This is a genomic window from Defluviimonas sp. SAOS-178_SWC, from assembly GCF_039830135.1.
GTDB lineage: Bacteria > Pseudomonadota > Alphaproteobacteria > Rhodobacterales > Rhodobacteraceae > Albidovulum.
In genome coordinates this window covers 55531-109283 of record NZ_CP156080.1, presented here as the reverse complement: position 1 = coordinate 109283, position 53753 = coordinate 55531, and the positions used below count along the sequence as shown (strand labels likewise).

The 53753-nt window shown below is 66.5% G+C and carries 59 protein-coding genes and 2 pseudogenes (2 of these 61 only partly in view); 28 read left to right on the top strand and 33 right to left on the bottom strand.

From position 1 onward, the window contains the following. Positions 1 to 886 carry the 3' portion of a urate hydroxylase PuuD gene (locus V5734_RS00585; protein WP_347309591.1) on the top strand. It extends 374 nt beyond the left edge of the window, so 886 of the gene's 1260 nt are visible here — the last part of the coding sequence; its start codon lies beyond the left edge, outside the window; its stop codon occupies positions 884 to 886. Positions 887 to 1001: 115 nt separating this feature from the next. Here the strand turns inward: V5734_RS00585 and V5734_RS00580 are convergent, their stop codons facing one another. From V5734_RS00580 to uraD, 5 genes are all read right to left on the bottom strand, one after another. Then, positions 1002 to 3158, bottom strand: coding sequence for a malate synthase G (locus V5734_RS00580; RefSeq protein WP_347309590.1), 2157 nt, complete (start codon positions 3156 to 3158; stop codon positions 1002 to 1004). Positions 3159 to 3368: 210 nt separating this feature from the next. Further along, a complete protein-coding gene (locus tag V5734_RS00575) occupies positions 3369 to 4343 on the bottom strand; it encodes a Bug family tripartite tricarboxylate transporter substrate binding protein (RefSeq protein WP_347309589.1) in 975 nt (324 codons plus the stop codon). Further along, positions 4340 to 5872, bottom strand: coding sequence for a tripartite tricarboxylate transporter permease (locus V5734_RS00570; RefSeq protein WP_347309588.1), 1533 nt, complete (start codon positions 5870 to 5872; stop codon positions 4340 to 4342). Before V5734_RS00570 ends, V5734_RS00575 begins: the two co-directional genes overlap by 4 nt. Positions 5873 to 5875: 3 nt before the next feature. Then, a complete protein-coding gene (locus V5734_RS00565; protein ID WP_347309587.1) occupies positions 5876 to 6373 on the bottom strand; it encodes a tripartite tricarboxylate transporter TctB family protein in 498 nt (165 codons plus the stop codon). A gap of 50 nt (positions 6374 to 6423) precedes the next feature. Further along, entirely contained in the window at positions 6424 to 6927 is a 504-nt protein-coding gene (gene uraD / locus V5734_RS00560) for a 2-oxo-4-hydroxy-4-carboxy-5-ureidoimidazoline decarboxylase (protein ID WP_347309586.1), read from the bottom strand. 279 nt (positions 6928 to 7206) lie between these two features. On the opposite strand from uraD, the gene V5734_RS00555 reads away from it, so the two are divergent. Continuing rightward, positions 7207 to 8190, top strand: a complete 984-nt coding sequence (locus tag V5734_RS00555; protein ID WP_347309585.1) for an ABC transporter substrate-binding protein — start codon at positions 7207 to 7209, stop codon at positions 8188 to 8190. Here V5734_RS00555 and V5734_RS00550 read toward each other — a convergent pair. Next, positions 8187 to 9116 carry a LysR family transcriptional regulator gene (locus V5734_RS00550; RefSeq protein WP_347309584.1) on the bottom strand — a complete coding sequence of 310 codons (930 nt, stop codon included), beginning with the start codon at positions 9114 to 9116 and terminating at the stop codon, positions 8187 to 8189. The two genes, V5734_RS00555 and V5734_RS00550, sit on opposite strands and share 4 nt — an antisense overlap. A gap of 177 nt (positions 9117 to 9293) precedes the next feature. Between V5734_RS00550 and V5734_RS00545 the strand changes: the two genes are divergently transcribed. From V5734_RS00545 to V5734_RS00510, 8 genes are all read left to right on the top strand, one after another. Further along, the gene (locus V5734_RS00545) at positions 9294 to 9674 is read left to right on the top strand and encodes a hydroxyisourate hydrolase (protein WP_347309583.1); all 381 of its coding nucleotides are present in this window, start codon (positions 9294 to 9296) and stop codon (positions 9672 to 9674) included. Positions 9675 to 9919: 245 nt separating this feature from the next. Then, a complete protein-coding gene (locus tag V5734_RS00540; RefSeq protein WP_347309582.1) occupies positions 9920 to 10912 on the top strand; it encodes a TRAP transporter substrate-binding protein in 993 nt (330 codons plus the stop codon). A gap of 21 nt (positions 10913 to 10933) precedes the next feature. Beyond that, positions 10934 to 11431: a TRAP transporter small permease gene (locus V5734_RS00535; protein ID WP_347309581.1), complete on the top strand. Its 498-nt coding sequence runs from the start codon at positions 10934 to 10936 to the stop codon at positions 11429 to 11431. Positions 11432 to 11442: 11 nt separating this feature from the next. After that, positions 11443 to 12723, top strand: coding sequence for a TRAP transporter large permease (locus V5734_RS00530; protein ID WP_347309580.1), 1281 nt, complete (start codon positions 11443 to 11445; stop codon positions 12721 to 12723). A gap of 176 nt (positions 12724 to 12899) precedes the next feature. Then, positions 12900 to 13634, top strand: a complete 735-nt coding sequence (locus V5734_RS00525) for a maleate cis-trans isomerase family protein (protein ID WP_347309579.1) — start codon at positions 12900 to 12902, stop codon at positions 13632 to 13634. Between the two features lie 63 nt (positions 13635 to 13697). Next, the gene (locus V5734_RS00520) at positions 13698 to 14735 is read left to right on the top strand and encodes a TRAP transporter substrate-binding protein (RefSeq protein ID WP_347309578.1); all 1038 of its coding nucleotides are present in this window, start codon (positions 13698 to 13700) and stop codon (positions 14733 to 14735) included. Positions 14736 to 14812: 77 nt separating this feature from the next. Further along, positions 14813 to 15367 (top strand): TRAP transporter small permease subunit, encoded by a 555-nt coding sequence (locus tag V5734_RS00515; RefSeq protein ID WP_347309577.1) that lies wholly within the window; start codon positions 14813 to 14815, stop codon positions 15365 to 15367. A gap of 47 nt (positions 15368 to 15414) precedes the next feature. Then, a complete protein-coding gene (locus V5734_RS00510; protein ID WP_347309576.1) occupies positions 15415 to 16725 on the top strand; it encodes a TRAP transporter large permease in 1311 nt (436 codons plus the stop codon). A 95-nt stretch (positions 16726 to 16820) separates the two neighbouring features. On the opposite strand, the gene V5734_RS00505 is transcribed toward V5734_RS00510, so the two are convergent. Further along, a complete protein-coding gene (locus tag V5734_RS00505; protein WP_347309575.1) occupies positions 16821 to 17588 on the bottom strand; it encodes a 2-keto-4-pentenoate hydratase in 768 nt (255 codons plus the stop codon). Positions 17589 to 17734: 146 nt separating this feature from the next. Here V5734_RS00505 and V5734_RS00500 point away from each other — a divergent pair, with 146 nt between their 5' ends. After that, positions 17735 to 18478 carry a GntR family transcriptional regulator gene (locus tag V5734_RS00500; RefSeq protein WP_347309574.1) on the top strand — a complete coding sequence of 248 codons (744 nt, stop codon included), beginning with the start codon at positions 17735 to 17737 and terminating at the stop codon, positions 18476 to 18478. A gap of 31 nt (positions 18479 to 18509) precedes the next feature. Here the strand turns inward: V5734_RS00500 and V5734_RS00495 are convergent, their stop codons facing one another. From V5734_RS00495 to V5734_RS00465, 7 genes are all read right to left on the bottom strand, one after another. Next, positions 18510 to 19703: a pyridoxal-phosphate-dependent aminotransferase family protein gene (locus tag V5734_RS00495; protein ID WP_347309573.1), complete on the bottom strand. Its 1194-nt coding sequence runs from the start codon at positions 19701 to 19703 to the stop codon at positions 18510 to 18512. Between the two features lie 134 nt (positions 19704 to 19837). Then, positions 19838 to 21256 carry a dihydropyrimidinase gene (gene hydA / locus V5734_RS00490; RefSeq protein WP_347309572.1) on the bottom strand — a complete coding sequence of 473 codons (1419 nt, stop codon included), beginning with the start codon at positions 21254 to 21256 and terminating at the stop codon, positions 19838 to 19840. 66 nt (positions 21257 to 21322) lie between these two features. After that, a complete protein-coding gene (locus V5734_RS00485) occupies positions 21323 to 22714 on the bottom strand; it encodes an amidase (protein ID WP_347309571.1) in 1392 nt (463 codons plus the stop codon). Between the two features lie 24 nt (positions 22715 to 22738). Continuing rightward, positions 22739 to 23491, bottom strand: coding sequence for an aspartate/glutamate racemase family protein (locus tag V5734_RS00480; RefSeq protein ID WP_347309570.1), 753 nt, complete (start codon positions 23489 to 23491; stop codon positions 22739 to 22741). Positions 23492 to 23505: 14 nt separating this feature from the next. Next, positions 23506 to 24801 (bottom strand): TRAP transporter large permease, encoded by a 1296-nt coding sequence (locus tag V5734_RS00475; protein ID WP_347309569.1) that lies wholly within the window; start codon positions 24799 to 24801, stop codon positions 23506 to 23508. A gap of 39 nt (positions 24802 to 24840) precedes the next feature. After that, positions 24841 to 25341 carry a TRAP transporter small permease gene (locus V5734_RS00470; RefSeq protein WP_347309568.1) on the bottom strand — a complete coding sequence of 167 codons (501 nt, stop codon included), beginning with the start codon at positions 25339 to 25341 and terminating at the stop codon, positions 24841 to 24843. 66 nt (positions 25342 to 25407) lie between these two features. Continuing rightward, complete coding sequence (locus V5734_RS00465; protein WP_347309567.1) at positions 25408 to 26421, bottom strand: TRAP transporter substrate-binding protein; 1014 nt, start codon at positions 26419 to 26421, stop codon at positions 25408 to 25410. A gap of 207 nt (positions 26422 to 26628) precedes the next feature. Here V5734_RS00465 and V5734_RS00460 point away from each other — a divergent pair, with 207 nt between their 5' ends. Continuing rightward, positions 26629 to 27348 carry a GntR family transcriptional regulator gene (locus V5734_RS00460; RefSeq protein WP_347309726.1) on the top strand — a complete coding sequence of 240 codons (720 nt, stop codon included), beginning with the start codon at positions 26629 to 26631 and terminating at the stop codon, positions 27346 to 27348. A gap of 48 nt (positions 27349 to 27396) precedes the next feature. On the opposite strand, the gene V5734_RS00455 is transcribed toward V5734_RS00460, so the two are convergent. After that, the gene (locus tag V5734_RS00455; RefSeq protein ID WP_347309725.1) at positions 27397 to 28194 is read right to left on the bottom strand and encodes a phytanoyl-CoA dioxygenase family protein; all 798 of its coding nucleotides are present in this window, start codon (positions 28192 to 28194) and stop codon (positions 27397 to 27399) included. 90 nt (positions 28195 to 28284) lie between these two features. Between V5734_RS00455 and V5734_RS00450 the strand changes: the two genes are divergently transcribed. Continuing rightward, a complete protein-coding gene (locus V5734_RS00450; protein ID WP_347309724.1) occupies positions 28285 to 29181 on the top strand; it encodes a LysR family transcriptional regulator in 897 nt (298 codons plus the stop codon). Between the two features lie 36 nt (positions 29182 to 29217). Here the strand turns inward: V5734_RS00450 and V5734_RS00445 are convergent, their stop codons facing one another. Continuing rightward, the gene (locus tag V5734_RS00445) at positions 29218 to 29970 is read right to left on the bottom strand and encodes a sulfite exporter TauE/SafE family protein (RefSeq protein WP_347309723.1); all 753 of its coding nucleotides are present in this window, start codon (positions 29968 to 29970) and stop codon (positions 29218 to 29220) included. An 88-nt stretch (positions 29971 to 30058) separates the two neighbouring features. Between V5734_RS00445 and V5734_RS00440 the strand changes: the two genes are divergently transcribed. The 4 genes from V5734_RS00440 to V5734_RS00425 all read left to right on the top strand — a co-directional run bounded on the left by V5734_RS00440 (position 30059) and on the right by V5734_RS00425 (position 32769). After that, positions 30059 to 30766: a FadR/GntR family transcriptional regulator gene (locus V5734_RS00440; protein ID WP_347309722.1), complete on the top strand. Its 708-nt coding sequence runs from the start codon at positions 30059 to 30061 to the stop codon at positions 30764 to 30766. 35 nt (positions 30767 to 30801) lie between these two features. Beyond that, positions 30802 to 31425, top strand: a complete 624-nt coding sequence (locus V5734_RS00435) for a MarR family winged helix-turn-helix transcriptional regulator (RefSeq protein ID WP_347309721.1) — start codon at positions 30802 to 30804, stop codon at positions 31423 to 31425. Between the two features lie 76 nt (positions 31426 to 31501). After that, on the top strand, positions 31502 to 32242 hold the full coding sequence (locus V5734_RS00430) for a hypothetical protein (RefSeq protein ID WP_347309720.1): 741 nt from the start codon (positions 31502 to 31504) through the stop codon (positions 32240 to 32242). A gap of 53 nt (positions 32243 to 32295) precedes the next feature. Next, positions 32296 to 32769, top strand: coding sequence for a TlpA family protein disulfide reductase (locus tag V5734_RS00425; protein ID WP_347309719.1), 474 nt, complete (start codon positions 32296 to 32298; stop codon positions 32767 to 32769). A gap of 49 nt (positions 32770 to 32818) precedes the next feature. Here V5734_RS00425 and V5734_RS00420 read toward each other — a convergent pair whose 3' ends face one another. Genes V5734_RS00420 through V5734_RS00390 form a run of 7 tightly spaced genes read right to left on the bottom strand, consistent with a single transcriptional unit; the run spans position 32819 to position 37443 of the window. Beyond that, on the bottom strand, positions 32819 to 34018 hold the full coding sequence (locus V5734_RS00420; protein WP_347309718.1) for an NnrS family protein: 1200 nt from the start codon (positions 34016 to 34018) through the stop codon (positions 32819 to 32821). Further along, positions 34015 to 34722 carry a 5-formyltetrahydrofolate cyclo-ligase gene (locus V5734_RS00415; RefSeq protein ID WP_347309717.1) on the bottom strand — a complete coding sequence of 236 codons (708 nt, stop codon included), beginning with the start codon at positions 34720 to 34722 and terminating at the stop codon, positions 34015 to 34017. The genes V5734_RS00420 and V5734_RS00415 overlap by 4 nt, the downstream gene beginning before the upstream one ends. Beyond that, positions 34719 to 35759: an NAD(P)H-dependent flavin oxidoreductase gene (locus V5734_RS00410; RefSeq protein ID WP_347309716.1), complete on the bottom strand. Its 1041-nt coding sequence runs from the start codon at positions 35757 to 35759 to the stop codon at positions 34719 to 34721. The genes V5734_RS00415 and V5734_RS00410 overlap by 4 nt, the downstream gene beginning before the upstream one ends. Beyond that, entirely contained in the window at positions 35752 to 36162 is a 411-nt protein-coding gene (locus tag V5734_RS00405) for a DUF488 domain-containing protein (protein ID WP_347309715.1), read from the bottom strand. The genes V5734_RS00410 and V5734_RS00405 overlap by 8 nt, the downstream gene beginning before the upstream one ends. Continuing rightward, the gene (locus V5734_RS00400; protein WP_347309714.1) at positions 36162 to 36506 is read right to left on the bottom strand and encodes a carboxymuconolactone decarboxylase family protein; all 345 of its coding nucleotides are present in this window, start codon (positions 36504 to 36506) and stop codon (positions 36162 to 36164) included. Before V5734_RS00400 ends, V5734_RS00405 begins: the two co-directional genes overlap by 1 nt. Then, positions 36499 to 36975: a hemerythrin domain-containing protein gene (locus tag V5734_RS00395; protein WP_347309713.1), complete on the bottom strand. Its 477-nt coding sequence runs from the start codon at positions 36973 to 36975 to the stop codon at positions 36499 to 36501. The genes V5734_RS00400 and V5734_RS00395 overlap by 8 nt, the downstream gene beginning before the upstream one ends. Before the next feature lie 15 nt (positions 36976 to 36990). Next, entirely contained in the window at positions 36991 to 37443 is a 453-nt protein-coding gene (locus V5734_RS00390; RefSeq protein WP_347309712.1) for a group III truncated hemoglobin, read from the bottom strand. Between the two features lie 85 nt (positions 37444 to 37528). Here V5734_RS00390 and V5734_RS00385 point away from each other — a divergent pair, with 85 nt between their 5' ends. The 9 genes and pseudogenes from V5734_RS00385 to V5734_RS00345 form a co-directional block, all read left to right on the top strand. Then, positions 37529 to 37945 (top strand): RrF2 family transcriptional regulator, encoded by a 417-nt coding sequence (locus V5734_RS00385; RefSeq protein WP_347309711.1) that lies wholly within the window; start codon positions 37529 to 37531, stop codon positions 37943 to 37945. Between the two features lie 19 nt (positions 37946 to 37964). Next, the gene (gene ccoN, locus V5734_RS00380) at positions 37965 to 39590 is read left to right on the top strand and encodes a cytochrome-c oxidase, cbb3-type subunit I (protein ID WP_347309710.1); all 1626 of its coding nucleotides are present in this window, start codon (positions 37965 to 37967) and stop codon (positions 39588 to 39590) included. Between the two features lie 4 nt (positions 39591 to 39594). Continuing rightward, positions 39595 to 40323, top strand: coding sequence for a cytochrome-c oxidase, cbb3-type subunit II (gene ccoO, locus V5734_RS00375; protein ID WP_347309709.1), 729 nt, complete (start codon positions 39595 to 39597; stop codon positions 40321 to 40323). Further along, positions 40320 to 40481 (top strand): cbb3-type cytochrome oxidase subunit 3, encoded by a 162-nt coding sequence (locus V5734_RS00370; RefSeq protein WP_347309708.1) that lies wholly within the window; start codon positions 40320 to 40322, stop codon positions 40479 to 40481. The genes ccoO and V5734_RS00370 overlap by 4 nt, the downstream gene beginning before the upstream one ends. Beyond that, positions 40474 to 41385, top strand: a complete 912-nt coding sequence (gene ccoP / locus V5734_RS00365) for a cytochrome-c oxidase, cbb3-type subunit III (RefSeq protein WP_347309707.1) — start codon at positions 40474 to 40476, stop codon at positions 41383 to 41385. Before V5734_RS00370 ends, ccoP begins: the two co-directional genes overlap by 8 nt. Continuing rightward, the gene (locus tag V5734_RS00360) at positions 41382 to 41540 is read left to right on the top strand and encodes a hypothetical protein (protein ID WP_347309706.1); all 159 of its coding nucleotides are present in this window, start codon (positions 41382 to 41384) and stop codon (positions 41538 to 41540) included. Before ccoP ends, V5734_RS00360 begins: the two co-directional genes overlap by 4 nt. 13 nt (positions 41541 to 41553) lie before the next feature. After that, a complete protein-coding gene (locus V5734_RS00355) occupies positions 41554 to 42351 on the top strand; it encodes a DUF2189 domain-containing protein (RefSeq protein ID WP_347309705.1) in 798 nt (265 codons plus the stop codon). Further along, positions 42348 to 42413 (top strand): annotated as a pseudogene (gene ccoS / locus V5734_RS21550) (cbb3-type cytochrome oxidase assembly protein CcoS); the annotation flags it as partial. The gene V5734_RS00355 and the pseudogene ccoS, both read left to right, overlap by 4 nt. A 124-nt stretch (positions 42414 to 42537) precedes the next feature. Next, positions 42538 to 42666, top strand: a pseudogene (locus V5734_RS00345) (hypothetical protein); the annotation flags it as partial. 12 nt (positions 42667 to 42678) lie between these two features. Here V5734_RS00345 and V5734_RS00340 read toward each other — a convergent pair. The 3 genes from V5734_RS00340 to V5734_RS00330 are packed head-to-tail and all read right to left on the bottom strand — an operon-like array spanning position 42679 to position 45137. Then, positions 42679 to 43569: an aminotransferase class I/II-fold pyridoxal phosphate-dependent enzyme gene (locus V5734_RS00340; protein WP_347309704.1), complete on the bottom strand. Its 891-nt coding sequence runs from the start codon at positions 43567 to 43569 to the stop codon at positions 42679 to 42681. A 3-nt stretch (positions 43570 to 43572) separates the two neighbouring features. Next, entirely contained in the window at positions 43573 to 43743 is a 171-nt protein-coding gene (locus tag V5734_RS00335) for a hypothetical protein (protein WP_347309703.1), read from the bottom strand. Further along, positions 43719 to 45137 carry an ABC transporter permease subunit gene (locus V5734_RS00330; RefSeq protein WP_347309702.1) on the bottom strand — a complete coding sequence of 473 codons (1419 nt, stop codon included), beginning with the start codon at positions 45135 to 45137 and terminating at the stop codon, positions 43719 to 43721. Before V5734_RS00330 ends, V5734_RS00335 begins: the two co-directional genes overlap by 25 nt. 137 nt (positions 45138 to 45274) lie before the next feature. Between V5734_RS00330 and V5734_RS00325 the strand changes: the two genes are divergently transcribed. Beyond that, the gene (locus V5734_RS00325; protein ID WP_347309701.1) at positions 45275 to 45964 is read left to right on the top strand and encodes a GntR family transcriptional regulator; all 690 of its coding nucleotides are present in this window, start codon (positions 45275 to 45277) and stop codon (positions 45962 to 45964) included. 50 nt (positions 45965 to 46014) lie between these two features. Here V5734_RS00325 and hutU read toward each other — a convergent pair whose 3' ends face one another. Genes hutU through hutI form a run of 4 tightly spaced genes read right to left on the bottom strand, consistent with a single transcriptional unit; the run spans position 46015 to position 51216 of the window. Beyond that, the gene (gene hutU, locus V5734_RS00320; RefSeq protein ID WP_347309700.1) at positions 46015 to 47679 is read right to left on the bottom strand and encodes a urocanate hydratase; all 1665 of its coding nucleotides are present in this window, start codon (positions 47677 to 47679) and stop codon (positions 46015 to 46017) included. Next, positions 47676 to 48476, bottom strand: a complete 801-nt coding sequence (hutG, locus tag V5734_RS00315; RefSeq protein ID WP_347309699.1) for an N-formylglutamate deformylase — start codon at positions 48474 to 48476, stop codon at positions 47676 to 47678. Before hutG ends, hutU begins: the two co-directional genes overlap by 4 nt. Further along, a complete protein-coding gene (gene hutH / locus V5734_RS00310; RefSeq protein WP_347309698.1) occupies positions 48473 to 50011 on the bottom strand; it encodes a histidine ammonia-lyase in 1539 nt (512 codons plus the stop codon). The genes hutG and hutH overlap by 4 nt, the downstream gene beginning before the upstream one ends. Further along, complete coding sequence (gene hutI, locus V5734_RS00305) at positions 50008 to 51216, bottom strand: imidazolonepropionase (protein WP_347309697.1); 1209 nt, start codon at positions 51214 to 51216, stop codon at positions 50008 to 50010. The genes hutH and hutI overlap by 4 nt, the downstream gene beginning before the upstream one ends. Before the next feature lie 81 nt (positions 51217 to 51297). Here hutI and V5734_RS00300 point away from each other — a divergent pair, with 81 nt between their 5' ends. Further along, the gene (locus V5734_RS00300) at positions 51298 to 52659 is read left to right on the top strand and encodes a formimidoylglutamate deiminase (RefSeq protein ID WP_347309696.1); all 1362 of its coding nucleotides are present in this window, start codon (positions 51298 to 51300) and stop codon (positions 52657 to 52659) included. Here the strand turns inward: V5734_RS00300 and V5734_RS00295 are convergent. The 3 genes in view from V5734_RS00295 to V5734_RS00285 are tightly spaced (at most 4 nt apart) and all read right to left on the bottom strand, a layout consistent with a single transcriptional unit that may run on beyond the window. Then, the gene (locus V5734_RS00295) at positions 52649 to 53053 is read right to left on the bottom strand and encodes a hypothetical protein (protein WP_347309695.1); all 405 of its coding nucleotides are present in this window, start codon (positions 53051 to 53053) and stop codon (positions 52649 to 52651) included. The two genes, V5734_RS00300 and V5734_RS00295, sit on opposite strands and share 11 nt — an antisense overlap. Beyond that, positions 53050 to 53748 (bottom strand): ABC transporter ATP-binding protein, encoded by a 699-nt coding sequence (locus tag V5734_RS00290; protein WP_347309694.1) that lies wholly within the window; start codon positions 53746 to 53748, stop codon positions 53050 to 53052. Before V5734_RS00290 ends, V5734_RS00295 begins: the two co-directional genes overlap by 4 nt. Before the next feature lie 4 nt (positions 53749 to 53752). Next, position 53753 carries a 1-nt sliver of an ABC transporter permease gene (locus V5734_RS00285; protein WP_347309693.1) on the bottom strand. The gene runs 1136 nt beyond the window's last position, so only 1 of the gene's 1137 nt is visible here; its start codon lies off the right edge, out of view; only part of the stop codon is in view: it crosses the right edge, with 1 base visible at position 53753.

Below are 53753 nucleotides of genomic sequence, written 5' to 3'. Positions count from 1 at the left end.
CTCGGCCGGATCGCTGACGATCGGCTGGCTGGTCTACGACTTCCTCTGCAAGTCGGGCCTTGGCGAAAAGCCGACCGTGCTGATGCTGCTGCTCTTCGTTCTTCTGGTGGCGATGGGCTGGGGCTACAACGAGATCTTCAGCGGCCGCGCGACGATGCTGCATCTCGGCGCCTTCACCGCGACGATCATGACCGCCAACGTCTTCTTCATCATCATGCCGAACCAGCGCATCGTGGTGAAGGATCTGCAGGAAGGGCGCACGCCGGACCCGAAATACGGCAAGATCGCCAAGCTGCGTTCGACGCACAACAACTACCTGACGCTGCCGGTCGTCTTCCTGATGCTGTCGAACCACTACCCGCTGGCCTTCGCCACGGAGTACAACTGGATCATCGCTGCACTGGTGTTCCTGATGGGCGTCACGATCCGTCACTATTTCAACACAAGGCATGCGAACGCCGGCAATCCGACCTGGACCTGGCCCGTCACCGTCATCCTCTTCATCCTCGTCATGTGGCTGTCGACCGCGCCGCTGCGCCAGGACACGCTCGAGGAATCCGAGGCGCGGCCGCTGACGGCGACCGAGCAGGTCTTCGCCGCCGCCGCCGGGTTCGAGGATGTCACCGGCATCATTCCGGGCCGCTGCGGCATGTGCCACGCGCGCGAGCCGTTCTACGAGGGCATCCACCGCGCGCCGAAGAACATCCTGCTGGAAACGCCCGCCGACATCGCGCGGGCGGCCCGGCAGATCTACCTTCAGGCCGGGGTGACGCACGCCATGCCGCCGGCCAACGTGTCTTTCATGGAAGACGGCGAACGGGCCCAGATCGTGCGCTGGTACCGGGCGGCGGCCGAAGGGCTGCCGCTGCGCATCGCCGCGCAATAACGCGACGGCGACCGGATCGCCGCCATCCCGCCCGCAATGCGAAAGGCCGCCGTTCCTTCGGGAACGGCGGCCTTCGTGCAATGGCCCTACGGGAGGAGCGGCGCCGGCGGCGCGATCACGCCCCGGCCGTGTCCGCTTCCTTGCGCTCGCGCCTTCGGGCATGGAGCACCGGCTCGGTATAGCCGGAGGGCTGTTCGCGGCCCTTGAAGACCAGATCGCAGGCGGTGGCGAAGGCGATGCCGTCGAAGGCCGGCGCCATCGGGCGGTAGAGCGGATCGGCCGCGTTCTGGCGGTCCACTACCTCGGCCATCTTCTTCAGCGCCGCCATCACCTCCTGGCCGCCGACGACGCCGTGATGGAGCCAGTTGGCGATATGCTGGGCGCTGATCCGGCAGGTGGCGCGGTCCTCCATCAGGCCGACATCGTTGAGGTCGGGCACCTTGGAACAACCCACGCCCTGGTCGATCCAGCGGACGACATAGCCGAGGATGCCCTGGGCGTTGTTCTCCACCTCGCGCATGATCTGCTCGGGCGTCCACTTGCGGTAGGCGGCCAGCGGAATGTCGAGCACGGTGTCGACATAGGCCCGCCGCCCGCCCGCCCGCAGCCGCGCCTGCACCGCGAAGACGTCGATCTTGTGATAGTGCAGCGCATGCAGCGTCGCGGCGGTCGGCGACGGCACCCAGGCGGTGTTGGCGCCGGCCTTCGGACGCTCGATCTTCTGTTCCAGCATCGCCGCCATCATGTCGGGCATCGCCCACATGCCCTTGCCGATCTGCGCCTTGCCCGACAGCCCGCATTCCAGGCCGATATCGACGTTCTGGTTCTCGTAGGCGGTGATCCAGGCCTTGCGCTTGATGAAGTCCTTGCGGCTGAAGGGGCCCGCCTCCATCGAGGTATGGATCTCGTCCCCGGTGCGGTCGAGAAAGCCGGTGTTGATGAAGGCCACCCGGTCCTTCGCCGCGCGGATGCATTCCTTGAGGTTCACGCTGGTCCGGCGTTCCTCGTCCATGATGCCGATCTTCACGGTGTTCGCGGGCAGGCCCAGCACCGCCTCGACCCGGTCGAAGATCTCGGCCGCGAAGGCGACCTCCTCGGGCCCGTGCATCTTCGGCTTCACCACATAGACCGATCCCTTGACCGAGTTGCGCGCGCCGCCGGTCTTCTTCAGGTCGTGCAGCGCGATCGTCACCGTCACCATCGCGTCCATCAGCCCCTCGAAGACCTCGGCGCCCCCGGCGTCGAGGATAGCCGGATTGGTCATCAGGTGGCCGACATTGCGCACCCAGAGCAGCGCGCGGCCCTTCACGATGACCTCCGAGCCGTCCGGCGCGGTGTAGACCCGGTCGGGGTTCAGCCGCCGCGTCAGCCGGCGTCCGCCCTTCTCGAACGTGTCCTCCAGGTCGCCCTTCATCAGGCCGAGCCAGTTGGCATAGGCGCCGACCTTGTCCTCGGCATCGACGCAGGCGACCGAATCCTCGCAGTCCATGATCGCCGACATGGCACTTTCCAGCCGCACGTCGGCGAGGCAGGCCTGATCCCGCGCGCCGATGAAATGCGCCCGGTCGAAGACCAGCTCGACATGCAGCCCGTTGTTGCGCAGCAGCACCGTCTCAGGCGCCCTGGGATTGCCGCGATAGCCGACGAATTTCCCGGGATGCACCAGCGGCATGTCGTCGATCAGCAGTACGCCGTCCTTGACGTGATAGCGCCGCACGTCGGCATGGCTCGCCCCTTCGATCGGGAAGGCCTCGTCGAGGAACACCCGCGCCCGCGCCACCACCCGCGCGCCGCGGCCCTTTTCGTAGCCCCCCGCCGGCGGCAGGGAGCCCATGGCATCGGTGCCGTAAAGGCAGTCGTACAGACTGCCCCAGCGGGCATTCGCGGCATTCAGCGCATAGCGCGCATTGGTCACCGGCACGACCAGCTGCGGCCCCGGAACCGAGGCGATCTCGGGATCCGTGTCGCAGGTGCCGATCTCGAAGGCCGGGCCTTCGGGCAGAAGATAGCCGATCTCGGTCAGGAAGGCCTTGTAGGCCTCGGGATCGTGCGGCTGGCCGCGCCGCGCGACGTGCCAGGCGTCGATCTGGTGCTGGATCGCCGCGCGCTTGTCCAGAAGCGCCCGGTTGCGCGGCGTCAGGTCCGACACCAGCGCCGCGAATCCGGACCAGAAACGGTCGGCATCCATCCCCGTGCCGGGAAGCGCACGGTACTCGATGAAGTGAAGAAGCTCGGAATCGACCCGCAGGCCGTAACGGATGTCGCGTGTCATTGGGGTCCCGCTATTCAGTATACGAGTGTATGCAGTATGCAGATCCGTGTACCGCGAAAGCGCATAGGCGACAACCGCCGCTGCGCTCGCCGCCATCAGTTAATACCAGAAGCACTTTCAGGCAAAACCTAAAATGCCCGGCCTGGGGCGACCGCCGGACCCGCCCGCCCCAGACCACGGGGCGGGCGGTCGTGGTGCAGGGCCGGCGGATTATTCCTTGATGCCGGCCGATTCGATCAGCGGCGCCCAGACCTCGATCTGCCTCGACACGAAGGCGGTATAATCCTCGGTCGACATCGCCGTATGGGTGATGCCAAGCTCCCGCAGGCGGTCCTGCACCTCGGGATTGGCGAATACCGCCAGAACCGTGTCGTGCATCGTCGCGGCCATCGCCGGATCCATCCCGGCCGGCGCCGAAAGGCCGACCCAGTTCTCGATGACGATGTCGTAGCCCTGTTCCTTGAAGGTCGGGACGTCCGGCACCTCGGCGCTGCGCTCGGGCGAGGCGATGGCGATGGCGACCGCTTCCTTGTCCTCGATCATCTCCTTGTTCTGCACGACCATGTCGTAGAACGTGTCGAGCACGCCGGCGCGGAAATCCTGGATCGCGGGCGAGCTGCCCTGGTAGGGCACGTGCACCGATTCCACACCCAGCGCCTGGTCGACGGCGACGCCGAGGATGTGCGAGATGGAGCCGACGCCGCTGGAGCCGTAGGTGAAGGGCTGTTCCTTCGCCGCCGCGACATACTGGTCAAGCGTGGTGATGCCCGAGGCCGGCTGCACGAACAGCCCCGGCGAGGACGCCCCGATATAGGCGACATGGGTGAAGCTGCCGAGCGTATCGTAGGGGATCGACTTGAACCGGGTCGGGGCGATGGTGAAGGGGGCGTTGTTCGACAGGATCAGCGTGGTGCCGTCGGCGGGCTGCTGCGCCACATAGTCGGCGGCCACCGTGCCCGCCGCCCCCGGACGGTTGTCGACGACCGCCTTCTGGCCGAAATCGGTGTCGAGATGCTGCGCCAGAAGCCGCGCGACAAGGTCGCTGGTTCCGCCCGGCGGGAAGGTCACGACGATGCGCACCGGCTCGCTGCTCCAGGCGCCCGGCTCCGCGAAGGCGGCGGGGGCGGCGGCGATGGTGAGGGCAGCCAGGCTCGCCCCGAGAAACAGACGGCGATCTTTCTTCATGTGGTTTTCTCCTCCTGTTGGATCGCTTGTGCCTCCGCGCGGGCGCGGCGGCGGTTTCTTTCGGTCTTGTAGAGCGCGAAGATCAGGATCCCGGCCGTCACCGCGATCAGCGTGGCGCTGATCGGACGCTGCAGGAACACCATCGGATCGCCGCGCGACAGCAACATCGAGCGGCGCAGCTGTTCTTCCATCAGCGGCCCCAGCACGAAGCCCAGAAGCAGCGGCGCCGGTTCGAAGCGGAACAGGCGCATGACATAGCCCGCCGCCCCGATGACAAGTGTCAGCCAGATGTCGAAGACGTTGTTGTTAAGGCTGTAGACGCCCATGCAGATCAGCACGATGATCGTCGGATACATGTACTTGTAGGGGATCCGCAGCAGCCGGACCCACATCCCGATGAGCGGGATGTTGAGGATCAGCAGCAGGATGTTGCCGACGAGGAAGCTGGCCACCAGCCCCCAGAACATGTCCGGCTGTTCGACCAGCAGCCGCGGACCCGGCGTGATGCCGTAGATCATCAGGGCGCCGATCACGATGGCCATCGGCGGGCTTCCCGGCACGCCGAGCGTCAGCGTCGGAATGAACGCGGTCTGCGTCGCCGAGTTGTTGGCCGCCTCGGGGACGGCCACGCCGGGCACGACGCCGGTTCCGAATTTCGCGCGCTGCGGCGACACTTTCTTTTCCAGCGCATAGGCGAGGGCGGCGGCGATGGTCTGGCCGGTGCCGGGCAGGGCGCCGATGAACGAACCGATCGAGCCGCCGCGCAGGATCGGGCCGACAAGCGACTTCCACTCTTCCTTCGACGGGTAGAAGTCGCTGTAGTCGACGGTCTGGGAGTTGTCGCCCTTGGCGGCGGAACGGATCGACGCGATCAGCTCGGTCACGCCGAACAGGCCCATGGCGACGACGACGATGTTGATGCCGTCGCGCAGTTCGGGGATGCCCATCGTGAAGCGCAGGTCGCCGGTCGTCAGGTCGATGCCCATGGTGCCGAGCATGAGGCCCGCGACGACCATCGCGATCCCCTTCAGCGCGCCGCCGTTGCTGACGGCCGAGGCGGCGATCAGGCCGAGCAGGATCACCGCGAAATAGTCCGGCGGGCCGAAGGACAGGGCGAGCTTGGCCAGCGACGGCGACAGGACCGCGATGACGACCATGCCGATCATGCCGCCGCCGAAGGACGCCGTCGCCGTCGAGAAGAGCGCGACGCCCGCGCGCCCCTTCTTGGCCAGCTGATAGCCCTCGATCGCGGTGATGGAGGCCGCCGGCGTTCCCGGCACGTTGAGCAGGATCGACGCGGTGGAACCGCCATATTCGGCACCGTAGAACACGCCCGCGATCATCACGATCGCCGGTGTCGGGTCGAGGTAGAAGGTCAGTGGCAGGATCATGGCGATGGCCGCCATCGACCCGATCCCGGGCAGGACGCCGATGAAGGTGCCGATGAAGACCCCGATGAAGCAGTACATCAGGTTCGCGGGTTCCAGCGCGACCATCAGGCCATGCCCAAAGTTTGCAAGGATGTCCATGTCCTAGAACCCCATGAATGGCTTGAACGGAAGGTTCAGCAGCTCGATGAAGACGAGCCAGCAGCCGACCGAGACGATGGCGCCCAGTACCGCTTTGCCGCGAAACGGAAGCCGGCGGTCGGGTAGGCTGGCGACGACCACGGTGAGGAAGGTCGCGGGCACCAGGCCGATGCGGGCGGCGGTGGAGGCAAAGACCGCCAGCGCACCGGAAATGGCGAGGAAGGCGATCCAGTCCGGCGTGTCGGCAATGCCGTCGCCGCGCCGCTCCTCGATGCAGATCACCGCGGAGAGGATCGCCAGCACCGCGCCGGTGATGAAGGGGAAGGCGCCGGTGCCGAGCCGCGTCGGCACGCCAAGGCCAAGCTGCCATCCGCCAATCATGAAGATGATGCTGAGCACCAGCAGCATCGCGCCGCCGATCTCGCCGCCCCAGCCCAGGGCGCTGTGCTCTTCCCCGCCGCCGCCGGCGGGGTCGTCCCGCGTCTCGCTTTCCGAAGTCATCCTGAAGTCCTCCCCTGGCTTCTTGCGATGGATCGGTGTGGCGCCGTTTTCTATCCGAACGCCGTCTTCACCCTGGCCGCGCTTACCGTGGCGATCTCGTTGATGGCGGTGTCGATTTCCGCGTCGCGCCCCTGCGCCAGCCGCGCGCGGAACTCGCGCAGCACGCTGTTCATGTCGGCATGACGGACAAGGGCGACGATGAAGGGAAATCCGAACTTGTCGCGGTAGCGCGCGTTCAGGTCGGCAAGCTCGTCGCGGTGCGCGGTCCTGCCCGAGGTCAGGTTCAGGCGGCCCTGTTCCTGCTGCGACTCGGCCGTCATGGCCAGCGGATTGTCCGGTGCCAGTTCCGGGTGCGCCCGGAACAGCGCGATCCGGTCCGCCTCGCCGAGGTTCAGCAATTCGGCCCTGATCGCCTGGCAGAGATCCTCCGTGCTCGTGAAGGGGCGCCGCGCCGCGACCCGCCGGGCGATCGCCGGCGCCCGCTCGATCAGCGGCTCGACCAGATGGACGACCTCGTCCGGGTTGGCGCGATTGAGTTCACCGAGCTTGGTCATCTGCGAAAATCCCTTGGTAGGCTCGGGAAGGATAGGGTCAAGCAACATTGCCATCCATAGAATAATGCTGAGCCTCCCATTTCATAAATTGGAATGGCGAGGTGATACCCCGGTATTCTGGACGACCGACATCCATTCGCATTAGTCGAATGCCGACTTGCTTTTTTTGTCGTTGATGAAAATGCCCAGCCATGAGACCCAAGACACGAAAGGCGGCATGGCCCCTTCCGGGCCCGCATGCGCCGGCCGCAGGATGACGCGCGACGAAAGGACATCACGATGACCCCCGAGACCCGCCCGCAGCCGATCCGCTTCGTGCTCAACACCTTCTATTCCGGCCCGCAGGCCTGGTTCTTCCTGGCCGACGACAACGGCCATTTCCGCGACGAGGGACTGGATGTCCACTTCACCGAAGGCACCTCGCTCGCGCGGGCGGTGGAGTCGATGACGACGGGGAATTTCGACGTCGGCTACGGCGACCTGAACGAGTTGATCCGCATGCAGGCCGAAGGCGGCAAGGACACGCCGGTGGCGGTGATGACGATCCACAACCGCCCGCCCTACACGATCGCCGTGCCGACGGACGGCCCGGTGCGGACGGTCGCCGATCTTGCCGGCAGGAGGCTCGTCTCGCACCCGCAGGACGCGGCGCTTCTGCTCTTCCCGGAATTCTGCCGCGCCACCGGGCTCGATCCCGACAGCGTCGACATCACGATTTCCGAGGAAACCCATGTCGAACTGTCCAGGCAGATGATGGACGGCAAGTGGGACGGCATCTTCGGCTTCGTGAACACGATCAACTCCCAGGCGATCGAGGCGGGGATCGAACCGGCGACGGCGCTGCGCCACTTCACCTGGCACGAACACGTCCCCGCGCTTTACGGCGGCGCGGTGCTGGTCACGCGGCCGTTCCTTGCCGCGCATCCGCAGGCCGTGGCGGGGCTGGTGCGGGCGATCAACAAGGGGCTGAAGGACGCCATCGCCGATACCGACGCGGCCATCGAGGCCGTCGCCCGGCGCAACCCCGGCATCGACCGCAAGGCGAACCGGGAACGCCTGGTGGGCACGATCGGGCTGGAAATGGGCCATCCGGACGGGTTGCGGGACGGACTGGGCGATGCCGACGACGCGCGGCTTGCGGGGATCGCCCGACTGATCTGCGAGACGAAGGGCTACCCGGCGCCGCCGCCGCAACCGCACGAGATCTTCCGCCGCGAATTCCTGCCGCCGCAGGGCGAACGGGCGCGCGTGCCCGCCCGCTAGGCGCCGGCGCCGTCCGGGTCCGCGTGCTTGCGCAGGATGCCGACGGCGATCTCGGTGATCTTCCGCACCGTCTCGGACGCGGGGATCTGGACGTTCGAGATGACGGCGAAGTTCTGCTGAAACAGGTCGCTGTCACTGAGCGGCACGAACCGCAACTGGCCGGAACGCAGTTCCGGCCCGGCATCCAGTTCCGAGGTCACGGCGATGAACTGGCCGGTCAACACCAAGAGCTTCATCAGCTGGATGGAGTTCACCTCGACCGATTGCAGCGCCCGTTCGAACAGCCAGCCGTGGCGCACCTCGAGCAGCCGGCGGATCGACAGGGCCGTGCTCTGGAACACCGCCGGATGGGGCGCCAGTTCCTTCAGGGCGATCCTGTCCCGCCCCGCGACGGGGTGGCCGGGCACGGCGATGCAGCCCAGCCGGTAGTCGCGCTGCCAGTGAAAGATCAGGTCGTCGTCGGGCGCGGCATTCACCACCACCGCAAGATCGAAATCGCCGTTCAGCACGCCCTTCACCGCGTTGACCGGGCTCGTGACCTCGATCCGCGCGTGCACCCTGGGAAATTTCTCGGCCAGCACCCGCGACAGTTCCAGTGCGAAGCCGTTGACCATGCCATCCATCGCCGCGATGCGGACGTGACCGTATTCGATGCCGCGGTTCGCCTCGATCGTGGAGACCAGCCGCGTGCTGTCCAGCCGCCAGTCCCGCGCCAGATCGAGGATCATCTGCCCGGTGGGCGTCAGGCTCATCCCCTGGACGTCGCGCTCGAACAGCAACTCGCCCAGGGCATCCTCGAGCAGCTTGATCTGCCGGTGGATGGCCGAGGCGGAAATGCCGGTTTCCCGCGATGCCGCCTGGATGGAGCCGGTCTGCGCGACCCGTTCCAGATATTGGAGCGAGCGCGGCACGAGTTGGAACGACATGACGATGGCCCTGCTGTGGACGCGACGGGAAGGAGGCGCCGCCACGCTAGCAGAACGTTCTTAAAAAGCAAACGGCCGCTCCGGAATTATGGCATGGATTGGAACGGTTGGGCATGCAAGGCTGACCCCGAGCACGGTGTTCCGCCCCGGACCGCGCCGCCACTCAAGGAGACCGCCATGGACGCAAATCACCGCAACCCGCCCGCCGGGGGCATATCCATTCACGCCGTCGACATCGCCCGCGGCGTTCCTGCGGCCGGGCTCTGCGTCAGGCTCTTCCGGCTTGCCGACGGGCGGACCGAGATCGCCTCCGGCCGCTGCTCGGACGGCGGGCTGCTGCAGCATCCGGTCGCCGAGGGCGCGAATGTCCTGCGCGGGCTTTACGAGGTGGAGTTCGACATCGCGCAATACTACCGCGATGCCGGGATCGACATTCCCGATCCCGCATTCCTTGAGGTCGTGGTCTACCGCTTCGGTATCGACAGGGTGGGCGAGCATTTCCATCTGCCGATGAAATTCACGCCCTGGGGTTTTTCCCTGTTCCGCGGCGGCGCATGAGAGGGCGCACGGCGGTACCGATTCCCAAGGCGGCCGCGATATGGGTGGCAGCCAATGGAATCAAACGAATGAAAAGATACTATTTAATAATAATTATCAATTAGTTAGTGATAAGTTAATATTGCATTGAATATTCTGCATGCAGAATGCTAGAGTTTCACGATGAGATCAAGTCGGGTCGAAACTGCCTGCGGGCCGGCGGATCACAAAGACAGCGATCACTGTTCAATCGAGTGGAGGAGAAGATGAACAAGACCGTATCGGCCCTGGCGGGCATTGCCCTGTCGCTTTCGGCGCTGACCGCCGAGGCAGCGGAAAAGATCCGCGTGGCGGGCAATTTCGCCACCGAGCATTCGTCGAGCCAGGCCATGCAGCTCTTCAAGCAGGAGCTGGAGAAGCTTACCAACGGCGAGGTCGAGGTCGACATCTTTCCCGCGCAGCAGCTAGGCGGCGCGGCCGAGAACGTCCAGGCCGTCAAGATCGGCGCGGTCGAGCTGACCTGGGTCGGCACCGCCTATCTGACCCGCACCATCCCGGAGCTCGAGGCGATCGGCCTCCCGTTCCAGTTCCCGGACCGCGAAACCGCCTTCAAGGTCGTGGACGGCCCGGTCGGTGCCAAGCTGGACGAATTCCTCGCGAAGGAGAACTTCACCTCGCTCGGCTACATGGAGCTTGGCTTCCGCCAGCTGACCAACAATGTCCGCCCGGTCGAATCCGTCGCCGACATCGAAGGTCTCAAGATCCGGCTTCAGCCGAACGAGACGCACCTGGCCACCTTCCGCGCGCTCGGCGCCAACCCGGTGGCGATGGACGTCAAGGAACTCTACTCCGCGCTGGAGCAGGGCGTGATCGACGGTCAGGAGAACCCCTTCGCGATCATCGAGGTCGCGCGCTATTCGGAAGTGCAGAAGTACCTCTCGAACACCGGCCACTTCTTCGACTTCATCTCGGTCGTGGCGAACAAGGACCGGCTCGCCGCGCTCAGCCCCGAGCATCAGGAGGCGGTGCGCACCGCGATGTCGACCGCCATCGCCTTCCAGCGTGAACTGGCGGCAAAGCAGGACGCCGAGGCGCTGGCACGGCTGATCGAAAGCGGGATGACCTATTCCGAAGTCTCGCCGGAATTCGCGGCTGACCTGCGTGCCCGGACCGCCGATGTCGCGGCCTCCGTGCGCGATCGGATCGATCCTGAACTGTTCACCCTTGTCGAGGCGGAAACCGCCGCGGCGATGAACTGACGCCGGGCGGGGCGAGCGGACATGGAACGGGCTTTCGACATTCTTCTGTCATGGGTCGACGGGGCCGCTCGCCTCGTGCTGCTGGCCTGCATGAGCGTGATGATCGCCGTGGTCGCATCTCAGGTCTTCATGCGCTACGTGCTGAACAGTTCGATCGACTGGGCGGACGAAGTTTCGCGCCTCGCCTTCGTCTGGGCGATCTTCCTGGCGATCCCGCTGGGCATCCGCGAAGGGGCCCATGTCGGAATCGACCTGCTCACATCCCGGTTGCCGCGCGGCCTCGCGCGGCAGATCGGCCGGGTGATGCTGGGTCTGGCCTGCCTCCTGATGTGTGTCGTCGTCTATGAATCGACGATCGTCGCCGCCGAAACCTGGTCGGAGCGGCTTGGCGCCATCAACATTTCGTCCAGCTACTTCTTCGTCGCGGTGATCATCGGCTCGGCCCATGCCGCGCTGCACCTTGTCCATCTCGTGCTTCATCCGCTTGAGGAGCACGGGCCCGAATATCCCATCGATTGAGGTGAAGAGAAATGAGTCTCGTCGTCATACTGCTCTTTCTCGGCTTCGCCGCACTCGGAATGCCGCTGGCCTTTTCGCTTGGCGTCTCGGCGCTCGGGGGGCTGCTGCTGTCGGGTTTCGATCTCGCGGTGCTGCCGCCGCGGCTGATGAACTCGGTCAACTCGTTCCCGCTGATGTCGATCCCGCTTTTCATGGTCACCGGCGAACTGATGCTCAAGGCCGGGATCATGGACCGGCTCGTCGATTTCGCCAACGCCTTCGTCGGCCGGATGCGGGGCGGGCTGGCACAGGTGGCGCTGCTCTCCGGCGCGGGCCTGGCCTCGGTCTCCGGCGCGGCGGTCGCTGACGCGAGCGCGCTTTCCGCGACGCTCGTGCCCTCGCTCAAGAAGCAATACGGCCTTGGCTTCTCGACCGGCATCGTCGCCGCCGCCGCCAACCTCGGCCCGATCATCCCGCCGTCGGGGGCGATGATCGTCTATGCCTTCATGGCCGGGTCCAGCGTGTCTGTCGGCGGCATGTTCATGGCCGGCGTCGTTCCCGGCCTGATCCTGGTCTGCGTCCTGATGACGCTTTGCTGGCTGATCGCCTACAAGCGCGACTACCCGCTGGTCGGCGAAAAGGCGAGCCTGTCCAACATCCTCTACCAGCTGCGCCGTTCGTTCATCGTGTTCATGATGCCGGTCGTGGTCATCGGCGGTATTGTCGGCGGCGCCTTCACGCCGACCGAGGGGGCGGCGGTCGGCGTGATCTATGCGCTGCTGCTCGGCTTCTTCGTGACCCGGAAACTCACGCTTCACGACCTGCCTGAGGTGCTGCTCCAGGCGGCGAAGACCAGCGCCATCGTCGGAGCGATGATCGCCTATGCCTCGACCGTCACCTTCCTCTTCACCATCGACCTTCTGCCGATGAAGCTGGCCGGTCTGATGACGGGTATCACCGAGAGCCCGCTGATGTTCCTGGTGCTGGTCGCGCTGATGCTGATCGTCGTCGGCATGTTCCTGGAATCGAACGCCGCCTACATCATGCTGGTGCCGCTGTTCCACCCGATCGCGCTCACCTATGGCATCGACCCGCTGCACTTCGGCTTCCTCTTCGTGTTCAACCTGGTGATCGGCATGCTGACGCCGCCGGTCGGCGTGGTGCTGTTCGTTGTCTGCGGCATAACCGGGGTGAAGATGGGCGAGTTGGTGCGCGAAAGCTGGCCCTTCATCGCGGCGATGTATGTGCTCCTGGTGGTCTGCATGTTCGCGCCGGGGATCGTGACCTGGCTGCCCCACACGCTCGGCTACTGAATGGGCCGGGTCGCGGGGGCGTGAGATTCGGCTCTGTAGAAAGCGCGCAGTCATGTCGGCAGTATATGCTAAAAATAATAATTAGTATCAATGTGTTCCAGAAATAAAATTTTTTATTGCAAATGATGCATGCAATATTATCGTCGAGTTCTGAAACGGCTCAATGCTGAGGTACAATGATGGATCGCAAAAAGATCGGCCTGCTGACACCTTCCTCGAATACGATCATGGAGCCGCGGACGGCGGAGCTCCTGCACGATCTGCCGGAGGTTTCCGCGCATTTCGCGCGGTTCCGCGTCACCGAAATCTCGCTCGGCGAAGGCGCGATGAACCAGTTCAAGTTCACGCCGCAGCTTGAGGCGGCGGGGCTCCTGGCCGATGCGCTGGTCGACGTGATCAGCTGGGGCGGCACGTCCGGCGGCTGGGTCGGCGTCGAGAACGACCGCGAGCTGTGCCGCCATATCACCGAACAGACCGGCATCCCGGCATCGACATCGACGCTTGCCCTGCTGGCCGCGTTCAAGGCGCTGAACGTCCGCACCTTTGCCCTCGTCACGCCCTATCTCGACGAGATCCAGCGCCCGATCGTGCGGAACTTCGCCGGCGAGGGCTATGAATGCGTCGCCGAGCGCCATCTGGAGGACAAGGGCAACTACTCCTTCTCGGAATACGGCGAGGAGCAGATCGCGGGCATGGTGCGCGAAGTGGCCGAAGCAAAGCCCGACGCCATCGCCATCTACTGCACCAATTTCAACGGCACCCGCATCGCACCCGCGCTGGAACAGGACCTCGGTATTCCCGTCCTCGACAGCGTCGCGTTCACGCTCTGGCATGCCATGCTTCTGGCGGGCGCCGACACGTCGCGCCTGAACGAGCATGGGCGTCTCTTCTCGCTCGGTCTACCCGACTAGCGCGAAAGCAACGCGGCCGCTTCATGGCCGCATCAACCGATCTTCATCCATGGGAGGAATGTAATGAAGAAAATTTCCAGTTTTGCCGCTGCTGCGGCTGTTGCCCTGGCCAGCGGCAGCGCATTTGCGCAAAGCTACGAATTCAAGGCCCTGGGTCAGCCGGTCGCGACCGGCCTGATCCAGAAGAACGTCGAACAGCCGTTCTTCGAGAATTTCGCGGAGCGCACGGGCATCGACGCCAGTGTCGACTACAAGCCGCTCGACGTGACCGGCATCAAGGATACCGAGGAACTCCGCATCCTGAAGGGCGGGCTGTTCGACATCGTCTCGCTGCGGATGAGCCAGGTGTCGCGCGACGAGCCGACGATCCTCGGCCTCGACCTCGTCGGCCTCAACCCGGACTACGCCACCGGCCGCAAGACCATCGCCGCCTACGAGGCGAAGGTCGACGAACAGCTTCAGCAGAAGTTCAACACCAAGCTGCTCGGCGTCTGGCCCTTCGGCCCGCAGGTCCTGTTCTGCAAGCCCGAGATTTCCAAGCTGACCGACCTTCAGGGCAAGAAGGTGCGGGTCTACGACCAGAACCTCGCCAATTTCGTGTCCTCGGTCGGCGGCACGCCGGTTCCGATCGGCTTCCCGGACGTGCAGCAGTCGCTGGCGCGCGGCGTCGTCGATTGCGCGATCACCGGGCCGAGCTCGGCCAACTCGGCCGGCTGGCCGGAAGTGACCGAATACATGCTGCCGGTCGCCTTCCAGCTGGCGCTGAACGGCTACGGCATGAACCTCGACAAGTTCAACGCGATGTCGCCGGAGGACCAGCAGAAGCTGGAGGCGGGTTTCGACGCGCTGGTCGACGAGATCTGGTCCTACTCCGAAGAGCTGTTCGATGACGCCGTGCGCTGCAACGTGGGCGCGGACCCCTGCGAAACGGTCAAGAAGTACAGCCTGAAGCTCGTCGAGGTCAGTGACGAGGACCGGGCCATCATCGGCAACGCCGTCACCGAAGTCTCGTTCCCGACCTGGGCCGAGGTCTGCGATGCCCAGAATCCGACCTGCTCGGCGGACTGGAAAGAGACGGTCGGCGCCGTCCTCGCGAAATGACGGACATGCTTCACGGCGGGGCCCCAGCGGCCCCGTCCTCCGCAACCCGTTCGTCGACATCGCAGGGAGGGCTGACCATGGAAAGCTTTGCCAAGCTTGCCTCGCGTCTGTTCGGAATAGCACTGGTTGCGCTCTCGGCCTTCGTGTCGCTTGAGACGCTGTCGCGCAAGCTTTTCAACCACTCGTTCGAGGGCGCGGACGAACTCGGCGGCTACGTGCTCGCCGTCGGATCGAGCCTTGCCTTCGTCGTCGCGCTGATCGACCGCGCGCATATCCGCATCGACGTGCTTCACGGCCGGTTTCCGAAGTGGCTCCAGTCCACGATGGACTGGCTCTCCATCGTCTCGCTCGCGATTCTGGGTCTCTTCATGGTCTATGTCGGGCGGATCGTCGTCGTCGACACCCTTTCCTACGGAAGCACGGCGCCGACACCCTGGGCCACACCGCTGATCTATCCGCAAGCGGTCTGGTACGGCGCGCTGTGCCTGTTCGCGCTCTGCGCGATCTACCTCGCGGGCCGCGGAACGCTCCTGTTCCTCGGCGGACGCCTTGACGAGGTGTCGAAGCTCTTCCACCCGAAAGGGGCAATGGAGGAACTGGAAGAGGAGATGAGCGATCTCGAGCGCCGCTGACAACTGCCGCCGGTGCCGGAGGGCACCGGCCAAAGGGAGGAAATTTTATGGGCGTCGGCTCAGTCTTCGTGGGTTTCTTCAGCATGATGGGCTTCCTGCTGATGAGTTTCCCAATCGCCGTCATCATGGTGATCCTCGGGGTCATCGGCGGCGTGCTTCTCTACGGATGGCCCCTGCTCAACTCGATGGGTCCGGTCATCTGGGGCGTTCAGAACGAGAACATCCTGACCGCCATCCCGCTGTTCATCCTGCTCGGCGAGCTGCTGCTGAGAAGCGGCATCGCCGACCGGATGTACGGCACGCTGGCCCTGTGGCTCGGCCGGCTTCCGGGCGGGTTGCTGCACACCAACATCGGCTGCTGTTCGCTGTTCGCGGCCACCTCGGGGTCGTCGGTAGCTACCGCGGCGACGGTCGGGACGGTGGCGCTGCCGGCGCTGAAGGCGCATGGCTACAACCCGCGCCAGGCGCTTGGCTCACTCGCCGCCGGCGGCACGCTCGGCATCCTGATCCCGCCGAGCGTCAACCTGCTGATCTACGGCTCGCTGGCCAATGAATCGATCGGCCGGCTATTCATCGCCGGCATCGTTCCGGGCATCGCGCTGACGCTGGTCTTCATGGCCTATATCGCCGTCGAGTCCTTCTTCGTGAAGAACGACAACATGCGCGACGAAGGCGCCTCGGTCCCGCTCGACGTGAAGGTCCGCGCGCTGGTCCATCTGGTGCCGCCGTCGATCATCTTCGCCGTCGTCATGGGCTCGATCTATCTCGGGATCGCGACGCCGACCGAATCCGCGGCCCTCGGCGTGATCACGGCCATCGCCTTCGCCTGGCGCGAAGGCAAGGTCAGCCTCGAGTTCTTCGACAACTGCTTCCGGCAGACGGCGAAGACCACGGGCATGATCCTGCTGATCATCACCGCGGCCTTCATGCTGAACGTGACGCTGGCGCTGGGGGGCATCGCCCAGACCATGACCGAATGGGTGTCGTCCTTCGGCCTGTCGCCCTCGGGCCTGCTGATCGCGCTGATCGTCTTCTACCTCTTCCTCGGCATGTTCATGGATGTGCTGTCGATGCAGGTCCTGACGATCCCGGTGGCCCTGCCGATCGTGACCGCCGTCGGCATCGACCCGATCTGGTTCGGCATCTTCATCGTGCTGATGTGCGAACTTGGCATGATCACGCCGCCGGTCGGGATGAACCTTTACGTGGTCCAGGGCGTCCGCAAGGACGGCGGCCCCTTCAGCGACGTCGTCTACGGTGCGATCCCCTATGCAATCCTGATGGTTCTGTTCACGCTTCTCCTCATCGCAGTGCCCGAGATCGTCCTCTGGCTACCTAACTCGATGCTCGGTCACTGACGAAGAACCGGCCACAGGAAAAGGGCGGCCCGCTTGCAAGAGCGGGCCGCCCATCTCTTTTCGGGGTGGCGTACCGGCCGCGCGCCGGGCCGCCCTCAGGCCGGGAAGTCGGCCGAAACCGCGCCGATTCCGTCGATCCGGCCGCTGACCTTGCGGCCCCGGCGGATATAGGGAAGCCCGTTCAACGATCCGGTGATGACCACATGCCCGGGCCGCAGCCCGCCGCAGTGATTGCCGACCAGCCGCACCAGCGCCTCGAGGTTCCTGAACGCGTCACCGCCGGGAACGGGCGCTTGGCCATCAAGAAAGACCTCGTCGCCGAAACTCAGCCGCGCCCCGACCGTCCCGAGGTCGAGCCCCTGCCAGTCGCGCAGCTCGTCACCGATCACCAGCCCGCCGTTCAGCTGATTGTCGGCCAGCCGCAGCATGGGCGAGGCGCTTTCGGTGTCGGTCAGGCGCGTCTGCACGATCTCGATCGCGGCGACGACGGAGACCGCCTCGCGCAGCCGGTCGCTGAAGGCCGGGTCGGACGGGTCCGGCGGCGGCGCCAGGAAGCGGAAGCCGACCTCCAGCTCGATGCCGATCTCGGCATCGCCGTCGGCCGGAACCACGGCGCCGGAGTCGAAGATCCGGTCGGCGTAGATCGGCGCCATGATCACCGGCTGGCCCGGCTTGCAGGCCACCTTGAAGGCGCCGGCCGGCCCGAAATCCTCGTCCAGCAGGCGCTGCACCGCATAGGCCGTGGCCGCGTCGATTGCGCCGCCGGCCTCGATGCCGATGTCGAATTTGGGGCCGCCGTGATACGCGTCGCGCAGCCCTTGCGCGATGGTCCGCGCAAGGGCAGTTGGGTCGTGTTCCGTCATCGTCTCTCGCTGTAAGGGGTTGCAGGTATTTGATAATTTATACTATAAAGTCAAAACCATTGAAATCCAACAAATAACTCTTATCCTTACTTCCGATTGACCGAACCGCCGCGATGCAATGGGCGGTGCATCCCGGGATTGCAGAGATGGACGACAGTATCAGGACGCATCGTGGCCGCCGCTTGACCAGCCGTGGCAAGCTGATCATCAGCCGTCTGCCGCTGCACGAACAGGTCGCGGCCGAGTTGCGCGACATGATCGTGTCGGGCACGCTAGCGGCGGGTGACAAGGTGCCGGTGAACGACCTGGCGGCGGAACTGAACGTGTCCCTCACCCCGCTGCGTGAGGCGCTGAAGGTGCTGGCGGCCGAAAACCTGATCGAGTTGATGCCGAACCGCGGTGCACGGGTCGCGCCGATCTCAGTCGCGGGGACGCGCGACCTTTTCGAGGTCCTCGCCCGGCTGGAGGGGCTGGCCGCCGAACTGGCGGCGCGCAACATGACCGAAAAGCAGCTCGGCGAACTCGAAGGGCTGCACGAACGGATGCGCGGCCATCATGAACGCGGGGAAAAGAAGCCGTATTTCGCGCTGAACCGCCAGATTCACGACCTGATCGTCGCCTGTTCCGGCAACCAGATCCTGATCCAGACGCGGGCGCAACTGGCCCTGCGCGGCGAACAGGCGCGCTTCATCTCGGTCGAATCGGGCGCCCACCGGATGGAAGCGATCCAGGACCACGAAGACGTGATAGAGGCGCTGCGCCGGCGCGACGCGAAGGCGGCGCATGACATCTGGTACGGCCACATGATCCGCTCGGGCGAGGAGACCTGCCGCGTGCTGCGCGAGTGGGAAGAGACCCGCGCCGCGGCGCTGCGCAGCCCGGCCGGCTGAGGCGCCGGCCGGGCTGCAGTCATTCCCGCGCTCAGGCGGCCGCTTTCGCGGCCGTGGCGCTGATCTCTCCGGACAGGTAGTCCAGCGCCGCGCCCACGCCGCCGCGCGCATGCGGCACACCGGCGATCTTCAGCCCCATCTCGACGCCCGACAGCGTTCCCGCCAGCATCAGGTCGTTGAAGTCGCCGAGATGGCCGATGCGGAAGACGCGGTTGGCCAGGCGGCCAAGACCGTTGCCAAGCGACATGTTCAGCCGCTCGTGCACGACCTTGCGGAAGGCGTCGGCGGAGTGCCCCTCGGGCATCATCACGGCGGTCAGCGCGCCGGAGTAATGCTCGGGCGTGCGGCACAGCACCTCGAGCCCCCAGGCGTTCACCGCGCGGCGCGTCGCCTCGGCGTGGCGCTGGTGGCGCGCGAAGATCGCGTCGAGCCCTTCCTTCTGCATCCGCTCGATGGCCACGACCAGTCCATAGAGCAGGTTGGTCGAGGGCGTATAGGGAAAATAGCCGGTGCGGTTCGCGGCGAACATCTCGTCCCACGACCAGAAGGAGCGCGGCAGCGCCGCCTGATCGGACGCCGCCCGCGCCTTGGCGCTGACCGCGTTGAATGACAGGCCAGGCGGCAGCATCAGACCCTTCTGCGAGCCGCCGATCGTGACGTCGACACCCCATTCGTCGTGGCGGTAATCGATCGACCCGAGGGACGAAATCGTATCGACCATCAGAAGCGCCGGATGGCCAACCGAGTCGATCGCCGCGCGCACGCCGGCAATGTCCGAGGTGCAGCCGGTCGAGGTCTCGTTATGGACGACGCAGACGGCCTTGATGCTGTGGCCGTCGTCCTGGCGCAGACGCTCGGCAATGGCGGCGATGTCGGCGCCGGTCCGCCAATCGGTCGGAATGATCTCGGGCTCCAGCCCAAGGCGCGTCGCCAGCCGGTGCCAGAGCCAGGCGAAATGCCCGGTCTCGCACATGAGGACGCGGTCGCCCGCCGACAGCGTGTTGACCAGCGCCGCCTCCCAGGCGCCGGTGCCCGAGGCCGGATAGATCACCACGTCGGCCGCGGTCTTGAAGACCCATTTCATCCCCGAAAGCGCCCTGAGCCCGAGGTCGCCGAATTCGGGGCTGCGATGGTCCATCGTCGGATGGTCGATGGCCCGCAGCACATCGTCGGGAACATTGGTCGGGCCAGGGATCTGAAGGAAGTGCCGTCCCGGTTTGTGCATAGGAGTCTCCAAAGCAAGGTAATAACATTAGTATTGAGTAGGTTAGATATGAATTAATAAAAAATCAACTTCCGAAGGCGAACCTTCGGAAGTGACAGAATCCCCCTGTTTTCAAGGAGATCGGGGAAAGTGCGTCAGATCAGGCCGGACACGTCGCGGGCGCAATAGGCGCCATCGCCCTTCGCGCCGACCACTTCGCCGTCCTCGGCGATGATTCGGCCCCGCAGGATGGTCTTCACCGGCCAGCCCTTCACCTGCATCCCTTCATAGGGCGTGTAGTCGGGGCCGTGGTGCAGGATCTGCTGGCTGATCGTGACTTCCTTCTCGGGGTCCCAGAGCGTGATGTCCGCGTCGCCCCCGACGGTGATGGAGCCCTTGCGGGGATAAAGCCCGTAAAGCCGTGCCGGATTGGTGGCGGTCAGCTGAACGAAGCGTTCGGCGCTGATCCGGCCCTTGCTGACACCTTCCGAGAACAGGATCGGAAGGCGCGTCTCGACGCCCGGAATGCCGTTCGGAACCCATTTGAACGAGGTCCGCGCCCTGGGGTTGTTCTTGCCGGTGTCGTTCGGACCGTCAAACCGGAACGGCGCGTGGTCGGACGAGAAGATGTCGAAGGTGCCGTCCCGGAGCCCTTCCCAGATCGCCTCCTGGTTCGCGGCGTCGCGCGGCGGCGGCGAGCAGACGTACTTGGCGCCCTCGAAGTCCATGTTCAGACCCTTCAGGTCATCGGCAGTCAGCGCGATGTATTGCGGGCAGGTCTCGGCGAAGACCTTGAGGTTCTTCTTCCGCGCCCACTGGATCTGCTCCATCGGTTCGCGGCCCGAGACATGGACGATCACGATCGGCAGGTCGGTGATCTGGGCGTGGCTGATGGCGCGGTGCGTGGCCTCACGCTCGGCCACCATCGAATGGGCGACGGCGTGGTAATAGGGCGCGGTCTTGCCGGATTCCTCCAGCCGGCGGGCGACATGCTTGATCGCGTCATGGCCTTCGGCATGGACCATGACCAGCGCGCGTTCGCGCCGGGCGACCTCGAACACGTCCAGAAGTTCGCTGTCGGTCAGCATCAGATCCTCGTAGGTCATGAAGACCTTGAACGAGGTGTAGCCGTCCTGGATCAGCGCCGGCAGTTCCTGACCGAGGACCTGCGGCGTCGGGTCGGTGACGATGAGGTGGAAGGAGACGTCGACATAGCAGTTGCCGTCGGCCTTCTTGTGATACTCCATCACGCTCTGGCGCAGCGACTTGCCCTTTTCCTGCAGCGCGAAGGGCAGGACCGTCGTGGTGCCGCCGGCCGCCGCCGACCGCGTGCCCGAGGCGAAATCGTCGGCCATCACGGTGCCGTCGCCGGTCGGCTGTTCGAAATGCACATGGGCGTCGATGCCGCCCGGCATGACCAGAAGGCCGGTCGCGTCGATTTCCTCGGCGGCGCCCTCGATGCGTTCGGCGATCTCAACGACGAGGCCGCCGCGCACGCCGATATCGGCCTTGAAGCGGTCCGCCGCCGTCACGATGGTGCCGCCGCGAATGGCAAGGTCATAGGCGTTGGTCACAGTCGTCCTCCATGTCAGTGTCCGGCGCGTTCCGCGCCTGCGGCGGAACGCGCGGGGTGGTTTTGCTCAGGCCCTGGCCAGGTCCGGGAAGGACCAGCCCGGCCCCGCCGCCTCGAACTCGGCGGCGAGATCCAGAAGGGTCTCTTCGGCGAAGAGATCGCCGACCAGCTGGAACCCGACCGGCATGCCGGTCGCGTCGGGCTCCGCCGGCACGTTGAGGCCCGGAAGCCCGGCCGCATTCACCCAGCCGGTATAGATCGCATGCCCGCGCGGACCGACCGGAATCCCGTCGATCTCGGGCGGGAAGCCCTGATCGGCGGGCCAGGGCTGCGCCGCCGCCGAGGGCGTCATGATGATGTCCCAGGTCCCGAAGAAGGCCGAGGCCGCCGCGCGCAGCTTCCTGACCTCTTCGATGGCGGCGAAAAGCTCGGCCGCCGGCACCTTGGCGCCGTCCTCGGCCATGCCGAGATATTTCGCGGCCGCCTTGGTCATGCGCGGGTTGGTGGCCTTCATATAGGCAAGGCCGACCTGCCCGAACTTCGGCCAGAAGGCGTTCAGCGCATCGAGGTCGAAGGGCATCGCGCCCGTCTCGACATGATGCCCGAGGTCGGCCAGCTTGTGCGCCGCCGCGCCGACCGAGGCCCGGATCGCCGCCGCGCAGGGATTGTCGCCGAGCGTTTCGACATAGAGGATGCGCAGTCTGCGCCCGTCCGCCTTGATCCGCGGCGCGAAGCGCGACACCGGATCGCGGCGGTCGGGTCCGGCCAGCACGTCGAAGAGATGGCGCTGGTCCTCGACCGAACGGGTGAGCGTGCCGAACACCTCGAAATCCAGAAGAACCTGCGGCAGGCCGCCCGCCCGCGGGATCGCGCCGATGGTTGGCTTCAGGCCGTAAAGGCCGGTATGGCCGGCCGGCCGGCGGGTGGAGCCGCCACCATCGGTGCCGAGACCCGCCGCCGCTAGGCCCGCCGCGACCGCCGCGACCGAGCCGCCGGACGAACCGCCGGGCGTCAGCGCCGGGTTCCAGGGGTTGCCGGTGACGCCGAAGGTCTCGCTGGCGGTGAACCCCTCGACGGCGAATTCCGGCGTGTTGGTCTTGCCGATGAAAAGGGCGCCGGCGGCGCGCAGCCGTGCGATCGGCAACTCGTCCGCCTCACAGACCGTATCCGCGAAGACCCGGCTGCCCCAAGCCGCCGGCATGCCGGCGACGGCAAGGTTGTCCTTGACGGCAAGAGGCACGCCTTCGAGCGGCGACCGCGCGCGGCCGGTCCGCAGCCGCTCGGCGCTGTCCGCCGCCGCGGCCTCCAGCCCCGGATCGAGGCGGTTATAGGCGTTCAGCTGCGGGTCGATCCGCGCGATCCGCTCGGTCAGACAGCGCGTGACCTCGATCGGGTCGGTGGTGCCGTCGCGGTAGGCCCGCGAAAGGGCCGCGACACCGGCCTGCCAGTGTTCGTTCATTCCATACCTCTCAATCGGCGTTGCTCAGGACCAAGGCCGGTGGGCGATGCGGGCGGCAAGCGCGGGGTGGATTCCGATCGACTCCTTCGCGCCGGGGCGGCGGAAGCTTCCGGCCTCGGCGCTGCGCGGGTTCAGGGCGATCAGCGCTTCGGCCTGTTTCACCGCCGCCGCGGCACAGTCGACGACCGGCACCGGGATGCGGTCGCGGACCTTCGCCGCCAGCCCGGCCAGCGGCGCGCCGGCCAGGACCACGACATCGGCCTCGTCCTCCGCGACCGCACGGTTGGCGAGATCGACGAGCAGCGACTCCTTCTCCTCCTGCACCTCGGTGATGGAACGGAACGTGCTGTCGAGCATGCGGATGCCGGCGCAGCGGCTTTCCAGCCTGTGCCAGGCGACGCATTCGCGGTACCAGGGGCCAAGCGCCTGGGCGAAGGTGACGATGGCGAAGCGGCCGCCCAGCATGCAGGCGGTCAGCATTCCCGCCTCCGACATGCCGACGATCGGAATGTCGAACAATTCGCGCGCCGCACCCAGCCCGGGATCGCCGAAGGCGGCGACGATGGCGGCGTCGTAGTCCTGGTGCCGTTCCGCCAGGATCTCCAGCGCGCAGAGACCGCCGACCAGCGCCTCGGAGCGGGTGGAGATGTAGGGAACGCCGCGCGGCGCCGTGGCGCAGTCGACGGTCGTGCCCGCCGCCGCCGCGCCGCGCGCGGCCGCGGCCAGCCGGTCGGTCAGGCCCTCGGAGGTGTTGGGGTTGATCAGCAATACGCGCATCGCACGGGTCTCACTTATAGCAGGGAAGGCAGGAACATCGCGATCGGCTTCACGTAGGTCACGATGAGCACGATCAGGAATTCCAGGATGACGAAGGGGATCGCGTAGCGGGCGGCGGTGGCGAAGGGCACGCCGCCGAGTTGCGAGGCGAGGTAGAGGCCGACACCGACCGGCGGCGTCAGGTGCGCCATCGACAGGTTCACCGTCAGCACCGCGCCGAAGTGGACGAGGTCGAAGCCAATCGCCTCCAGCGTCGGCTTGAACAGCGGCACCAGAAGGTACATCGCCGCGATCGGTTCGAGGAAGGCGCCGACGACCAGAAGGATGACGTTGAAGAAGAGAAGGATCAGGACGGAATTGCCCCCGGAGGCCGACAGGACGGCCTCGTTCAGCCGCGTGGCGAGGCCCTGGGTCTGCATGATCCAGCCGTAGACCGCCGAGGTGGCGATGATCAGGACGATGACGCCGATGGTGCGGCCGCTGTCGAACAGCACGTCGGGCAGCGCCTTGATCGGGATGGCGCGGTAGACCAGCCGGTCGATGATGAAGAGGTAGACGACCGCCACCGCCGCGGCCTCGGTCGCGGTGAAGATGCCGGTATAGATGCCGCCGAGGATGATCACCGGCGCCATCAGGCCCCAGAACGCATCCTTCACCGCGGCGACGAAGTTCGCCATCGTGCGCGGTTCCAGCGTGGCGCCGGCATAGCCGCGCTTCCACGACACGGCGAGCACGTAGGTGCCGAGGATGACGAGCATGACCATGCCCGGCCCGACGCCGGCGGCGAAAAGCTTCGGGATCGAGGTCTCGGTCACGACGCCGTAGATGATGAAGCCGATCGACGGCGGAATGACGACGCCGAAGGTGCAGCCGGCGGCGACGCAGGCCACGGCGAAGGCGCGCGGATAGCCGCGTTCCGCCATCGGCTTGACGAGGAAGCTCAGCGCCGCGACGGTCGCGATGTTGGAGCCCGACATCGACGCCAGGACGGCGCCCGTGACCAGAACGGTCAGCGCGAGGCCGCCCGGCAGCGGGCCGACGATCAGCTCGGCGACCCGGACCAGCTTGTTGGCGATCCCGGTGCGGGTGATCATGTTCCCCGCCACGATGAAGAGCGGGGTCGCCAGCAGCGGGAACGAGTCGAGCGAGCCGGAGAAGACATAGGGCACGACGCTGAGCGGGCCGGCGTCGAAGACGACGAACGCCGTGAGTCCGGCGATGCCGATGGCCGCGAAGACCGGGAAGTTCAGGGCCAGCAGGCCGAAGAAGATGAACAGCCCAATGATCGCAGGATTGGTGAGAAGGTCCATTGCGAAAGCCTCGTGCCAGGGTGGGGCGCTATGATGCGGTTATTCGACGGTGGGATTGTCGATGCGGTACGAGCCGATCAGGTATCCCTGGATCGTCCTCAGTACGGCGAGAGCGAAGGCGAGAAGCATGCCGAAGTTCACGAACCAGATCGGGATCTTCGTCGTCATGCTGATCTGCCCGGTGCTCAGCGCGCGCAGGGTGGTGCCGAAGCTCTGCCAGACCAGGTAGCCGAGAAAGCCGAGCATGCCGACGACGACGACCAGTTCCACGATCTTTTGCAGCGGCCGGGGAAAGTTGTCGACGACAAGCGGGATGCCGCCGTGCTGCCCCGTCCGGCAGGCCGCGGCCGCGCCGAAGAGCGCCCCCCAGAGGAAGAAGAAGCGGGCAAGCTCCTCCGACCAGGCGATGGAGTAGTTGAAGACATACCGCGACAGCGCGCCGGAAAAGACCAGAAGGACGATGCCGCCGACAAGAGTGACGATCAGGTACTTTTCCGCCCGATCGAGAACGCCGCCGGCCTTGTGCAGAAACTCATGCATGTCAGGGACTCCATGAACGCAAGGGGGTCGCGGCGCGCGGGGAGCGCGCGCGCCGCGGGGGTCGAGCTACTGCGCGGCTTTCGCCACCTCTGCCTCGACCTGGGCGACAAGGTCTTCGCCGATCGTGCCGCGGAACTTGTCGAAGACCGGCGCGACGCGGGCCTTGAACTCGGCCAGCGCCTCGGGCGCGGGCGTCTGGATGTTCACGCCGTCCTCTTCCATCTTCTTGGCCAGCTCAGATTCCTCGGCCGCCGCCACTTCCCGCTGGTAGAGCATCGCGTCGTGACCGGCCTGGCGGATAAGCTCCTGATCCTCGGGCGAGAAGCGCGCCAGCGCCGCAGTGCTGCCAAGCATGCCGACCGCCTCGAACGAGAAGTTGATCACGGCGATGTTCTTGCTGACCTCGAAGAAGCGCGAGGCGTAGATCAGCGGGATGGGCGAGATGCCGCCGTCGATCGCACCGGCCTGAAGGGCGGTGAAGACCTCGGCAAAGCTCATCGCCACCGGCGTCGCGCCGACCGCGGCCCAAGATTCGAGATAGAGGTCGAGGCCGGGGGTGCGGATCTTGACGTTGGCGATGTCGTCCGGCGTGGCGATCGGGCCGGGGTTGGAGTAAAGCTGGAAGAAGCTGCCGGAACCCCAGCCGAGCGCCTCGATCCCGACCTCGGCCAGACCGTCGGACAGGCGCTGGCCGACCGGGCCATCCATGACCGCCATGGCGGTATCGGCGTCCGGGAAGATCCACGGCATGGCGACGACCTGGAATTCGTTGTTGATCTGGCTCAGCCAGGGGGTCGACTTCATGATGATGTCGACGGCGCCGGCCTGCGCCATCTCCAGCTCGACCCGGTCGTTGCCGCCGACCAGAACGCCACTGGGATAGACCTCGACCGTATGCGCGCCGCCGCTGCGCTCCTCGACGAGTTCCTTGAACTTGTTGGCCGCCTTCACCCAGTTCGAGGTGTCGGCCACCGTCGTGCTGAGGCGGATGGTGTCGGCCGAGGCGGCGAGCGCGCTCATTGACACGGTGCCGGCCAGGAGAAGTGAAGCGATCGGGCGGATGCGAGTAGCGTAGGTCATTTCGGGTTCCCTGTTTCTTCGCGATGAAGCGTCCGTGTCGGGGCTCGCGCGATTGATCATCGTGGTGCAGGCGTCATTCGTTCGGGCCTGCGCCATATCTTTTCGCACAATTGCATTTTGCATGCAACATGCAATGTCTGGACAACCGCCATTGTTCGTTGGATAAGTGGGTCACGAACTGAAAGACCAATCGTGGAGAACGGGAAAATGTCGTCGGCTGCTGGTGCGCGCCAAGGGAGCAGGTCATCCTCTTCCATCACGTTGGAAAGGAAATCCCTTCACGATCAAGTCGTTGATCGCTTGCGGGACATGATCGTATTTGGCGAGATGGCACCCGGAGAGCGGATCGTCGAGGTGGAACTTGCCAAACGTCTCGGCGTCTCGCGGACGCCGCTCAGGGAGGCGATCAAGACGCTGACGCTCGACGGTCTGGTGGAAAACCCGGTCAACCGGGGGGCGAGGGTCATACCGCTGGACCCGGCCGACATCGAATCGCTCTTCGCGGTCATCGCCGCGCTGGAAGCCGTGGCGGCAGAGAGCGCCTGCGCGCGGATGAAAAGCGAAGATCTTGCGGAACTGGAGCTTCTGCACAGCAGGATGCGCAAATGCCACGAACGCGGGGACCGAAACCACTATTTCGAAATGAACTCGCAGATCCACGAACGCATTATCGAGCTCGCGGAAAACGGTGCCCTTGCCGACATGCATGAGCGGTTGATGCTGCGGGCCCGGCGCGGCCGGTTCGTGGCAATCGTATCGGACGAGCGCCGGAATGAGGCGCTGGAAGAACACGAACAGCTCATGCAGGCGTTCCGCGCCCGCGATGCCGACGGCGCCTTCCGGATATGGCGCAAGCACCTGCACAACACCGGAAAGGCCGTCATGCAGTCACTGGAAGCGACCGTCAAAGCCGACCGCGCCAGATGATCTGAACGGCAGAATGGCCGATGTTCCGGCCAATCCGCCTGTCGGGTGTCAGCGGTTCCAGATGACGGGGAACCAGTCTTCCCGCAGCTTCTGCCCCGGGGTCATGTCATGGCCGGGGAACGGCGGCGAGGTGCGGCCCGGGCGTTCCACATAACGGGCATCGTCGCCGAGCAGCCTCAGCGAGAAGGCGCGCCGCCGCGACCCGGCGTTGTTGCCGCGCGCGCCGTGCAGCGTGCCGTAGTTGAACGCCACCGCATCGCCGGGCTCCATCTCCCACTCGCGGATGTCCATGCCTTCCTCGTCGGGGTTCGGCACCGGCATGTAGGCCTCGGGATCGGGGTAGAAGTTTTCCTCCGACAGCCAGCGCGTCGGCAGCACCGGCTTTTCCCATTTGTGCGAGCCGGCGACGCAGCGCAGGCTGGCCTCGCGCACGGGGTCCATCGGCGACCAGAAGCTGACGGTCTGCGCGCCCTCGACGAAATAGTAGGGGCCGTCCTGGTGCCAGGGCGTCGGCTTCGAGGTGCCGGGCTCTTTCACCAGCACGTGGTCGTGGAAGACCTGGACGCTGTCTGAGCGCATGAGATCGGCGGCGACCTCGGCGGCGGGCGAGGTGCGGATCACCTCCTCGAATTCGGGGATGCGGGTCCAGTTGCAGTAATCGTCGAAAAAGCGCCCGCCCTCGCCGGGTTTCAGGTTCTCGGCGGCATAGGGGCCGGGCTCGGCCATGTTGCGCTCGATCCCCTTGCGGAGCGTTTCGACATGGTCCTTGAACAGGCCCCGGATCAGAACGACGCCGTCGCGCTGATAGGTGGCGATGTCGTTCTCAGTGACAAGCGGATGGGTCAATTTGGCAGTCCTCGCGTTCCTTGGAAGGCGCAAGATGACATTTGTATTGGTTAGTTTCAAATAATGTTTCTTTAAGATATATATAGCTTCATGCTATATATAACCCTGCGCCAGATGGAATACGTGGTCGCCGTCGCCCGCGCCGGCAGCATGTCTGCCGCCGCCGCCGCGCTCAACATCTCCCAGCCGTCGCTATCGGTGGCCCTGAATGTCGTCGAGGAGCGTCTGGGCCAGACGCTTTTCGTGCGCAAGAGGGGGGCGGCCCTTCGCCTGACGCCGTTCGCGATCCGTTACGTGGCCGAGGTCGAAGCGCTGCTGACGACCGCGCGCCGCCTCGAGGATCCGTCCGAGGCCAAGAGCCTTGCGAACGGCACCTTCTCGATCGGATGCTTCACCGATCTCGCGCCCTTTTTCCTGGTGCCACTGGTCAGGCATCTTCGCGAAGCCCTGCCCGACGTCGACGTCCGCTGGCGGGTGGGAAGTTTCAACAATCTTGCACGGGACATGGCCGATGGCCGGATCGACCTTGCCGTGACCTTCGACCTCGGACTGCATTCGAAATTCGAAAAGACGCCGCTTCTGAACATCGCGCCCCATGCCTTCGTGTCGCGCGAACACCGCCTTTCAACGAAGACGCAGGTCTCCCTGGCCGACCTGGCCGGGGAGCCTCTGATCGTATTCGATGATGGCCTGTCCCTCCGGCACTGGACGCATCTTTTTCGTCAGCACGACCTTTCGCCGGTCTTCGTGCACCGCGTGAACCTGCTGGAGGTGATGCGCTCGCTTGCCGCGAATGGGGAAGGGGTCGGCATCAGCTATTCGGCGCCTCCGGGTTCGATGTCCTATGACGGGGCCCCTGTCAGCGCCATCCGCATCGCCGAGGCCACTGCGCGCGAGCCGGTCATCCTGGCGAGAAGCACGAACCTCGATGCCCGGCCGGTGGTCGAGGCCGGGCGCAACATCATCATCAAGTATTTTCGCACATGATGGGCCGGGGCGGCTGCGGCAAAGGTCGCGTATACCTCAGCGCAGGAAGAACAGGAGTGTCATGATCGCGCCGACCGCAGTCACGAAGTGCCTGAGAAGATCGGTGCGGGTGATCCTGCGGCTTTGGCGCGCGCCGATGTAGCCGCCGACCGCCGCGCTTGCGGCCATGACGGCGGCCTGTTCCCACGCGATGAGACCCGCAGTGATGAAGGTCAGCGCCGAGATCAGCGACAGGACGGCCGACAGGACGTTCTTCAGCCCGTTCATGCCGTGCAGGTTGACATAGCCGAGAAGCCCGAAAGCGGCGAGCAGCATGATGCCGAGACCGCCGTTGAAATAGCCGCCATAGACCGACACGGCGAGGATCGCGATGGCCGAGATCACGGGGCCGGCCGCGCCGCCGACGCCGCGCTTGCGCAGTACGGCGAGCAGGTGCGGCCCGGCCGCGAAGAGCATGGTCGCCAGCAGAAGCAGCCACGGCACGATCCAGAGGAACGTGTCCCCCGGCGTGACGATCAGAAGAAGCGCGCCGACGACGCTGCCCGTCGCCGCGATGGCGACGATGGGACGGAGGCCAAGCCGCCCTTCGGCCTGCATGTCGTGGCGGAAGGCCCAGGCGCTGCTCAGGTAACCCGGCAGCGCGGTCAGCGTGGCCGTGGCATTGGCGCTGACCGGCGGCACCCCGACATAGATCAGCGCGGGCAGGCTCAGGAATGTGCCCCCGCCCGCGACCGCGTTCAGAAGACCGGCGGCAAGCCCAGCCAGGCACAGCAACAGTAGGTCCGCCATTTCGCCCCCGGCCATCCGATTCGCTTTGCGCGGGTTCTTGCATGGGTGATGATTGGTATGCAAATTGGTCCGGAAAGGACCCTGCATCTTGTCCAGACGCTCTCTCGCGCAGGTTCGGGCCGATCTGCCGGACCTGCTGGACATGCTCGCGCCCGATACCGGCGACCGTCTGCCGCCGGAGCGCGATCTCGCGCTGCGGCTCGGATGCAGCCGTGAAACGTTGCGCAAGGCGCTCTCCGCGCTCGAGGCGGACGGCGCGATCTGGCGCCATGTCGGGCAGGGCACGTTCCGGGGCCGCCGCCCGCGCCACCTTCCCGTCCGCGACACGCTTCTGGTCGAGGGCGCGACGCCGCCCGACCTGATGCGGGCGCGGCTGGTGCTGGAGCCGCAGGTCGCGGCCGAGGCCGCGCTCCGCGCCGATGCCGCCGATATCGGCCATCTGCGCGCGCGGGTCGCTGCCGGGCGGGCCGCCCGCGACCGTGCCGCCTGCGAACAGGCCGATGATGCCTTCCACCGCGCGATTGCCGTGGTGACCGGCAACCCGGTGCTCGTGGGCCTTCTTGGCTATCTTTCCGGCGCGCGCCGCCGCGCCGCCTGGCAGCGCGAATGGGATCGAACCTACCACCGCATCGGGGTCGAGGAATTCCGAACACTTCACAGCGACCAGCATGAACGGATCGTGGATGCCATCGCCGCGACGGATCCCGTTGCGGCCGCGCGGATGATGACGAGGCATCTGGAAACGATCGCGGCGGCGATGACACCGGGGGCCTGGTCAGATGTTGCTTGTATTTAGTTAGGAATCCTATTTATAAGAAGTGGAGGGCTCCGATGCAAAACCAGATTCGCCAGATCGCCACCGCTTTCGAACGCCTCGCGCTTTTCTGGCGCTCCAACCAGTGGAGTGTGGCCAAGGAGTACGGGCTCAACCCCAGCCAGGGCGACGTGCTTCAACGCATATCCCGCCAGCCGGAGCGCGCGGCCGACCTCGCCCAGCGGCTCGGCGTCACGCAGGCGAGCCTCAGCGACACGATCTCGGCCCTCGTCGCGAAGGGTCTGGCCGAACGCCGGCCCGATCCCGAGGATGGCCGCGCCCGCCGGATCGAGGCAACCGGGCAGGGACGCGCGCTTGCGGCCGTGATGCCCGACGTGCCGGAACCGCTGGATGCGGCGATCGCCAGGCTTGGCGATGCCGATCGCGGTGCGCTCCTGCGCACGCTCTCCCTGATCATACGCTCGCTTCAGGAGGCGGAGGCCATCCCGATCCAGCAGATGTGCCTCACCTGCCGCCATTTCCGCCCGCATGTCCATGACGATCCGGCGCGGCCGCATCATTGCGGCTTCGTCGACGCCGCCTTCGGCAATGGCGGCCTCAGGCTCGACTGTGCGGATCACGAGACCGCCACGGAGGAGGAGGCCGCCCGAAACCGGGCGCGTCTTGCCGCCGTGGGGTGAGTGGGGCGCCCGGAAAGCCGCTGCAACGGCCCGGACGCCCCGGATGCAACCCCTCTGTCACGAAAGGAAGCCCCTCATGATGACACGAAACGGAACCCTCCGCCATGCCACCGCCGCCTGTATCGCGCTTGCCGCAGGCGCGGCGGCAGGCCATGAATTGCCCGCCGGGCAGGGCAATGCCGCCCGCGCCGCCTTCGACATCGTCGCCGCGAACATCACCACCGAGGGTCGCACCGCGACCTTCACCATGTCGGTCGCGGGCACGCCGGGGGAGGAGAGGCCGGATGCGAAGGGCGCGCTCGGCGGGGCGCCGGTCTTTTCCTATGTCTGGCCGACGACGCTCGACCCCGCCGTGGTGGGATTCGAGGCGGGCGCGGGCATCCTCGCCTTCGCCGTCACCATCCATCCCGATTTCGACGACACGCCCCTGTTCGATGAAACCGGCTCCGGCACGACCGGCGACGATGGCGGGGCCTGGCACAGCCACTGGGTCGTCCTCGGACCGGACGAGGCCTGCGGGGCGGGCGCGCTCAAGGTCATCGACATTCCCGAAGGGGCCACGCCGGCGCTGCCCTTGACCTGGCCGGGCCTGCCGATCCTGATCGACAGCCCCGGCTGGTCGCCGGTATTTGCCGGGCCGATCCTGAGCGTCACCGTGCCCTTCGCCGATATCGGCGCGGTGGAGGCGGCGCGGTTCGACGGCGTGACTGCGGCCTTGCAGGTCAACGCGAATGTCCACGCGCCGCTGCTCTGCGTTACCGACGTTTTCGACGTCGCCTCGGGCGATCTGAGCCTGCCGGGAGAGGTCGGACAGTAACGAAACGGGGCGCGGGCGACTGTCCGCGCCCGGCACCTCAAAGGCAGGATCGCATGGACGACATTCCCTTCCACGTTGCCGGCTGGCTCAACACAGACCGCCCGCTTGCATTGGGCGATTTCCGTGGCAGGGTGCTGGCGGTCGAGGTCTTTCAGATGCTCTGCCCCGGTTGCGTCCTGAACGGCCTGCCGCAGGCGCAGCGCCTCGCGCAGACCTTCAGGGAAGAGGATCTCGCCGTGATCGGACTGCACGGCGTCTTCGAGCATCACGAAGGCAACAGCCGTTTAGGCCTAACTGCCTTCCTGCACGAATGGCGCATCCGCTTTCCCGTTGCCATCGACGCGGGCGGCGACGGGCCGCTGCCGCGCACGATGGAGGCCTGGGGCCTTCAGGGTACGCCGAGCCTTGTCCTGATCGACCGCGCGGGCCGGATGCGGGCGCGCCATTTCGGGCAGGTGGCCGACATGGCGCTTGGCGCGCAGGTGGCACGACTGATCGGAGAGGCGGCCGGGGAATCGTCGCCTTGACGATTGCCGAACGGCGGATCGGAAAGCTCGGGCCGACGCGTCAGGCCGATCAATCCCAGACACGCGGCCGCAGGATCGCCGGGCCGTAGATCAGGGCGAAGCCGCCGAAGGCGGCGATCCAGCCAAGCGCCGACAGCGTGTGCAGAACCGTTGCCTGATCGGGCCACAGACCTGCGGCGAGGCGCGCGAGAATCGCCGTCAACAGCATCAGATAAAGCCCCAGGGTGCCCTTGCCGGCCGTCAGCTCCTGGCCGGTATGGCCAAGCGTCGCCCGGGTCATGACCGCGAGCGTCATCATTCCGGCAGCGCCCGCCATCCAGAGATGCTGCGCCGCCGCGCCGCCGAAGACACCGGGCACAAGGATCGACGCGGCGAGCGTGACGGCGCCGAGCGGCAGGAAGAGATAGCCGACATGGAGGATCCACAGAAGCGGTTCGGCCCCTGTCCGATCGCCGGCCCATCTTGCGAGCCGGGCGAGATGCAGCGCCCCGGCGACCAGAAGCAGCGCAGCCGTCGCTTGCCTGTCCGGCGCCGCGATCCAGGCGACAAGCGCGACGAGCAGCGCCAGCAGCGCGATCTTGTCGAAGCGTTGCATCGGCGGCACCGGCAGCCGGCCCGGCCCCTGACGTGCCAGCCAGTTCCGGGTGAAGGACGGAACGATGCGCCCGCCGATGACCGCGATCATCATCAGGGTCGCACCGAGACCCGCCCTGAGCCCGTAGCCCTGCGCGGCATAGGCGCCGGAGGCCCCCTCGACGTGGAAAACCGCGTTGGCGAGCGTGAAGGTACCGAGCATGACGAGCACGATCAGGTTGCGCCAGTTCCGGCCAGTGATGATCTCGCGCGCGAGGAATCCGGTCAGCGCCACCGGCATGGCAAGGTCGGCGGCCGCTACCGCGACGGGCGGCAGGCCGTCCGAACAGAGAACGGTCGCGCGACCGATGACCCAGAGCGCGAAAAGCCCGCCGAGCGGCCAGCCGACGATCGGCAACTGCCCGGTCCAGTTGGGAACCGCGGTCAGAAGGAAACCGGCGATGACCGCCGAGAGATAGCCGAACAGAAACTCATGCGCATGCCATGTGACCGGATCGAACCGCGTCGGCAGGTCGACCGCGCCGGTGAGCGCCGAGATCCAGAGGACCATCGCTAGCGCGGCCCAGAGCGCGGCGCCGAGAAAGAAGGGCCGGAAGCCGAAGCTGAGGATCGCCGGGCCGCGCCAGGCCCGCATCTGTTCTGCTGTGGTGGTCATTCTGTCATCCGGTCAGATCGCCTCCCGGCCTCGGTCAGGATCAGATCGAGCGGGATGTCATGGGGTTGCGGAAAGATCGTCTGGAGCCGGGCGGAGTCGAACCCGATCCCGATCACGAAGGGGCGGGGCTTCAGCGCCGCCAGCGTCCGGTCGAAATAGCCGCCGCCATAGCCCAGCCGATAGCCCTCGGCCGTCCATCCGACCAGCGGCGCGAGCGCGATCTCGGGCGTGACCTCGGGGGCGTCGGGCGGTGGCACGGGGATGTTCCAGTCGCCGCGCACCATCTTCGTGCCGGGCGTCCAGCGGCGGAAGGTGAGGGGGGCCGCCTTGGTCTCGACGATCGGCAGCGCGACGGTCACGCCGGCGGCATCCAGTTCGGCCATCAGCGGGCGCAGGTCCGGTTCGCCCTTGATCGGCCAGTAGGCGGAGAAGACGCGGCCCCGCGCGCCGCCGAACCTTTCCCTCAGCACCTCGCGCAGATGCGCGATCAGCGCCGCGCCGATCGCCTGCCGGTCGGCGACCGCGATGTCCTGGCGCTCGGCGCGCAGCCGGACCCGCTCGGCCTTGCGCCAGCGGGCGACGTCGCGGGCCTGTTCGGGGTCCACGGCCAGCGGGTCGAAATAGTCGGGCGCGATCTCGGCGGCATAGCATGGCGGCGAGGAAAAGCCGCTGCGGCAGCGGAAATTGTCGGGATCGTCGCTCATGCCACCCCCTCGCGGTCGCTGGTTGCCGTCGCTGCCAGAGCATAGCAGGCCCCCGCCGCGATACCCGTGACACGCTGCGCCGCGGGCACGATACCGCCGATCGCGCCGGCGCCGGTTCCGGCATAAAGCGCCATCGCCTCAAGGTCCCCTGTGGTGGTCCTGAGCGGCGAATCGGTGCTGAAGCGCAGGCGCGGCTGGTCGCCGTCCCAGGCGATCGCCTCGCGCGGCAGGGTTTCGGGGTCGTGGCCCAGGACATTGCCGTTCAACCCCTCGGTCACGCTGTTCGCGATCACCCGGACCGCAGCCCCTTTCGGCCAGTTGAGAACGAAGACATCGGTCAGCACCGTGTCGGTTCCAGTTGCCTCCACGATGCGGGCCTTGTGGTAGGGATGGGCGAAGCTCTCCTCGGTCGCGAGGAAGGCGGTGCCGTACTGGACGCCCGCCGCACCCATCGACAGGGCCGCTGCGAGGTCGGCGCCCGAAGCCAGCCCGCCCGACGCGGCCACCGGAACCGTGACCGCATCGAGAATATCCTGGGTCAACGCGAAGACGGGGCTGCGGCCGTGGACGTGGCCGCCGGCCCCGACGCCCTGGGCGATGATCACGTCGGCCCCGGCATCCTCGGCCATCCGCGCGGCCTCGACCGTGCCGACCTGGTGCAGGACAAGGCATCCCGCCCGCTTCACGCGCGCCAGGACGTCGGGCATCACGTCCCAGAAGAACGAGAAGGCCGGCACGCCGAGGTCGAGGCAGCGACCGATCTGGGCATCGAGAAGCCGCGGCTCCGTCGCCGCGGGGATCACGTTGACGGCGAAGGGCCGGTCGGTCGCGGCCTTCAGCGCCGTGACCTCCTCGGTGATCAGCGCCGGGCTCTCGCGCACCATGCCAAGCATGGCGTAGCCGCCGGCATTGGCGACGGCCGCCGCGAGTTCCCAGCGCGACACGCCGCCCATGCCGGCGAGAAGGATCGGCAGGTCGCATCCAAGAAGATCGCAAAGCGGAGTGCGCAATGGCGCCGCTCGGTTGAGGTCAGGCATGCTTGGTCACTCCATCCTCTATGCGCTGGCGCAGGACGTCCCTGAGCACGGCCGCGTTGTTCTCTTCCTCGTTCTTCGAAGCATATAGCAGGGTGACGACGCCCTCTTCGGCATGCGCGGCAAGCGCACGGGTCACGTCGTCCATTGCCCCGAGTTCGCGGCGGTAGCGGGCCGCGAACTCCTCCCACGCCTCGGGGTGGGCGTGGAACCAGTTGCGCAGACCGTCGCTCGGCGCGATGTCCTTGCACCAGGAAAAGAGCCGGGCGCGGTCCTTCGCGATGCCGCGCGGCCACAGGCGGTCGACCAGGATCCGCTTGCCGTCCGACACCCGCGCGGCCCGGTAGATCCGCTTGATGCGGATACGCCCGGCCGGGTCGTCGGGAACGGGTGGACGCTCGGGCATCAGACGCCTCGCGACCCGGGGTCGCCCAGCAATTCGACCGCCTTGAGCGAATGCGCCCAGGCCGCGCCGGCGCGCATCTCGGCGGCGACCCAGATCGCCTCCATGATCTCTTCGCCCGTCGCCCCTTCCCGCCGCGCGGCCTTGACGTGGCCCTCGATGCACCAGGGGCATTGCGTGACATGCGCCACGGCAATGGCGATCAGTTGCTTGGTGCGGGGATCGAGCGCGCCGGCGGCGAAGACGGCCTTGGAGAAGGCGCGGAAGGCATCCTCGGCCCCGGGCGCCAGGGCGTGGCGGTGATCGAGAAGGGCCTTCGTCGGCTTCGGGAAGCGCAGGTCAGACATCGCGGTCCCCCCGGGTTTCGAATTGTGGAAAAAGCACCTCGTTCTCGAGCCGGATATGCTCCTCGATCGCCTGGATGAAATCGCCCAGCTCCGCGTAGAGGCGTGTCCAGATCGGGCATGCGCCCGGCGGCAGGGCCAGTCCGTTGGTCAACTGCCCGATCCGCGCGATGTCGGCGGCGTGGTCGTCATGGTCGTCGCGCATGGCGGCGATCGGCGTGTCGAGCCCGGAGGCCGCCTTGCGGATCGCGGGAAAGAGGATCAGCTCCTCCTTCTTCATGTGCACTTCGAGCTCGCCGATCATCCGGCGCAGAAGGGCGGAGAGCCCGTCGGGGACATCCTCATCGCCGAAATGTACGGTTTCGACCGTCTCGGCCAGCGCCGCCAGTTCGGGAAGCTCGGCCCGGTGGCGGGCGTGGTAATGCGTCTCGATATGGCGGGTGAGGTCTGCGGCATTCTCGGGAACGGCCATCTCGGTCTCCTCCGGTCATTCCAGGGGCGGAACAGTGCGCGGCCCGGCGTTTCCGACCGCCATGTGGAGCGCGCGCGCGATGCGTTCCGCGCAGGCGATGACATGGGCGGCCCCGTCCGCGGTGCAGGTCTCCTGCGCGGTCTTGCGAAAGAGCGCCAGCCAGCGGTCGAAATGCTCCCAGCCGATCGGCAGACCGGCATGGGCCGGCACCGGCGCGCCATGGTAGCGGCCGGTCATCAGGGCGACGGACGACCAGAACGCCGCCATCCGGTCGAGATGCGGCGTCCAGTCGGCGATCCGGTCCTCGAAGATGGGGCCGAGCGCCGCGTCGGCGCGCACCCGCGTGTAGAAGCGGTGGACGAGCGTGGTCAGGATGTCGTCGTCGAGGCCGGTCCGCTCCATCAGCGCCGCGGTCATCGCCGGGCGGGCGGATCGCGCGACCGTTCGATCTTCGGCGGCGTCGTGCATCGTGGGCCTCCCGCTGTTCGGCTTGCAATTCTGTGTAGACCTGTTAATAGGTATTGTAAATACCGATTAGCGGGGGCCGCCCGACATGCGCCTGACATCCTTCACCGATTACGGGCTGCGCATGCTGATGCGCATGGCGAGCGCGCCGGGAACCGCCTTCTCGACCGCCGATCTGGCCGCGGAGTTCGGGCTGTCGCGCAACCATCTGACCAAGATCATGCAGCAGCTCGCGCGCGGCGGCATTGTCGAGACCCGGCGCGGCGGCGGCGGCGGGGCGGTCCTGTGCAAGGAGCCCGCCGAGGTGCGCCTTGGCGATGTCGTGCGGCTGCTCGAGGACGGCCAGGCCCTGGTCGAATGCTTCGGACGCACCGGCGGCGACTGCGCGATCGAGGGCTGTTGCCGGCTCAAGGCGCGGCTGCGCCACGCCGAGGCGCGGTTCCTGGAGGATCTCAACCGCTCGACCCTGAGCGACATCGCGCTTCCCGTCCGGGAGGCCGCGTGATGCGGGAGGACGCGGAGAGATGACCGGAACCCTGAGCATCCCCGAACGGCAGGCCGCCCTCCTGCTCGCCGCGCTTCTGGCGCTCCTCGGTCTGGTCATGGCCGGCGCGGCCCGGCACGGCGTCATGGCCCTGCACGGCGCCATGGCGCTCGGGCTCGGCCTGTGGCTCGTCTTCCTGCTCGGCGCGGCACTCTACGATCCGCCCCCGCCCGCCGACCGGATGCGCCGCTATTATGACGCGCCGACGCGGTTCGGCATCGCGATGACGCTCATCTGGGCGCTGATCGGCATGGGCATCGGCGTCTGGGTCGCGGCCCTTCTCTACTGGCCCGAGGCGACGCCGCTTTGGCCCGCGACCAGTTTCGGGCGGCTGAGGCCCGTGCACACGACCGGCATCATCTTCGGCTTCGGCGGCAATGCGCTGATCGCCACCTCGTTCCACGTGCTGCAACGCACCTCGCGCGCCCGGCTGGCGGACAACCTCAGCCCCTGGGTCGTGCTTCTCGGCTACAACCTCTTCTGTGCCTGGGCCGTCACCGGCTATCTGATGGGCTCCACCCAGTCCAAGGAATATGCCGAGGCGGAATGGTATGCCGACCTTTGGCTCGTGGTGATCTGGGTGACGTATTTCACCCTCTACCTCCGCACGCTGGCGCGCCGGGCAGAGCCGCATATCTACGTCGCGAACTGGTACTACCTTGCCTTCATCCTTGTCGTGGCGATGCTGCACATCGTCAACAACCTCGCCCTGCCGGTGCGGCTCTCGGCGGCGCGGAGCTTCCCCATCTGGTCGGGCGTTCAGGACGCGATGGTGCAGTGGTGGTACGGCCACAACGCGGTCGCCTTCTTCCTGACCGCCGGGTTCCTCGGGATGCTCTACTACTTCCTGCCGGTCCGGTCGGGGCGGCCGATCTGGTCCTATCGCCTGTCGATCGTCAGCTTCTGGGGCATCACCTTCTTCTATATCTGGGTCGGCTCGCATCACCTGCACTACACCGCGCTGCCCTATTGGGCGCAGACCCTCGGCATGACCTTCTCGGTCATGCTGCTGGTGCCGAGCTGGGCCTCGGCGGGCAACGCCATCGCCACGCTGAACGGCGCCTGGCACAAGGTGCGCGACGACGCGACGCTGCGCTTCATGTTCGTGGCGGCCGTTTTCTATGGCCTCTCGACCTTCGAGGGCTCCTTCCTCGCCATCCGCCCGGTCAACTCGCTTTCCCACTACACCGACTGGACGGTAGGCCACGTTCATTCCGGCACGCTTGGCTGGGTGGCGATGATCATCTTCGGCGCGCTCTACACGCTGGTGCCGCAGCTGTCGGGGCGCGATCAGATGGCCTCTTCGCGCGCGGTTGAATGGCACTTCTGGCTCGCGGTGACGGGAACGCTGATCTACGTCGTCTCGATGTGGAACGCCGGGATCACGCAAGGATTGATGTGGCGCACCTATGACGAGAGCGGCGCGCTCCGCTACAGCTTCCTCCAGTCGGTTCAGGCGATGGCGCCCTATTACCTTCTGCGCACCATCGGCGGGGCGCTGTTCCTGACGGGCGCGGTGGTCTGCGCCTGGAACTGCCGCGTGACGATGCGGGCGGCGAGGGGCGAGGCGCCCGACCGTCCGCTTGTCGCGCAGCCGGCGGAGTAAGGCGATGCTGAAGCTGCACTACAATCTCGAAAAGATCTCGATGGGGCTGGTCGCCGCGATCATCGTCGCGGCCTCGATCGGCGGGCTGGTGGAGATCGCGCCGCTGTTCACCATCGATGAAACCGTCGAGGTGCCCGCCGACCTGCGCCCGCTGACGCCGCTGGAACTCGCCGGGCGCGAGATCTACATCCGCGAAGGGTGCTATGCCTGTCACAGCCAGATGGTGCGCAGCCTTGCCGACGAGATCGACCGCTACGGCCCCTATTCGCTTGCCGGGGAATCCGCCTACGATCACCCGATGCTCTGGGGATCGAAGCGCACCGGGCCGGACCTGGCGCGTCTGGGCGGCAAGTATTCCGATCGCTGGCATGTCGAGCATCTGATCGACCCGCGCGCCGTGGTGTCGGCGTCGATCATGCCGGCCTATCCTTGGCTGACCCGGCCGCTCGATACCGGGCTTTTGCAGGACGAACTCCTGACTTTGGCAAGGCTTGGCGTACCCTATGACGCGGCGATGATCGCGACGGCCGAAGTTGACGCCGCAGCACAGAGCCGCCCCGATGGCGACGGCGCCGATGCGGTGCGCGCACGCTACGGTGAGAAGGTCGCGGTCCGCGCCTTCGACGGCGACCCCGCGCGGCTGACCGAAATGGACGCCGTGGTGGCCTATCTGCAATCGCTCGGCACGCTGACCGAAGCGCCGGCACGCCTCCTTGCGGAGGGCGGGCAATGAGCCACGACCTTCTCGTCTATCTCGCCAAGACGGTCGGCCTGATCTGGCTGATGGGCTTCTTCCTCGTCGTCGTGATCCGCGTCTACAGCCCGTCGCGCCGCAGGGCCTATGACCGGGCCGCACGGTCCATTCTGAAACATGAGGACGGGCATGACTGAGCAGACCGACCCACGGCAGCTGCCCGGCGCCGATCCCCATACCGGCAACCGCAAGGTCGATCCGGTCACCGGCTACGACACCACCGGCCACGACTGGGGCGGGATCACCGAACTCAACACCGCCTTCCCGAAGATCGTGATCTGGGCGCTGGTGCTGACGTTCCTCTATTCGGTTGTCGCCTGGATTCTGTTGCCCGCCTGGCCGATCGGGCGCGACTACACGCGCGGCCTTCTCGGGCTCGATCAGGGCGAAGAGGCGGTCAGCGGGTTCCGGGCGCTGTCGGAAGAGCGAACGGACTGGCTCGACCGCTTCACCACGCCGGATTTTGCTGCCCTGCAATCCGATCCCGCGCTGCTGGAACATGCCATGCCCGCCGCGCAACGGCTGTTCGGGGACAACTGCGCCGCCTGCCACGGCAGTTCGGGGCAGGGCGGGCCGGGCTTTCCGGTCCTCGCCGACGATTACTGGCTCTGGAGCGGCGATCCTGAGGAGATTGCCGTGACGATCCGTGACGGCATCAATGCCAACGACGACTCGCGTATTGCCGAGATGCCGTCCTTCGGCTGGATGGACCGCCCGGAGCGCGCTTCGCTTGCGGACTACGTCGCGGCCTTGCCGGCAGGCGCGGTCGACGCGTCAGGTCCGGCGGCGGCGCTCTTCACCGAGAACTGCGCGGCCTGTCACGGCGACGGCGGCGAAGGCGGGCTGGGCATCGGCGCCCCGTCGCTGACCGACGCCGCGACCATCTACGGGCAGGATGCCGAGACGGTCTTTCAGACCATCTCGCATGGACGCATCGGGGTCATGCCGGCCTGGGCGGGGCGGCTGTCGGAGGCAGAGGTGAACCTGCTGGCAGTTTATGTGGCGGCGCTGGCAACGGCCGGCGGCGGGGGGGCGGAATGACGGCGCAGGCACAAAAACGCCTGGCCATCGCGGCGGCGGTGACTTGCGCGGCCGTGTTCCTGGCAGCGAACGCGCATCTTCTGGCCGTCGCGCTCGACTCGCAACCCGCCTGCGCCGCCGTCACCGGCGCGGCGCCTGCCAAGCGCGCCTGCTGAGAGGAGAAGGGACATGCTCGAACCGCTTCCCGTCCTTCGCAAGCCGGATCGCCCGGCGCCGCGTTTCGCGCGCCACCTTCCGGCGGGCGCGGCATTGGGCTGGCTGCGCGCCGGATGGCGGGATGCCGCGGCGGAGCCCTGGTCGAGCGCGGCCTACGGCCTCGTGCTGACGCTTGCATCATACGCCGCGCTCTGGGCGCTTCATGCCGGCGGGCTGCTCTATCTCGCGCTTCCCGCGATGTCCGGTTTTCTCATCGTCGGGCCGTTCCTGGCGATCGGCCTTTACGAGCAAAGCCGCCACAGGGCCCGTGGTGAAACGCTCGGGCTGGCGGAGATGGCCGGGCTTCGCCCTGCCTCGGGCGCGCAACTCGCCTATGCCGGGCTTCTGCTTGGCCTTCTTATCCTCTTCTGGCTCAGGGCGGCGGATCTTCTTTACGCGCTCTTCTTCGGCCTCACCCCTTTCCCGGGCGCCGCCGACGCGTTGACGAACGTGTTGACGACGCCCCGGGGATGGACGCTGATCGCGACAGGCACGCTGGTGGGCGGGCTGTTCGCAGCCTTCGCCTTCGCGGTCAGCGTCTTTTCCGTTCCCATGCTCGTGTCGCGGCGGACCGATGCGCTGACCGCAATGGGCTCAAGCGTCGCGATGACCCTCCAGAACCTCCGGCCGATGCTTGCCTGGGGCGCGCTCGTGACGGCGGGCCTCGCCCTGTCGGCCCTGACCGGCCTTCTCGGGTTGATCGTCGTCTTCCCGGTTCTCGGATACGGCACGTGGCACGCCTATGCGGCGATTGGCGGAGCGGAGGCATGAGCCTTTACGTTCTCATCCCGCTGTCGCTTCTGCTCGGACTGATCGGCCTCGCGGCATTCCTCTGGGCGCTTCGGAACGGCCAGTTCGACGACCCCGACGGCGCCGCATGGCGCGTCATTGCCCCGCAATTCCCGCAGGATACGGAAGGTGGTTTTCCGGACCGGCATCGCGTTGATCTTCGCCAAGATGACGCGGACCCTGATGACCGGTCTCGCTCGGCTCTTGACCGCTCTTCCGCTCTTCGGCGCGACCAGGGATTTCGTCCATAGGCGGGTCTCGACCGCGATCGGCTGCGCATGCCAGCCCATCGTCATCGCCGGCATGCTGTCAACTGTGCCCGGCATGGCATACCCCCTCCTGGCGCGGCTCGGGCATTCGGGCCGCCATGTGCCAGGGTGCGCCTCTATTCAGGCGAGGCAGGGCAGAGCGGCCACCGCGTCGAGGAAGATGCGGGTCTCTTCCGGCGTGCCGACCGTCGCGCGCGCCCATGTGGTATAGGGCTACCGAACGGGCAAGGTAGTCGGCATCGCGCAGCGCGGCACGGGCGGCGGCCACCGCCAGCGCGTTGACGCCGAACGGATTGCGTGCCTTCACCATCGGCGCCACCAGATCCGCGGCAGAGGCGATGCCATAGCCCACGCGCACGCCCGCCAGCCCGTAGGCCGTGGAAAAGGTGCGCAGCACGATCCATGGATGCGGCCCCGCGGCGAGCCGCGCCATGGCATCGAAGCGCATGTCGGGATCGAGGTATTCCAGGTAGGCCTCATCGAAGACCACCAGCGTGTCGGCCGGGGTTGCGGCCAGCAGCGCGCCGAACTCGGCAGCGCTGATCGCCGGACCGGCGGGGTTGCTGGGCGAGGAGACGATCAGCACACGGGGGGCTTCCGCAGACATTGCCCGTGCCAGACCGTCGAGAGGGAAGGACCAGTCGGGCGAAAAAGGCACCTTCGTGACATGCGCGCCGCAGGCCTGCGCGCCGAATTCGTGCAACCCGAAACTCGGGCAGACCGTGACGACATGATCGCCGGGCCGCAGCACCGTGCGGAAGGCCGGATTGAACGCCGCCGCCGCCGATTGCGCCACGTAGGCGATGCGTTTGCCGCGCAACCGCCGCAGGGTCAGGTCGACGCCCTTGACGATGGGCTGCCACGCCCCGCCGGACTGGCCCTCGATTTTCAGGCCGCGGATATCGAGCAACATGTCTGAAGTGTCGATCATGACTCAATCCTCAAGTCCGCTGGCCAGGTGCAGCACCCAGTCCACGATCAGGTTTACCGCCACGGTCAGCAGCGCGATGGCCCCGGCGGGCAGCAACGGCGCAAACCCGAAGGTGGCGGTCTGCCAGGTCGAAAAGTCGGCGAACGAGATCAGCTTGGCGCTTTCGCGCACCATCGTGCCCCAGTCGGCAATCGGCGGTGCAACCCGAGGCCAAGAAACGAAAGTGCCGAGATGAACAGGAAGACAAAGCAGAAGCGCAGCCCGAATTCCGCGATCAGAGGGGCGGCGGCATTGGGCAATACTTCACGACGGATGATCCAGAACAGCCCTTCGCCGCGCATCCGCGCCACCTCGACGTAGTCCATCGTCAGGATGCCTTGCGCCACCGCGCGCGACAGGCGGTAGACTCGCGTGCTGTCCAGCACCGCGATCACCAGGATCAGCGCGACCACCGAGGTGCCGGTGATCGGCAACACCAGAAGCTCGAAGATCAACGAGCGGATCGCCATCAGCACATCGACCACCCGGCTGCCGATCATGTCGAAACAGCCGCCCAGCGTGGCCGCCAGAAGGCCGAACGTGGCCCCGAGCAGAAAGGCAAGCGCGGTGGTCAGCAGCGCGATGCCCACCGTGTTGCGCGCGCCGTAGATCATCCGCGACAGCACGTCCCGCCCAAGCGCGTCGGTGCCAAGGTAATAAGGGGCTGCCCAAGGGCTGTATTGCGGCCCCACGACTTCGGTTTCCGGGAAGGACGCAAGCAGCGGCGCGAAAAGGGCGGTCAACCCGATGAGCAGCACCACGCCGACAACCAGGTAGGCGAGATTCAGCGCCACGACGTTGATGATCGGGGCCACCGCGTTGGGCAGCGCATGGATGGCGATCACCCGCCAGCGCCGCATGCCTTTCAGATGCGCCATCTCGATATAGGGCAGGGCCAGCAGATTGATGATCGCCGCGCGCGTCATGCGCATCATATGCGCGACCACGATCATCGTCAGCGTCAGCGCCGGCAGGAAGGTCCGGTAGAGCCGCTCGCCCAGTCCGATGTCCGCGTCGACGCTGGAAAGACTGGGAAACCATCCGAGCAGGACCGAGAACACCAAGACGAGGATATAGGCCACGAAGAACTCCGGGAACGAGATCGCCGCCAGCGTCGCGCCCGAGACGCCCCGGTCGAAGGCCGAGTTTCGGTGGAGTGCGGCCAGCATTCCCAGGAGCAGCGCCAGAGGCACCGCGATCAGAGCGGCATAGCCGGCAAGGAAAAAGGTGGTGGCGGCGCGCACGACGATCAGCTCCGCGATCCGGCGCTGGTTCGACAGCGAAATGCCGAAATCGCCCTGCAAGGCGTCGCGCAGCCAGTAGAGGTATCGCAGGTGGACCGGATCGTTGAGGTTGAAGCGCTCCTTGAACGCGGCGATGGTTTCGGGTGTCGCGGATTGGCCCAGGGTTTCGGTGGCGATGTCGCCCGGCAACAGTTCGATGGCCGAAAAGATCAGCTCGCTGACGATCAGGAGCGTGAGAAAATCCATGGTCAGGCGGGAGATGATGATCTTCAGGATTGGCGACAAGGTCTGTTCCTATTGTCTGCGCTTATTTCGTTATGTATATTAATATGAAGTGTGAGCCGATGCTGTATAGCCAAAGATCGTTTAGGTGGGCTGGTCTATTGGTTAGATCGGCTGAGGCGAGAGGAAAGGCAGACCCGATGACCGTGACCTTCAAGGACGTCAAGGCAGATCTTCTCGATCAGATTGCAAGCGGCGTGATGCGACCGGGCGGCCTCCTGCCGAACGAGATCGACCTGGCGGAACGCTATGGCTGCGCGCGGGCCACTGTGAACCGGGCGATGCGCGAACTCGCCGATGAAGGCATCGTCGAGCGCAAGCGCAAGGCCGGTACGCGCGTGCGCATGGCGCCGATCCGTCAGGCCCGTTTCTCGATCCCCATCGTGCGAGAGGAGATCGCGGCGCAGGGGGCGGACTATCGCTATGCGCTGGTCGATCGCACGGTACAGGCGGTGCCTGACTGGCTGCGGGGGCGGCTGGATCTGAACCCCGGTCAGGACGTGCTGCATCTTGTGTGCATGCACTATGCCGACGGCATGCCCTATCAGTACGAAGATCGCTGGATAAATCCCGAGATCGTCCCGCATGTGATAGAGGCCGATTTCTCGACCACCGGACCGAACGAATGGCTGGTCGCCGAACTCCCGTTCTCGAATGCCGAGATCAGTTTCTCGGCTGTCGAGGCGGATCAGGACCTCGCCGACCATCTGGGGTGTTCCGCCGGCAATGCGCTGTTTCGCGCCGAGCGCACGACCTGGCTTCAGGGAAAGGCCGTCACGCTGGTTCGGCTGACCTATCGGCGTGGCCACAGGATGACCACCCAATACTGAAGATCGAAATCCGCTGCGACACCCCTGTCGCAGCGGATCTCAGGCGGGGTTCAGAGGATCCCCGGCAGGTTCAACCCGTGCTCTCGCGCGCAGTCCTTCGCGATGTCATAGCCCGCGTCGGCATGGCGCATGACACCCGTGGCCGGGTCGTTCCAGAGCACGTTGGCGATGCGGCGGTCGGCATCCTCGGTGCCGTCGCAGCAGATCACCATGCCGGAGTGCTGCGAGAACCCCATGCCAACGCCGCCGCCGTGATGCAGCGACACCCAGGTCGCACCGCTGGCGGTGTTCAGGAGCGCGTTCAGCAGCGGCCAGTCGGACACCGCGTCCGATCCGTCCTTCATCGCCTCGGTCTCGCGGTTGGGCGAGGCGACCGAGCCGCTGTCGAGGTGATCGCGCCCGATCACCACCGGCGCTTTCAGCTCTCCGTTGCGGACCATCTCGTTGAAGGCCAGGCCCAGCTTGTGGCGCACACCAAGCCCCACCCAGCAGATCCGCGCAGGCAGCCCCTGGAAGCTGATCCGCTCGCGCGCCATGTCGAGCCAGTTGTGCAGGTGCGGATCGTTCACCAGTTCCTTCACCTTGGCGTCGGTCTTGTAGATGTCTTCCGGATCGCCGGACAGCGCGCACCAGCGGAACGGGCCGATGCCCTTGCAGAAGAGCGGGCGGATATAGGCGGGCACGAAGCCGGGAAAGGCGAAGGCATTCTCCAACCCTTCCTCCAGCGCCACCTGCCGTATGTTGTTGCCGTAATCGAGCGTCGGAACGCCGGCATTCCAGAAATCGACCATGGCCGCCACATGCACCTTCATCGAGGCGCGCGCGGCCTTCTCCACCGCTTTCGGGTCGCTTTCCTGCTTCTCGCGCCATTGGGCGACCGTCCAGCCCTGCGGCAGGTAGCCGTGGATCGGGTCGTGGGCGGAGGTCTGGTCTGTCACGATATCGGGGCGCACGCCGCGCTTCACCAGTTCGGGAAAGACATCCGCCGCGTTGCCGATCAGGGCCACCGATTTCGCCTCGCCCGCCTTGGTCCAGCGTTCGATCATCTCCAGCGCCTCGTCCAGACTATGGGTCTTTTCGTCGACATAGCGGGTGCGCAGGCGGAAATCGGCGCGGGTTTCGTCGCATTCCACGGCCAGACAGCAGGCCCCGGCCATCACCGCCGCCAGCGGCTGCGCGCCGCCCATGCCGCCAAGCCCGCCGGTCAGGATCCAGCGGCCCGTGAGGTGGCCGTCATAGTGCTGGCGGCCCGCTTCCACGAAGGTCTCGTAGGTGCCCTGCACGATGCCCTGGCTGCCGATATAGATCCACGACCCGGCGGTCATCTGGCCATACATCGCCAGACCCTTCTTATCGAGTTCGTTGAAATGGTCCCAGTTGGCCCAATGCGGCACGAGGTTGGAATTGGCGATCAGCACACGTGGCGCATCCTTGTGGGTGCGGAACACGCCGACGGGCTTGCCCGATTGCACCAACAGGGTCTGGTCGTCTTCCAGCTCCTTGAGGCTGGCGACGATCGTGTCGAAGTCTTTCCATGTCCGCGCCGCCCGGCCGATGCCGCCATAGACCACCAGCTCATGCGGGTTCTCGGCGACGTCGGGGTGCAGGTTGTTCATCAGCATCCGCATCGGCGCTTCGGTCAGCCAGCTTTTCGCGGTGATCTCGGCCCCGGTGTCGGGATAGATATCGCGGGTGTTGTGACGAGGATTGGTCATCGTTTGCCTCCAAGGGTCGGGGCCAGGCCGGCCAGGGTTTCCAGAATTTCCGAAAGCGGGATACGGAGTTTTTCGGCCTTTGCGGTGTCGTAACTCCAGGGCGCGGCCTCTTCCGTCAGATAGGTCGACTGCGCCAGTTCCATCTGGATCGCGTGCAATCCTTCGGCGGGGCGGCCGTAGTGGCGCGTGGTCCAGCCCCCCTTGAACCGTCCGTTGAGGATCGACCTATACCCCACCGCGGCTTCGCAGATCTTCTGGGCTGCGGCTTCGATGGAGGGGGCGCAGGTGGCACCCATGTTGGTGCCTATGTTGAAATCCGGCAGGGTGCCGTCGAAAAGGAACGGGATGTGGCTGCGGATCGAGTGGCAATCGTAGAGGATCGCCACGCCGTGTTTCTCGCGCACCCGGTCGAGTTCGGCCTCCAGCGCGGCATGGTAAGGGGCGTGAAAGGCCAGCCGCCGGGCCTCGATCTCGTCGGCGTCCGGTGCGCTCCGCCAGATCGGTTCCCCGTCGAAATCGGTCAGCGGCACCAGCCCGGTGGTGTTCTGTCCGGGATAGAGGCTGACACCCGACGGATCGCGGTTGGCGTCGATCACGTAGCGGTGGAAGGTGGCGCGCACCGTGGTCGCGCCCGGCAAGAGCCCGTCATAGAGCCTGTCGATATGCCAGTCCGTGTCGTCCAGCCCTTGCCCGCGCGGGTTCAGCCGGGCGCGGATGTCGTCGGGCAGCCAGGTGCCGGTGTGGGGCAGGCCCAGCACGATGGGGCCGTCGCCGCGTGAGATTTCGACCGGGGTCATGCGCCCAGCTCCGGCATCGGCGTGCCCGCCGCCTGCGGAAGCGCGTCGCCGCGCACAAGCTCCGCCGCGCGTTCGAGATCGGGCGCCATGTAGCGATCTTCGGCCAGCGTCGGGACGCTTTCTCGCAGGCGTGCCAGCACGGCAGCCAGAGGAGCGCTGGTCGAAAGCGGCGCGCGGAATTCGATGCCCTGCGCGGCGCAGAGCAGTTCGACGCCAAGGATTCGTTCGAGGTTGGCGACCATCCGGCCCAGCCGCACGGCGCCGTGGGCCGCCATGCTCACATGGTCCTCCTGATTGGCCGAGGTGGGCGTCGAGTCGGTCACGCAGGGATTGGCGAGGTGTTTGTTCTCGCTCATCAGGGCGGCGGTGGTCACTTCCGCGATCATCAGGCCGGAGTTCAGGCCCGGATCGGGCGTCAGGAAGGGCGGCAGGTCGAAGCTGAGCGTGGGATCGACGATGAGCGCGATGCGGCGTTGCGCGATGGCGCCGATCTCGGCCACGGCAAGCGCGATCATGTCGGCGGCGAAGCCCACGGGTTCGGCGTGGAAGTTGCCGCCAGAGACGATCATGCCGGCTTCGGTCAGGACCAGCGGGTTGTCGGTGGCGGCGTTGGCCTCGATCTCCAGCGTACGGCCGGCCATGCGCAGCATGTCCATTGCGGCGCCCGTCACCTGCGGCTGGCAGCGGATGCAGTAGGGGTCCTGCACGCGGGTATCGCCCTCGCGGTGGCTTTCGCGGATTTCCGAGCCGTCGAGCAGGGCGCGCATGGCGGCGGCGGCCTCGATCTGGCCGGCATGGCCGCGCAGGGCGTGAATCTCGGGCTGCAACGGCGCGGTGGAGCCCATGATCGCGTCGGTGGACATGGCCGAGGTCACCAGCGCGGCCTGCGCCGCGCGCCAGGCGTCGAACAGGCCGGCGAGCGCGAAGGCGGTGGAGAATTGCGTGCCGTTGATCAGCGCGAGCCCTTCCTTGGCCCCGAGTTCGACAGGCCGAAGCCCCGCGCGCTTCAGCGCCTCGCCGCCGGGCAGCGTCTGGCCTTCATAAACCGCTTCCGCGTGCCCCATCATCACCGCCGCCATATGCGCCAGCGGGGCGAGGTCGCCCGACGCGCCGACGGAGCCCTGAACCGGGATCACCGGGGTCACGCCGCGCGCCAGCATCTCTTCGATGAGGGTAATCAGCGCCATCCGCACGCCAGAGGCGCCACGGCCCAGCGACAGCAATTTCAGCGCCATCATCAGCCGGGCATGTCCGCGCGGGATCGGGGCGCCGACGCCGCAGCAATGCGACAGGATCAGGTTGCGTTGCAGCGTCGCGGTGTCCTCTGCGGCGATCTTGACCGAGGCGAGTTTGCCGAACCCGGTATTCACGCCATAGACCGCGGCTTTGCCGTTGGCTGCGGCGTCGATCCGCGCGGCGGCCTCGGCGACGGCACCGTGGCAGGCCGGGTCGAGGCGCACGGCGCTCTCGTCGCGATAGACGCGGGCGAGGTCGGCCAGCGTCACCGCGCCGGGGGTCAGGGTCAGTGTGGTCATTGGACGGCTCCGAAGATGCGGGAATGCAGCGGGTTGAACCCGATGCGGTAGGAAAGTTCAGCGGGCTTCTCGACATCCCAGACGGCCAGTTCGGCGCACTGGCCGGGAGCTATGGTGCCGACATCGACCAGGCCCAGGGCGCGGGCGGCGTTCACGGTGGTCCCGCGCAGCGCCTCCTCGGGCGTCAAACGGAACAGGGTGCAGCCCATGTTCATCGTCAGCAGAAGCGAGGTCAGCGGCGAGGTGCCGGGATTGGCGTCGGTCGCCAGCGCGATCGGCACACCGTGGGAGCGCAAGGTCTGCACAGGGGGCATCTGCGTTTCGTGCAGCGTGTAGAAGGCGCCGGGCAGGAGCACCGCGACCGTTCCGGCCCTTGCCATCGCCGCAGCACCGGGTTCGTCCAGATACTCGATGTGATCGGCCGAGAGCGCGCCATAGCCCGCCGCCAGCGCCGCGCCGCCAAGGTTCGATAGCTGTTCGGCATGAAGCTTGACCGGCAGGCCCAGTTCCTGCGCCACATCGAAGAGGCGGGCGATCTGGGCGGGCGAAAAGGCGATGCCCTCGCAGAACCCGTCCACCGCATCCACCAGCCCGTCTTCATGGGCGGCGCGCAAGGCCGGGATGCAGACCTCGTCGATATAGGCGTCGGCGCGGCCGTTGTATTCCGCCGGCACCGCGTGGGCGCCGAGGAAGGAGGTCTTCACCCGCACCGGGCGGTTCGCCATCACGGCGCGGGCGACGCGCAGCATCCTGAGCTCGGTCTCCACATCCAGCCCGTATCCCGATTTGATCTCGAGCGTCGTCACGCCCTCCGCGATCAAGGCGTCGGCGCGGGCAAGCGCGCTGGTCAGCAGGGCATCTTCGGTGGCCTTGCGCGTTGCCGTGACGGTCGAGACGATCCCGCCGCCCGCCCGCGCCACCTCTTCGTAGCTGGCCCCGTTCAGCCGCATCTCGAACTCCGCCGCACGATTGCCGCCATGGACCAGGTGCGTGTGGCAGTCGATCAGCCCGGGCGAGACGAGGCGGCCACCGAGGTCGACCTGCTCGGCATCCGCGAGGTCTTGCGGCAGATCGCCGCGCGACCCCACCCAGCGAACCTTCCCGCCGTCGAGCGCGATGGCGGCGTCTTCGATCAGCCCGTAAGGCGCTTCGCCGGTCATGGTGGCGGCTGACAGGTTGGTTAGCAGCCGGAGCGTGGCAGTCATCAATCGTCCCTCCAGATTCTGCTTTCCTATTATCGCCGACAGGTTTATATGTCTAGACATAAATTTGTTAAACGCGGGAATATGGCTGTGATACATGCGAAACAGGCGCTCTTGGCCGAGGGCTGGGCAAGCAATGTCCGACTGACCATTGCGGAGGGTGTGATCACCGCGATCGAACCCGACGCGTCGCCGGGGGCCGGGGACGTGGCGGTGGACACGCTCCTGCCCGCGCTCGGCAACCTGCACAGCCATGCCTTTCAGCGCGCGATGGCCGGCATGACCGAATTCCGGCAGGCCGGCCGCGACAGTTTCTGGACATGGCGCGAGCTGATGTATCGCTTCATGGATCGGCTCACGCCCGAACAGATCGAAGCGATTGCCGCGCAGGTCTATGTCGAGATGCTGGAGGCCGGTTATGCCAGCGTGGGCGAGTTCCACTATGTTCATCATCAGCCCGGCGGAGCGCCCTACGACAACATCGCGGAACTGTCGGAACGGATCTTCGCGGCGGCATCGCAGACGGGCATCGGCCTGACCCATCTGCCGGTGCTCTACAGCTATGGCGGGGCGCGGCAGACGGAGCTGAACGCGGGCCAGCGGCGGTTTGGCAACGATGTCGACCGGTTCCAGCGTCTGGTGGAGCGTGCGGCCGCCGCGCTCGGGAACCTGCCGGGCGATGCCCGCATCGGCATCGCGCCGCATTCGCTCCGTGCCACGTCGCCTGCAGATCTGGCGCGCGCCCTCGCAGAGAACGGGCAGGGTCCGGTCCATATCCATATAGCCGAACAGCCCCGCGAGGTGCAGGAGATCGAAGCATGGCTCGGCGCGCGGCCGGTCGAATGGCTGCTTGATCACCAGGAGGTGGATGACAGGTGGTGCCTGATCCATGCCACACACATGACCGATGCCGAAACGCGCAACATGGCCGCAACCGGCGCTGTCGCGGGGCTTTGCCCGATCACCGAGGCCAACCTTGGCGACGGGCCGTTCAACGGCCCGGACTATGCCAGGGCCGGCGGACGCTTCGGGATCGGGTCGGATTCCAACGTCAATATCTCGCTGACCGAAGAGCTTCGCACGCTGGAATATTCGCAACGCCTGCGCGACACGGGCCGCAACGTGCTGATCCCGGGCGAAGGCTCGGTCGGCGCGTTTCTCTATACGTCGGCCGCGCAGGGTGGCGCGCAGGCTCTTGCGCGCGCATCCGGTGCGATCGCCCCGGGAAAACTGGCCGATCTCGTCGCAATCGACAGCCGGTCCGCGGCGCTCTGCGCCCTCTCGCGCGATCACCTTCTGGACGGCCTTGTCTTTGCGGCGAAGGACAATGTCGTCAGCGATGTCTGGAGCGCCGGGCGGCATGTCGTGCGCGGCGGACATCATGTCGGACGGGACGCCGTCTTCGAAACCTATCGCGCCGCGATGGAGGAATTGGTCAGCGTCTGATCCCGGCCCGCCTGGTCGAGACGACGAGCCCAATCGCAATCCAGACCACGAGGCGCACCGTCATGGCGATGACGGTGCGCGGTTCGAAAGCGCCGCCCCGTACGACATGCAGGCCGAACGCGGCAAGGACGAGAGCGATCGCGATGGCCAGTCCGACGGAAAGCCTGGCTGCCCAGGGACGTCCGAAGCCGATGGCGAGTCCGGCGACGACATAGACAAAGCCGGACAGGAAGTTGAACCACAGCACGAAGGGGACGACCTTGCCGGCCGCCTCGCGCGCCGCGTCGCCTCCGAAGAGGACGGTCCCCCCCGACAGGATCGTCATCGCGCCGAAGGCCACCGCCACGGCCGCCGCGACCCGGAGGGGCCAAGAGGCCGGTGATGTGGTTGTCATGTCGCCAACTCCTTCTGATCGTCGAGGACGCCGTCCCTCAGGTGGAACAGCTGGTCGAACCTGTCATAGATCTTCTCGTCATGGGTGACCGCGACGATGCAGGCGTCCTGCTCGGCCGCCAGCTTGCGCAGGAGATCCATGACAATCCCGGCGCGCTTGCTGTCGAGCGCCGCGGTCGGCTCGTCCGCCAGGATGATGCGCGGGCGGTTCGCGAGCGCGCGGGCGATGGCGACGCGCTGCGCCTCGCCGCCGGAAAGCTGCGCGGGCATCGAATGCGCACGATGACCCACCTCGAGATAATCCAGCAAGGCGTCCGCCCTTTGCTGCGCGTCCGCCACCGGCTGGCCCGCGAGCGTCAGCACCAGGGCGACGTTGTCGCGGGCATTGAGGAAGGGGAGCAGGTTGTGGAACTGGAATATGAAACCGATCTTGTCGAGCCTCAGCCGGCGCAGATCACGGCGCAGCCAGCGGCCGTCATAGACAGGCTCGCCATCCAGGATGACACGCCCTCCGCTTGCCGGAATGATGCAGCCGATGATGTTCAGAAGTGTCGTCTTGCCCGAGCCCGAGGGCCCGAGCAGCGCCACCACCTCGCCCTGCCGCACCGTCAGGTTGATGTCGCGCAAAGCATCGACCCGTGTCGGACCCTCGCCGAAATGCTTCGACACGCCCGACAGTTCGATCAGGGGGTGCATTGTCT

What these genes read in the sequence shown, in the direction of transcription:
- V5734_RS00580 (WP_347309590.1), bottom strand. Translation starts at nt 3,158, where the DNA reads ATGACACGCGACATCCGTTACGGCCTGCGGGTCGATTCCGAGCTTCTT.
- V5734_RS00575 (WP_347309589.1), bottom strand. Translation starts at nt 4,343, where the DNA reads ATGAAGAAAGATCGCCGTCTGTTTCTCGGGGCGAGCCTGGCTGCCCTC.
- V5734_RS00570 (WP_347309588.1), bottom strand. Translation starts at nt 5,872, where the DNA reads ATGGACATCCTTGCAAACTTTGGGCATGGCCTGATGGTCGCGCTGGAA.
- V5734_RS00565 (WP_347309587.1), bottom strand. Translation starts at nt 6,373, where the DNA reads ATGACTTCGGAAAGCGAGACGCGGGACGACCCCGCCGGCGGCGGCGGG.
- uraD (WP_347309586.1), bottom strand. Translation starts at nt 6,927, where the DNA reads ATGACCAAGCTCGGTGAACTCAATCGCGCCAACCCGGACGAGGTCGTC.
- V5734_RS00555 (WP_347309585.1), top strand. Translation starts at nt 7,207, where the DNA reads ATGACCCCCGAGACCCGCCCGCAGCCGATCCGCTTCGTGCTCAACACC.
- V5734_RS00550 (WP_347309584.1), bottom strand. Translation starts at nt 9,116, where the DNA reads ATGTCGTTCCAACTCGTGCCGCGCTCGCTCCAATATCTGGAACGGGTC.
- V5734_RS00545 (WP_347309583.1), top strand. Translation starts at nt 9,294, where the DNA reads ATGGACGCAAATCACCGCAACCCGCCCGCCGGGGGCATATCCATTCAC.
- V5734_RS00540 (WP_347309582.1), top strand. Translation starts at nt 9,920, where the DNA reads ATGAACAAGACCGTATCGGCCCTGGCGGGCATTGCCCTGTCGCTTTCG.
- V5734_RS00535 (WP_347309581.1), top strand. Translation starts at nt 10,934, where the DNA reads ATGGAACGGGCTTTCGACATTCTTCTGTCATGGGTCGACGGGGCCGCT.
- V5734_RS00530 (WP_347309580.1), top strand. Translation starts at nt 11,443, where the DNA reads ATGAGTCTCGTCGTCATACTGCTCTTTCTCGGCTTCGCCGCACTCGGA.
- V5734_RS00525 (WP_347309579.1), top strand. Translation starts at nt 12,900, where the DNA reads ATGATGGATCGCAAAAAGATCGGCCTGCTGACACCTTCCTCGAATACG.
- V5734_RS00520 (WP_347309578.1), top strand. Translation starts at nt 13,698, where the DNA reads ATGAAGAAAATTTCCAGTTTTGCCGCTGCTGCGGCTGTTGCCCTGGCC.
- V5734_RS00515 (WP_347309577.1), top strand. Translation starts at nt 14,813, where the DNA reads ATGGAAAGCTTTGCCAAGCTTGCCTCGCGTCTGTTCGGAATAGCACTG.
- V5734_RS00510 (WP_347309576.1), top strand. Translation starts at nt 15,415, where the DNA reads ATGGGCGTCGGCTCAGTCTTCGTGGGTTTCTTCAGCATGATGGGCTTC.
- V5734_RS00505 (WP_347309575.1), bottom strand. Translation starts at nt 17,588, where the DNA reads ATGACGGAACACGACCCAACTGCCCTTGCGCGGACCATCGCGCAAGGG.
- V5734_RS00500 (WP_347309574.1), top strand. Translation starts at nt 17,735, where the DNA reads ATGGACGACAGTATCAGGACGCATCGTGGCCGCCGCTTGACCAGCCGT.
- V5734_RS00495 (WP_347309573.1), bottom strand. Translation starts at nt 19,703, where the DNA reads ATGCACAAACCGGGACGGCACTTCCTTCAGATCCCTGGCCCGACCAAT.
- V5734_RS00485 (WP_347309571.1), bottom strand. Translation starts at nt 22,714, where the DNA reads ATGAACGAACACTGGCAGGCCGGTGTCGCGGCCCTTTCGCGGGCCTAC.
- V5734_RS00480 (WP_347309570.1), bottom strand. Translation starts at nt 23,491, where the DNA reads ATGCGCGTATTGCTGATCAACCCCAACACCTCCGAGGGCCTGACCGAC.
- V5734_RS00475 (WP_347309569.1), bottom strand. Translation starts at nt 24,801, where the DNA reads ATGGACCTTCTCACCAATCCTGCGATCATTGGGCTGTTCATCTTCTTC.
- V5734_RS00470 (WP_347309568.1), bottom strand. Translation starts at nt 25,341, where the DNA reads ATGCATGAGTTTCTGCACAAGGCCGGCGGCGTTCTCGATCGGGCGGAA.
- V5734_RS00465 (WP_347309567.1), bottom strand. Translation starts at nt 26,421, where the DNA reads ATGACCTACGCTACTCGCATCCGCCCGATCGCTTCACTTCTCCTGGCC.
- V5734_RS00460 (WP_347309726.1), top strand. Translation starts at nt 26,629, where the DNA reads ATGTCGTCGGCTGCTGGTGCGCGCCAAGGGAGCAGGTCATCCTCTTCC.
- V5734_RS00450 (WP_347309724.1), top strand. Translation starts at nt 28,285, where the DNA reads ATGCTATATATAACCCTGCGCCAGATGGAATACGTGGTCGCCGTCGCC.
- V5734_RS00445 (WP_347309723.1), bottom strand. Translation starts at nt 29,970, where the DNA reads ATGGCGGACCTACTGTTGCTGTGCCTGGCTGGGCTTGCCGCCGGTCTT.
- V5734_RS00435 (WP_347309721.1), top strand. Translation starts at nt 30,802, where the DNA reads ATGCAAAACCAGATTCGCCAGATCGCCACCGCTTTCGAACGCCTCGCG.
- V5734_RS00430 (WP_347309720.1), top strand. Translation starts at nt 31,502, where the DNA reads ATGATGACACGAAACGGAACCCTCCGCCATGCCACCGCCGCCTGTATC.
- V5734_RS00425 (WP_347309719.1), top strand. Translation starts at nt 32,296, where the DNA reads ATGGACGACATTCCCTTCCACGTTGCCGGCTGGCTCAACACAGACCGC.
- V5734_RS00420 (WP_347309718.1), bottom strand. Translation starts at nt 34,018, where the DNA reads ATGACCACCACAGCAGAACAGATGCGGGCCTGGCGCGGCCCGGCGATC.
- V5734_RS00415 (WP_347309717.1), bottom strand. Translation starts at nt 34,722, where the DNA reads ATGAGCGACGATCCCGACAATTTCCGCTGCCGCAGCGGCTTTTCCTCG.
- V5734_RS00410 (WP_347309716.1), bottom strand. Translation starts at nt 35,759, where the DNA reads ATGCCTGACCTCAACCGAGCGGCGCCATTGCGCACTCCGCTTTGCGAT.
- V5734_RS00405 (WP_347309715.1), bottom strand. Translation starts at nt 36,162, where the DNA reads ATGCCCGAGCGTCCACCCGTTCCCGACGACCCGGCCGGGCGTATCCGC.
- V5734_RS00400 (WP_347309714.1), bottom strand. Translation starts at nt 36,506, where the DNA reads ATGTCTGACCTGCGCTTCCCGAAGCCGACGAAGGCCCTTCTCGATCAC.
- V5734_RS00395 (WP_347309713.1), bottom strand. Translation starts at nt 36,975, where the DNA reads ATGGCCGTTCCCGAGAATGCCGCAGACCTCACCCGCCATATCGAGACG.
- V5734_RS00390 (WP_347309712.1), bottom strand. Translation starts at nt 37,443, where the DNA reads ATGCACGACGCCGCCGAAGATCGAACGGTCGCGCGATCCGCCCGCCCG.
- V5734_RS00385 (WP_347309711.1), top strand. Translation starts at nt 37,529, where the DNA reads ATGCGCCTGACATCCTTCACCGATTACGGGCTGCGCATGCTGATGCGC.
- ccoN (WP_347309710.1), top strand. Translation starts at nt 37,965, where the DNA reads ATGACCGGAACCCTGAGCATCCCCGAACGGCAGGCCGCCCTCCTGCTC.
- ccoO (WP_347309709.1), top strand. Translation starts at nt 39,595, where the DNA reads ATGCTGAAGCTGCACTACAATCTCGAAAAGATCTCGATGGGGCTGGTC.
- V5734_RS00370 (WP_347309708.1), top strand. Translation starts at nt 40,320, where the DNA reads ATGAGCCACGACCTTCTCGTCTATCTCGCCAAGACGGTCGGCCTGATC.
- ccoP (WP_347309707.1), top strand. Translation starts at nt 40,474, where the DNA reads ATGACTGAGCAGACCGACCCACGGCAGCTGCCCGGCGCCGATCCCCAT.
- V5734_RS00360 (WP_347309706.1), top strand. Translation starts at nt 41,382, where the DNA reads ATGACGGCGCAGGCACAAAAACGCCTGGCCATCGCGGCGGCGGTGACT.
- V5734_RS00355 (WP_347309705.1), top strand. Translation starts at nt 41,554, where the DNA reads ATGCTCGAACCGCTTCCCGTCCTTCGCAAGCCGGATCGCCCGGCGCCG.
- V5734_RS00340 (WP_347309704.1), bottom strand. Translation starts at nt 43,569, where the DNA reads ATGATCGACACTTCAGACATGTTGCTCGATATCCGCGGCCTGAAAATC.
- V5734_RS00335 (WP_347309703.1), bottom strand. Translation starts at nt 43,743, where the DNA reads ATGGTGCGCGAAAGCGCCAAGCTGATCTCGTTCGCCGACTTTTCGACC.
- V5734_RS00325 (WP_347309701.1), top strand. Translation starts at nt 45,275, where the DNA reads ATGACCGTGACCTTCAAGGACGTCAAGGCAGATCTTCTCGATCAGATT.
- hutU (WP_347309700.1), bottom strand. Translation starts at nt 47,679, where the DNA reads ATGACCAATCCTCGTCACAACACCCGCGATATCTATCCCGACACCGGG.
- hutG (WP_347309699.1), bottom strand. Translation starts at nt 48,476, where the DNA reads ATGACCCCGGTCGAAATCTCACGCGGCGACGGCCCCATCGTGCTGGGC.
- hutH (WP_347309698.1), bottom strand. Translation starts at nt 50,011, where the DNA reads ATGACCACACTGACCCTGACCCCCGGCGCGGTGACGCTGGCCGACCTC.
- hutI (WP_347309697.1), bottom strand. Translation starts at nt 51,216, where the DNA reads ATGACTGCCACGCTCCGGCTGCTAACCAACCTGTCAGCCGCCACCATG.
- V5734_RS00300 (WP_347309696.1), top strand. Translation starts at nt 51,298, where the DNA reads ATGGCTGTGATACATGCGAAACAGGCGCTCTTGGCCGAGGGCTGGGCA.
- V5734_RS00295 (WP_347309695.1), bottom strand. Translation starts at nt 53,053, where the DNA reads ATGACAACCACATCACCGGCCTCTTGGCCCCTCCGGGTCGCGGCGGCC.
- V5734_RS00290 (WP_347309694.1), bottom strand. Translation starts at nt 53,748, where the DNA reads ATGCACCCCCTGATCGAACTGTCGGGCGTGTCGAAGCATTTCGGCGAG.